This is a genomic window from Vibrio sp. Vb0937 (assembly GCF_033338855.1).
Map to the genome: position 1 here is coordinate 1 of NZ_JAWOTK010000006.1, position 57,671 is coordinate 57,671.

49 protein-coding genes and 1 riboswitch (1 of these 50 running past the window's edge) are annotated in these 57,671 nt (G+C 43.4%); of the genes, 19 read left to right on the forward strand and 30 right to left on the reverse strand.

Features of this window, described 5'->3' with window-relative positions; translation table 11 throughout:
• Positions 1-512, reverse strand: a 512-nt coding sequence (locus R7P67_RS10780; protein WP_171343225.1) for a hypothetical protein, incomplete at its 3' end; no start/stop codon positions are given.
• Between the two features lie 152 nt (positions 513-664).
• Positions 665-2,101 (reverse strand): arylsulfatase, encoded by a 1,437-nt coding sequence (locus R7P67_RS10785; RefSeq protein ID WP_318085961.1) that lies wholly within the window; start codon positions 2,099-2,101, stop codon positions 665-667.
• Positions 2,102-2,348: 247 nt separating this feature from the next.
• Between R7P67_RS10785 and R7P67_RS10790 the strand changes: the two genes are divergently transcribed.
• A complete protein-coding gene (locus R7P67_RS10790) occupies positions 2,349-3,866 on the forward strand; it encodes an arylsulfatase (RefSeq protein WP_005377761.1) in 1,518 nt (505 codons plus the stop codon).
• A 107-nt stretch (positions 3,867-3,973) separates the two neighbouring features.
• On the opposite strand, the gene R7P67_RS10795 is transcribed toward R7P67_RS10790, so the two are convergent.
• Genes R7P67_RS10795 through R7P67_RS10805 form a run of 3 tightly spaced genes read right to left on the reverse strand, consistent with a single transcriptional unit; the run spans position 3,974 to position 7,487 of the window.
• On the reverse strand, positions 3,974-4,972 hold the full coding sequence (locus R7P67_RS10795; RefSeq protein ID WP_005385672.1) for an HAD family hydrolase: 999 nt from the start codon (positions 4,970-4,972) through the stop codon (positions 3,974-3,976).
• Positions 4,973-5,010: 38 nt separating this feature from the next.
• On the reverse strand, positions 5,011-6,108 hold the full coding sequence (locus R7P67_RS10800) for a hypothetical protein (RefSeq protein WP_262652472.1): 1,098 nt from the start codon (positions 6,106-6,108) through the stop codon (positions 5,011-5,013).
• A 53-nt stretch (positions 6,109-6,161) separates the two neighbouring features.
• On the reverse strand, positions 6,162-7,487 hold the full coding sequence (locus R7P67_RS10805) for an anaerobic sulfatase maturase (protein ID WP_213885335.1): 1,326 nt from the start codon (positions 7,485-7,487) through the stop codon (positions 6,162-6,164).
• A gap of 238 nt (positions 7,488-7,725) precedes the next feature.
• Between R7P67_RS10805 and R7P67_RS10810 the strand changes: the two genes are divergently transcribed.
• The gene (locus R7P67_RS10810; protein WP_373920819.1) at positions 7,726-8,454 is read left to right on the forward strand and encodes a formylglycine-generating enzyme family protein; all 729 of its coding nucleotides are present in this window, start codon (positions 7,726-7,728) and stop codon (positions 8,452-8,454) included.
• Between the two features lie 46 nt (positions 8,455-8,500).
• Here R7P67_RS10810 and R7P67_RS10815 read toward each other — a convergent pair whose 3' ends face one another.
• Positions 8,501-10,831 carry a tetratricopeptide repeat protein gene (locus tag R7P67_RS10815; RefSeq protein ID WP_262652473.1) on the reverse strand — a complete coding sequence of 777 codons (2,331 nt, stop codon included), beginning with the start codon at positions 10,829-10,831 and terminating at the stop codon, positions 8,501-8,503.
• A gap of 388 nt (positions 10,832-11,219) precedes the next feature.
• Between R7P67_RS10815 and R7P67_RS10820 the strand changes: the two genes are divergently transcribed.
• The gene (locus R7P67_RS10820) at positions 11,220-12,785 is read left to right on the forward strand and encodes an arylsulfatase (RefSeq protein ID WP_130546076.1); all 1,566 of its coding nucleotides are present in this window, start codon (positions 11,220-11,222) and stop codon (positions 12,783-12,785) included.
• A 188-nt stretch (positions 12,786-12,973) separates the two neighbouring features.
• On the opposite strand, the gene R7P67_RS10825 is transcribed toward R7P67_RS10820, so the two are convergent.
• From R7P67_RS10825 to R7P67_RS10855, 7 genes are all read right to left on the reverse strand, one after another.
• Entirely contained in the window at positions 12,974-14,395 is a 1,422-nt protein-coding gene (locus tag R7P67_RS10825; protein WP_005377768.1) for an aspartate kinase, read from the reverse strand.
• 86 nt (positions 14,396-14,481) lie between these two features.
• Complete coding sequence (locus R7P67_RS10830; RefSeq protein ID WP_005377769.1) at positions 14,482-14,868, reverse strand: ectoine synthase; 387 nt, start codon at positions 14,866-14,868, stop codon at positions 14,482-14,484.
• A 14-nt stretch (positions 14,869-14,882) separates the two neighbouring features.
• Positions 14,883-16,148 (reverse strand): diaminobutyrate--2-oxoglutarate transaminase, encoded by a 1,266-nt coding sequence (gene ectB, locus R7P67_RS10835; RefSeq protein ID WP_017820939.1) that lies wholly within the window; start codon positions 16,146-16,148, stop codon positions 14,883-14,885.
• Between the two features lie 20 nt (positions 16,149-16,168).
• Positions 16,169-16,705 carry a diaminobutyrate acetyltransferase gene (gene ectA / locus R7P67_RS10840; protein ID WP_262652474.1) on the reverse strand — a complete coding sequence of 179 codons (537 nt, stop codon included), beginning with the start codon at positions 16,703-16,705 and terminating at the stop codon, positions 16,169-16,171.
• A gap of 314 nt (positions 16,706-17,019) precedes the next feature.
• The gene (locus tag R7P67_RS10845) at positions 17,020-18,678 is read right to left on the reverse strand and encodes a BCCT family transporter (RefSeq protein WP_005377772.1); all 1,659 of its coding nucleotides are present in this window, start codon (positions 18,676-18,678) and stop codon (positions 17,020-17,022) included.
• A 192-nt stretch (positions 18,679-18,870) separates the two neighbouring features.
• Positions 18,871-19,617, reverse strand: coding sequence for a 3'-5' exonuclease (locus R7P67_RS10850; protein ID WP_005385697.1), 747 nt, complete (start codon positions 19,615-19,617; stop codon positions 18,871-18,873).
• Positions 19,617-21,497 (reverse strand): DUF294 nucleotidyltransferase-like domain-containing protein, encoded by a 1,881-nt coding sequence (locus R7P67_RS10855; RefSeq protein ID WP_005377775.1) that lies wholly within the window; start codon positions 21,495-21,497, stop codon positions 19,617-19,619. The genes R7P67_RS10850 and R7P67_RS10855 overlap by 1 nt, the downstream gene beginning before the upstream one ends.
• Before the next feature lie 438 nt (positions 21,498-21,935).
• Here R7P67_RS10855 and proV point away from each other — a divergent pair, with 438 nt between their 5' ends.
• The 6 genes from proV (at position 21,936) to R7P67_RS10885 (ending at position 28,351) form a co-directional block, all read left to right on the forward strand.
• Complete coding sequence (gene proV / locus R7P67_RS10860) at positions 21,936-23,123, forward strand: glycine betaine/L-proline ABC transporter ATP-binding protein ProV (protein WP_005377777.1); 1,188 nt, start codon at positions 21,936-21,938, stop codon at positions 23,121-23,123.
• A 4-nt stretch (positions 23,124-23,127) separates the two neighbouring features.
• Positions 23,128-24,213 carry a glycine betaine/L-proline ABC transporter permease ProW gene (gene proW / locus R7P67_RS10865; protein WP_005385701.1) on the forward strand — a complete coding sequence of 362 codons (1,086 nt, stop codon included), beginning with the start codon at positions 23,128-23,130 and terminating at the stop codon, positions 24,211-24,213.
• A complete protein-coding gene (proX, locus tag R7P67_RS10870; protein ID WP_005385703.1) occupies positions 24,206-25,213 on the forward strand; it encodes a glycine betaine/L-proline ABC transporter substrate-binding protein ProX in 1,008 nt (335 codons plus the stop codon). The genes proW and proX overlap by 8 nt, the downstream gene beginning before the upstream one ends.
• A gap of 193 nt (positions 25,214-25,406) precedes the next feature.
• Entirely contained in the window at positions 25,407-27,356 is a 1,950-nt protein-coding gene (locus R7P67_RS10875; protein WP_258457848.1) for an LTA synthase family protein, read from the forward strand.
• 146 nt (positions 27,357-27,502) lie between these two features.
• The gene (locus tag R7P67_RS10880) at positions 27,503-27,868 is read left to right on the forward strand and encodes a VOC family protein (protein WP_203345845.1); all 366 of its coding nucleotides are present in this window, start codon (positions 27,503-27,505) and stop codon (positions 27,866-27,868) included.
• A 99-nt stretch (positions 27,869-27,967) separates the two neighbouring features.
• On the forward strand, positions 27,968-28,351 hold the full coding sequence (locus tag R7P67_RS10885; protein ID WP_005377782.1) for a hypothetical protein: 384 nt from the start codon (positions 27,968-27,970) through the stop codon (positions 28,349-28,351).
• A gap of 90 nt (positions 28,352-28,441) precedes the next feature.
• Here the strand turns inward: R7P67_RS10885 and R7P67_RS10890 are convergent, their stop codons facing one another.
• Both R7P67_RS10890 and R7P67_RS10895 read right to left on the reverse strand, forming a co-directional pair.
• Complete coding sequence (locus R7P67_RS10890) at positions 28,442-29,176, reverse strand: chromosome segregation ATPase (protein ID WP_017820934.1); 735 nt, start codon at positions 29,174-29,176, stop codon at positions 28,442-28,444.
• 31 nt (positions 29,177-29,207) lie between these two features.
• The gene (locus R7P67_RS10895; protein ID WP_005377784.1) at positions 29,208-29,366 is read right to left on the reverse strand and encodes a hypothetical protein; all 159 of its coding nucleotides are present in this window, start codon (positions 29,364-29,366) and stop codon (positions 29,208-29,210) included.
• Positions 29,367-29,893: 527 nt separating this feature from the next.
• Positions 29,894-29,993, forward strand: a riboswitch (glycine riboswitch).
• Positions 29,994-30,115: 122 nt separating this feature from the next.
• On the opposite strand from R7P67_RS10895, the gene R7P67_RS10900 reads away from it, so the two are divergent.
• Positions 30,116-31,492: an alanine/glycine:cation symporter family protein gene (locus tag R7P67_RS10900; protein ID WP_005377785.1), complete on the forward strand. Its 1,377-nt coding sequence runs from the start codon at positions 30,116-30,118 to the stop codon at positions 31,490-31,492.
• A 117-nt stretch (positions 31,493-31,609) separates the two neighbouring features.
• On the opposite strand, the gene R7P67_RS10905 is transcribed toward R7P67_RS10900, so the two are convergent.
• Both R7P67_RS10905 and R7P67_RS10910 read right to left on the reverse strand, forming a co-directional pair.
• The gene (locus R7P67_RS10905; RefSeq protein WP_005385713.1) at positions 31,610-32,176 is read right to left on the reverse strand and encodes a hypothetical protein; all 567 of its coding nucleotides are present in this window, start codon (positions 32,174-32,176) and stop codon (positions 31,610-31,612) included.
• Positions 32,176-32,811: a LysE family translocator gene (locus tag R7P67_RS10910; protein WP_137281937.1), complete on the reverse strand. Its 636-nt coding sequence runs from the start codon at positions 32,809-32,811 to the stop codon at positions 32,176-32,178. Before R7P67_RS10910 ends, R7P67_RS10905 begins: the two co-directional genes overlap by 1 nt.
• 223 nt (positions 32,812-33,034) lie before the next feature.
• Here R7P67_RS10910 and R7P67_RS10915 point away from each other — a divergent pair, with 223 nt between their 5' ends.
• Positions 33,035-34,507 carry a carboxypeptidase M32 gene (locus R7P67_RS10915; protein WP_005377788.1) on the forward strand — a complete coding sequence of 491 codons (1,473 nt, stop codon included), beginning with the start codon at positions 33,035-33,037 and terminating at the stop codon, positions 34,505-34,507.
• A gap of 70 nt (positions 34,508-34,577) precedes the next feature.
• Here R7P67_RS10915 and R7P67_RS10920 read toward each other — a convergent pair whose 3' ends face one another.
• From R7P67_RS10920 to R7P67_RS10930, 3 genes are all read right to left on the reverse strand, one after another.
• Positions 34,578-35,528 (reverse strand): LpxL/LpxP family Kdo(2)-lipid IV(A) lauroyl/palmitoleoyl acyltransferase, encoded by a 951-nt coding sequence (locus R7P67_RS10920; protein WP_064369089.1) that lies wholly within the window; start codon positions 35,526-35,528, stop codon positions 34,578-34,580.
• A gap of 420 nt (positions 35,529-35,948) precedes the next feature.
• A complete protein-coding gene (locus R7P67_RS10925) occupies positions 35,949-36,284 on the reverse strand; it encodes a DMT family transporter (protein WP_069593657.1) in 336 nt (111 codons plus the stop codon).
• A gap of 123 nt (positions 36,285-36,407) precedes the next feature.
• Positions 36,408-36,794, reverse strand: coding sequence for a hypothetical protein (locus R7P67_RS10930; protein WP_053303128.1), 387 nt, complete (start codon positions 36,792-36,794; stop codon positions 36,408-36,410).
• A 340-nt stretch (positions 36,795-37,134) separates the two neighbouring features.
• Here R7P67_RS10930 and metA point away from each other — a divergent pair, with 340 nt between their 5' ends.
• The 7 genes from metA (at position 37,135) to R7P67_RS10965 (ending at position 47,246) form a co-directional block, all read left to right on the forward strand.
• Positions 37,135-38,076 carry a homoserine O-acetyltransferase MetA gene (metA, locus tag R7P67_RS10935; protein ID WP_005377792.1) on the forward strand — a complete coding sequence of 314 codons (942 nt, stop codon included), beginning with the start codon at positions 37,135-37,137 and terminating at the stop codon, positions 38,074-38,076.
• 179 nt (positions 38,077-38,255) lie between these two features.
• Complete coding sequence (pilW, locus tag R7P67_RS10940; protein ID WP_017820928.1) at positions 38,256-38,981, forward strand: type IV pilus biogenesis/stability protein PilW; 726 nt, start codon at positions 38,256-38,258, stop codon at positions 38,979-38,981.
• Between the two features lie 267 nt (positions 38,982-39,248).
• Positions 39,249-40,178: a phosphate/phosphite/phosphonate ABC transporter substrate-binding protein gene (locus R7P67_RS10945; protein ID WP_193837413.1), complete on the forward strand. Its 930-nt coding sequence runs from the start codon at positions 39,249-39,251 to the stop codon at positions 40,176-40,178.
• Positions 40,178-42,334 carry an EAL domain-containing protein gene (locus R7P67_RS10950; protein WP_262652476.1) on the forward strand — a complete coding sequence of 719 codons (2,157 nt, stop codon included), beginning with the start codon at positions 40,178-40,180 and terminating at the stop codon, positions 42,332-42,334. Before R7P67_RS10945 ends, R7P67_RS10950 begins: the two co-directional genes overlap by 1 nt.
• Positions 42,335-42,490: 156 nt before the next feature.
• On the forward strand, positions 42,491-45,667 hold the full coding sequence (locus R7P67_RS10955; RefSeq protein WP_262592431.1) for a response regulator: 3,177 nt from the start codon (positions 42,491-42,493) through the stop codon (positions 45,665-45,667).
• Positions 45,668-45,676: 9 nt separating this feature from the next.
• Entirely contained in the window at positions 45,677-46,153 is a 477-nt protein-coding gene (locus tag R7P67_RS10960) for a hypothetical protein (RefSeq protein ID WP_017633987.1), read from the forward strand.
• A gap of 1 nt (position 46,154) precedes the next feature.
• On the forward strand, positions 46,155-47,246 hold the full coding sequence (locus R7P67_RS10965; RefSeq protein WP_213876487.1) for a sulfate ABC transporter permease: 1,092 nt from the start codon (positions 46,155-46,157) through the stop codon (positions 47,244-47,246).
• A 146-nt stretch (positions 47,247-47,392) separates the two neighbouring features.
• Here the strand turns inward: R7P67_RS10965 and R7P67_RS10970 are convergent, their stop codons facing one another.
• The 4 genes from R7P67_RS10970 to R7P67_RS10985 all read right to left on the reverse strand — a co-directional run bounded on the left by R7P67_RS10970 (position 47,393) and on the right by R7P67_RS10985 (position 49,320).
• Entirely contained in the window at positions 47,393-47,704 is a 312-nt protein-coding gene (locus tag R7P67_RS10970; protein ID WP_005377799.1) for a hypothetical protein, read from the reverse strand.
• Between the two features lie 202 nt (positions 47,705-47,906).
• Positions 47,907-48,341: a DUF962 domain-containing protein gene (locus R7P67_RS10975; RefSeq protein WP_005377800.1), complete on the reverse strand. Its 435-nt coding sequence runs from the start codon at positions 48,339-48,341 to the stop codon at positions 47,907-47,909.
• Positions 48,342-48,460: 119 nt separating this feature from the next.
• A complete protein-coding gene (locus R7P67_RS10980) occupies positions 48,461-48,814 on the reverse strand; it encodes an MmcQ/YjbR family DNA-binding protein (protein ID WP_017633985.1) in 354 nt (117 codons plus the stop codon).
• Positions 48,815-48,837: 23 nt separating this feature from the next.
• The gene (locus tag R7P67_RS10985; RefSeq protein WP_017633984.1) at positions 48,838-49,320 is read right to left on the reverse strand and encodes a MarR family winged helix-turn-helix transcriptional regulator; all 483 of its coding nucleotides are present in this window, start codon (positions 49,318-49,320) and stop codon (positions 48,838-48,840) included.
• A gap of 110 nt (positions 49,321-49,430) precedes the next feature.
• Here R7P67_RS10985 and R7P67_RS10990 point away from each other — a divergent pair, with 110 nt between their 5' ends.
• Entirely contained in the window at positions 49,431-50,318 is an 888-nt protein-coding gene (locus tag R7P67_RS10990; RefSeq protein WP_042522534.1) for a DMT family transporter, read from the forward strand.
• A gap of 132 nt (positions 50,319-50,450) precedes the next feature.
• On the opposite strand, the gene R7P67_RS10995 is transcribed toward R7P67_RS10990, so the two are convergent.
• From R7P67_RS10995 to R7P67_RS11020, 6 genes are all read right to left on the reverse strand, one after another.
• Positions 50,451-51,947, reverse strand: coding sequence for an EAL domain-containing protein (locus R7P67_RS10995; RefSeq protein WP_225495599.1), 1,497 nt, complete (start codon positions 51,945-51,947; stop codon positions 50,451-50,453).
• Positions 51,948-52,292: 345 nt separating this feature from the next.
• Positions 52,293-53,564, reverse strand: coding sequence for a 4-aminobutyrate--2-oxoglutarate transaminase (gene gabT / locus R7P67_RS11000; protein ID WP_206957281.1), 1,272 nt, complete (start codon positions 53,562-53,564; stop codon positions 52,293-52,295).
• Between the two features lie 14 nt (positions 53,565-53,578).
• Positions 53,579-55,006, reverse strand: coding sequence for an NAD-dependent succinate-semialdehyde dehydrogenase (locus R7P67_RS11005; RefSeq protein ID WP_262652477.1), 1,428 nt, complete (start codon positions 55,004-55,006; stop codon positions 53,579-53,581).
• Between the two features lie 54 nt (positions 55,007-55,060).
• Complete coding sequence (aguA, locus tag R7P67_RS11010; RefSeq protein ID WP_213870086.1) at positions 55,061-56,143, reverse strand: agmatine deiminase; 1,083 nt, start codon at positions 56,141-56,143, stop codon at positions 55,061-55,063.
• A 12-nt stretch (positions 56,144-56,155) separates the two neighbouring features.
• Positions 56,156-57,022, reverse strand: a complete 867-nt coding sequence (gene aguB / locus R7P67_RS11015) for an N-carbamoylputrescine amidase (protein WP_318085962.1) — start codon at positions 57,020-57,022, stop codon at positions 56,156-56,158.
• Between the two features lie 17 nt (positions 57,023-57,039).
• Positions 57,040-57,671: the final stretch of an NAD(P)/FAD-dependent oxidoreductase gene (locus R7P67_RS11020; protein WP_005377810.1), read on the reverse strand. It continues 646 nt past the right edge of the window; only the last 632 of its 1,278 coding nucleotides appear in the window; the start codon falls outside the window, past its right edge; it ends in the stop codon at positions 57,040-57,042.

Below are 57,671 nucleotides of genomic sequence, written 5' to 3' on the forward strand. Positions count from 1 at the left end.
AGCCACTCATCGCTTATCTTGAGTGCGTCACCTTGAATCGTGACACTAGGAACTTCAAACTGGTTTTCGTATCCATCACCGCCATCAAGAATATCCACCGTTAATATAGCATCGGGATTCAACCGCTCAGGAGCCTGAGTCTCAGAAGTTGGGTTCTCTCTTTCTTGCACTGCTGGCCTAGTAACATAGCCATTAGAAACGAGTTGCTCAGGTAAAACAGCGCGAATATAGGCAACAAAACTTAACCCACCAGAAGACTCACTAAAATCTCGAACGCTCTGATTAAAAGTGGATTCAATACCGTTTTGAGATGCAATTAAAAGATCATTCGAACTCGATTCATCCTCACTTGTTGTATCTTCATTAAATGCAATATCGAGAATGTCAGTATTAAGAACAACCACCTCTACTTCTGGAACTAATTGTTCGTTGGGCAACATTTGGATCCAAGAACCGTCACTTAAAACCGCCCAAAGAACATTACCGATTTGAATGTAGAGTATTGGCTGCATAATTCGCCCCATATGAAACAACGAACTTTAAGTATGGTCGACGAATATGACTGTTCAAATGAAACTAGAAAAAACATGGCCCTAAATGGCTCTAATGAGATATTGAACCAAAAACATACCTCATGTATGCGAGAAAGAGCCATTGGGGTAAACTACTTCTGGCGTAACCCATCCACTGGAAATTGATTGAAATTCCCCTTGCTACAATCGGGCTCATATCCAAATGGAGCAGGGAAAGGAATCGTATCGCAGCTTGTTGAAACGGAAGATTCAAACTTTACTCTCTTTCCTATCATGATAGGAAATAACCATGTGGCATTATTTCTTAAATCAAACTCCTCTTTAGGGTCATCAATCAAATTATATATTTCAGGGATCTGTAATGGGCGCCCTTTCTCCGGCATGATATCTTGATCAATAAAGTGCATCTTGTAATTTTCCCACTTATAAGCGTAGGTTTCAGATCCATTGTTAACGATGAAACCATCTCGATTAGACTTTTCACTATCTCCCTTTAAAAAGGCCCACTGATCAATACTATCTATTGTTCTATCGCTTGGTAATTTGTATCCACCGACATGAGAAAGTGAGGCAAATAGATCCACAACATGGATAATTTCATCACTCACTCTACCCGGTTTGATGTGGTTAGGCCAAGAGGCAATAAATGGTGTTCGGAGAGACCCTTCAAGAGCCGTAAAGTACGCACCACGCCATGGCCCGCTAGAGCCTTGGTATGGCATATGCCACTCTGGACCGTTGTCAGAAAACCAAATCACTAGTGTATTGTCTTTAATTCCTGCTTTTTCTATTGCACCAATAACTTGCCCAGCTCGAAAATCTATCTCAGCTAACACATCTGAGTAATTTCCTTTGCCTGTTTTACCAATAAAATCAGGATGAGGTAGCGTCGGTAAATGTGGTTGAGTAAAAGTAATTACAGAGAAAAATGGCTTATTCTCTTTCACATTTCGATTTATAAAATCTGTGGCATGTTCAACTAGCTCACTGTCAATCTTTCTACGTGAGTCCAAATTATATTCTTTGACCCCTTTAGGGTCCTGCCCTGCTCTAGCTGAAAGGATTTGAGGTTTAAGTAATATAGCTTTATAACCGGGTTGAGAGCTATATTCTGACTCATCCGTCGTATTTGCAATGCCATACCATTCATCAAAGCCTTGATCCGTTGGAAAGCGCCCTTTTTGGTCTCCCAAATGCCATTTCCCGTAAAGGCTCGTGTTATATCCTTGTTCCTTAAACTTCTCTGCAATGGTTATTTCCCAGTTCACCATACCGTAAGGCACTCCCCAAACAACCTTATCTGTCCCAGATCTAAGCGCTCGCCTCCCCGTCATGAATGAGGAGCGAGTTGGCGTGCATTGCGGTTCCACATTAAAATTAGTAAGGCGTACACCTTCTCTAGCAAGTTGATCTAAGTTTTTAGTTTCAACACCTCTGGTACTCCCATAGGAACTTAGTTCCCCCCACCCAAGGTTATCAACCAACATTACCACGACATTTGGTGTCTCTTCCGCAACCACTTCTAACGGGATACCTAGAAACAGGATAGTTGCTATTTTATTTTTCATAGTGTCGCCTTTCATTGAAATTCAATCCTGTAAGTGCGTCTTATCACACTTAAAACACACTAAAGTCTAGTCCATGTTAGTTAACATTTTTGAAAAACAGGGATTACTTGGAAGCAACAAAAAACCTCTACTATATTCAACTGACTACATTGTCTCATTTGGTGTCATCTCACTCGACTTCGCCATGATGAACACAATTAGTAACGTTATATAACGATAATGGATTCATTTATCGCGGAGGATTTTCATGCGAAACTCGATTAAAAAGGTAATGGCATTGGTCGGTACATTAGCTGCGTCCACAGCCTTTGCTGCCGATAAGCCCAACATCCTTGTGTTCTGGGGTGACGATGTAGGTGTATACAACATTAGTGCGTATCACAATGGTATGATGGGAGGGAAGACTCCTAACATTGATAAAATCGCCAATGAAGGTGCCATTTTCACAGACGCTTACGCACAACAGAGTTGTACTGCCGGACGAGCCTCATTTATTCTGGGCCAACATCCGTTTCGTACCGGTCTATTGACTATTGGTATGCCCGGCGCAAAAGAGGGTATTCAATCGAAAGATCCTACTATCGCGGAGTTACTTAAAAATCACGGCTATGTGTCTGGTCAGTTTGGAAAAAACCACCTTGGTGACCAAGATGAGCACCTACCAACTAACCATGGGTTTGATGAGTTCTTTGGTAACCTATACCATTTAAACGCGGAAGAAGAGCCTGAGTCTGAGTTTTATCCAAAAGATCCAGAGTTTCGTAAAAAATTCGGACCTCGAGGCGTGTTGAAGGCGACTGCGGATGGCAAAATCGAGGACACAGGTCCCCTTACTCGTAAGCGTATGGAAAACGTAGACCGAGAGTTCATGGATGCTAGCTTGGCATTTATGGAAAAAGCAGTAAAAGAAGACAAACCATTCTTTATTTGGCATAACTCAACCCGTATGCACGTCTGGACACATTTGAGTGAAGAATATCAAGGGAAGTCAGGTTACGGCTTATACGCCGATGGCATGATGGACCTAGATGATCAAGTAGGTGTGATGCTTGATAAACTTGAAGAGCTAGGCGTAGCAGATAACACCATTGTTGTTTTTAGTACCGATAATGGCGCTGAGAAATTTACCTGGCCAGATGGTGGTACTACACCGTTCAAGGGCGAAAAAGGTACGACTTGGGAAGGCGGATTCCGCGTTCCGATGATGGTACGCTGGCCTGGAAACATTAAACCAGGAACGGTTATCAACGATATCTTTTCACAAGAAGACTGGATGCCAACTCTACTCGCAGCTGTGGGCGAACCAGATGTGAAAGAAAAACTATTGAAGGGTCATAAAGCAGCGGGCAAAACCTTTAAAGCACATTTAGATGGCTACAACCAACTTGATCTGCTGACTGGTAAAGCTGATGAAGGCGCACGCAAAGAAATCTTTTACTTCGATGCTGGTGGTAATTTAAACGCCGTTCGTTATAAAGACTGGAAGATCCACTTCAGTATTATGGAGGGTGCCATTAATGAGGCATACCGCAAAACACCTAGTTGGCCCTTGATTGTAAACCTTCGTATGGATCCATTTGAGGTCGGTCCAGATGCAGCACTTTACGTCAGACATTTTTACGCTGATCAAATGTGGATGTTCGTTCCTGCTCAAGCTATCGTGCGTAAGTTCCTAGAGACATTTAAGGAGTTCCCTGCAACGAAAGGTAGCTCGTTAAGTATTGAAAAAGTGGTAGAAACAATGACACAGCAACCTAGAAACTAGACCCTAGGTATCGAAGCTACTGTGGAATTAACTAAGGCCTCAATTGTGAGGCCTTTTATTTCGTTGCAATTGTTTGGTTGCAGCAATTTATGGTCAAACAAAGATTATCATTTAGTGCTCTCTTTAAACACTTGATTCCAATCTTGTTTCATATCGACAAATAGCCAACCTTGCTCTTCACCTACTTTAAACGATTTATCTAACTTACCAACATGAGAATCTTTATCATACGCCCATTCACGCTTGTCATCCGTGTGATGGATAATCGCAGAAAATCTTGGACCTGAACCTGCTTTCGTCCACTCTAACATCTGTAAATCACCATCAGAATTACCAAACGCCATGACCGGACGTTTGCCAATGAAGTTTTGAATCGTCACAGGCTTTACTGCTTTGTCATTGACAAAGTCTATTTCCGGCATGCGTTGGATGGTAGGTTTTCCATCAACACTTTGATATTCCGCCTTTAACGTCGTCCCCACGATGTTTTGCGTTGGAATGCCGTATACTTCCGGCGCCCAAACGCGCATAAATTCAATTCCGCCTCCAGAAACGATGTAGGTCTGATAGTCGTTCGCTCTTAAATAGTCGAGCAGTTCGAGCATAGGTTGATAGACCATTTCAGTGTATGGTCTACCCGTTGTTGGATGGACAGCCGTTTTCAACCATTCCTTAACTTCTTGATGAAACTGTTCAGTAGACATTCCAGAATGGGTTGCCATAACAAGCTTCATTACACCTTCGAGTCCTTGTTTACCAATCCCCTCCATGTCACCTTTTAATGCGGAAGCAAAGGGTTCGGTTGTCTTCCAATCAGGATGCTCAGAGGCCATTTCTTTTACTCTATCGATCGCAAAAAACAACTGTAGATAAACAGGCTTTTCCGCCCAAAGTGTTCCATCATTATCAAACGTCGCGATTCGTTGGCTTTCAGGAACATAGGAATCCGAACCTTGGGTCGTTGTTTTCGTAACAAACGCCATAATAGCTTGCTTAGCGTCAGTGTTGTTCCATGACGGAAGTGGATCTTGCATATCAGCAGCAACAGCGTAACTAGACAGAGCAAAACCTGTTGCTAAGACAATCGTCTTTAACTTTATAGCCATCTTAATTCCTTATATTGAGGTGCTAGGTGCGAATCCAATCAAAAGTATAGTTCATTGGCTTCAACTGATGTAGAGGCACTTTTACGTCCCTTTTTCTGGTTGAGCTCTTCAATAACATAGTCGGGAGCGACCTTCGTTAGCTCTGTTAAACAGTCATCCGTTTTAGGGTTGCCGTATCTGACATAGATGTCACACACGGCATACAATTGTTCTGGAGCACCGGATATCAAATACGCTTGCTCAAAAGCGTTGACAGACTTCTTCAAGTCTAACTCTTCTTGCAGAACACCATTTAAATACCAAAAGTAACTGTTCGTCTTTGCCATCGTCGCAGCTTTGTCTATTTCAAACGCCGCTTCTTTCTTTTTGTCTAATCTAACCAAAGCGAGAGATTTAGAATAATGCAGCGAGGCATCTTCTGAATTTAGCTTGATACCCTCGTCAAGCACGTTGATAGCTTTTTGGTCTAGCTGTTGCGCTCGGAAGTTGTCTGCATAGCTTAACCAAACTTGAGGGTTGTTTGGCTCAAGCTTAGTTAACTCTGGGTATATCAGCGCCGCTTTATCCCAATCACGATGCCAACGGTAAACGTCTGCAAGTAATAACTTGGAAACATTATCGTTCTTACTGGACAAGTGTACTGTCAGCTCTGAAACAGGCCCTTCAAGTGACTGCTGTTGCTCTGAACTCAAATTGGCGTAATCTCGAACGAGGTTAATCGCTGCTGTAATTCGCACCATGGCGGCGTCATCACTCAATAATGGTGAAATCAAACGCCAACGGTGCTCAATCATATATGGTTGTGCTCCCACGATCGCAGCTTCGCGAATACCTGCATCTTCATCCTGCAACCCACGCGCAACTGCAACCAATGCATTTTGGCTTGGATAGTTGGCTAACTCACGTAAAGCATCAATACGTTTTTCTGAAGACAACTTTTTATTTTGCGCATCATAAGACAGCTTTTCGACTCGTTGCGCCGGTGTCATTTGAGCTTCTTGTGGAGTGACAACCGTTGTCGGCGATACTTGATCTGGGTCTAGCAATGTTGTTTCTTGTGCCACCACGGCTTGACTCGTAGCAATGCCGATCGAGATCACGAGTAATGATTTAGAGAGCAGCTTAATTTTTTGCATTCAATAACCTATATTCTTTCATTTCCGGGCCTGTAGCAGGCGTAGTGACTATCTTAAAACTTCATTTCAAACACAGTCTGTGTTTGAGTAGCTTGCTGGCGTAGAATCTGGTCACTGTATTTACCGTGAACCACTGGGTTACCTGTCGCTCGTAAGATGTACGCCATCGACTGATCAACATGGGTAAAAAACTTCTTCCAACCCGCGCAGAGATAATTAAGACCAGGCTCACCTTGCCTAGTACGGATAAAACGGTTTTTGGGACATTCTCCAAAACATGCAAATTGATAATCACATTGAAGGCACTGTTGGGGCAGCGTACGACTTTTAGCAAACCCAAATTTCTGCTGCTCAGAGCTATAAGCGAGCGTATCGAGCTTTTCGTGATGAATGTTTCCAACCTTATATTCTGGGTACACGTAATGATCACACGCAAACACATCACCATTAGGCTCCATTGCTAAGCCTTTCCCGCAGATTTCACCTAACGTACACAGTGGGTTTTTTCTGCCCATCCAGGTTTCGATACTGGCTTCAAAGTACTGAACAAACACGTTGCCGATATCGTGTAAAACCCATTCATTGAAAATCGCGATCAGAAAATTTCCCCATGCTTCATCCGCAACGCAAAAAGGCTCAACAACGGCATCTTTATGACCTGGGATCAACCGTTTATCTCCTTGCTTTAGTTGCTCGTTTGGCTCCCAAGTTTGAGGGGCGGTTGTTCTGAATGTTTTCTGCTCAACTATTGGAATAAACTGCATTTGAGGGGAGCGTACTTCATCTCGCAAGAATCGGTACACTTCAAGTGGGTTACGGCTGGTCAAGTTGTTAACACAAGTGAGCGTAGCAAACTTTACTTCGTGCTTATGTAATAGTTCAACCGCATTCATAACTTGCCGGAATGTGCCTCTACCAGCTCGGTTTGTTCGATAAGCGTTGTGCATCATTTCTGGACCATCAATGCTTAAACCGACGAGAAAGTTGTTCGCCTTTAAAAACTCACACCATTCATCGTTAAGCAGTGTGCCATTAGTCTGGAGATCATTGGAGATCGTAATGCCATCGGGACGGTATTTATTCTGTAGCTCAACAATTGTCTTGAAATAATCCAAACCTAGCATTGTCGGCTCACCACCCTGCCAAGAGAAAATGATTTCAGGTGTATTCTGTCCCGCTATATATTGGCGGATATAGGTCTCTAGCGTTTCCTCATCCATGACTGGTGAGCAGCCTGGCTTGTACTCAAGTAAATCTTGTTTGCTTAGGTAATAACAATAGGTGCAATCGATATTGCACACTGCACCGATAGGTTTCGCCATGACATGTAATCGCTTGGATGCTTTCCCATTGAACTGCGGACCTTGAGTTATGTGCATTCATCACCTTCTTAGTTGCTAGCCTGCGCCCAACGGCGTTAAGACTAATCATTAAGTTAATCGCCTAGTGTGATGATAATGTTCAATTATTCGTGGCGCTTGTTATAGTGTGTATAACTGTTTTTCATAGACTTGCCTGATAAAATTTTTTGATCATAAATGTTGATGGAGCTCCCCTATGAAGCATTCCAAAAGTAATACTCTTTACCTTGGTGCCACTATTTCGATTTCGCTAATTATGACTGGATGTGCAACAACACAACCTAGCCCTCTTGCTCAAAAAATCGATCAAGATATGGTTCTTATTGAAGGTGGACAATTTATGATGGGCTCGGATAATCCATCAGCAAATAAATCCGAGCGCCCGGCTCGCACCGTTCGCGTGGATGATTTCTATTTGGCAAAATTTGAGGTAACCCAAGAGTTATTCGAATCGGTTACAGGATCTTCTCTGAGCTATTTTAGAAACCCAAATACGCCCGTAAATAACATTAGCTGGCAACAAGCCAATTATTTTATAAAGAAATTGAATGAAAAAACGGGAGAGCACTATCGTTTACCCACCGAAGCAGAATGGGAGTTTGCAGCGAAAGGGGGGAATCTAAGTCAAGGATTCACTTACGCGGGGTCTGATGATATTAACGACGTTGCCTGGTATGCCAGTAACTCAAACAATAAGGCACACAAGGTAGGTCAGAAAAAACCGAATGAGCTTGGCTTATACGATATGACGGGTAATGTTGGTGAGTTTGTTATTGATGCGTTTGATGAAGGCTATTACAAATCAGCACCAAGTGATAATCCGGTAAACGCAAAAGATGAAAAAGAAAGCCTGGCACACAAGTCTGTACGAGGTGGTAGCTTTGCCTATGATGCTGACGAATCCGAAAACTATCGTCGCGATTTTGCTAGCCAGTCAGTCATCATGTCCGACATGGGGCTGAGATTAGCGAAAGACGCTGATTAAACTAAGTAAGAAAAAAGTGGAGCGATAAAAGCTCCACTTTTGGTAATTAGCTCCTATTGACCCCAACAATAGAGGCTTTAAGCTGATCAATAGCTTGCTTAGGTGCATAGTGACTAAGCTCTTGTATGCACCTATCGAAAGCAAAAGCGACAGCACCTTTTTTATGATTTCTCGCTAGAACCTCGCATTGAGCAAACAAGTGTTGTGGATTGCCACCGACTTCAAATGCTGTATGCAACGCTTTACTGGCTTCTAGAACATCGCTTTTTTCTAAAGCTAGACCGTACACGTACCAATAATGCGCATTAGTTTCACCAACTTCTGCGGCGCGTCTAAGTAGCTTTTTCGCATCATCGGCTTTGCCTTGACGTAACAAAGAAAGACCTGCGCTGTATGGTAATGTGCTGGATTTAGGTTGAGCTTTCATCCCTTGTTGTAGCACCGTGAGCGCAGCTTCTTCTTTACCTAGGTGACGATACAAATCTGCTAGGTTAACGTAGCTATTTTCGAAATAGGGTTCGATGCTGATCGCTTGTTTATACAGCTCGGCCGCTTTGTCGATTTCACCTAAGCTGCGGTACACATTCGCCAAATTGGTTCTTCCGAAACCACGATCGGCATTAAACCCTTGAATTTCCATGTACTCTTCTAAAGGCGATTTAATGATATCTTTTTGTAAAGGGGTCATTTGTGCGTAGTTCGCTACCAGCACCGAGGCAGCTTCCGCTCTCACTGAAAGCACCGGGTCACCAAGCAATGGCTCTAGAATCCGCCACCGATCATGAAATTCATAACCAGACGAGCCTGAAATTGCCCCTAATCGAACCATTTCATTCTCATTCTTAACGGCCCTAGCCAAAGATACTGTTGTATTTTGGTCAGTATTGTCCCCCATTCTCTCCAGGGCTGAAGCACGAATAATGTCTTTTAACGACGAATCCTGAGCAGAGTATGCCAACGCATTTGCTGCTCCTTGATGACCAATTGAATCCGCATAAAATGCGACAGCAAAATGTTGCTGATTACGATACTTCGAATTCGGGTACCATTCTGCTATCTGTTCATCGGCCCATTGATTGCTTTTATCTTCATGGCATGACATGCAAACATTGGGCGTTCCAATATGTTTGCTCAAATCCGGTCGTGGAATATGCCAACTGTGGTCTCTACGAGGATCGACTTGCATGTAAGTCGTTTCTGGCATGTGACAAGTCGTACATTGCGATGCTTCAGATCCAGCCTTATGAAAGGTATGCTTTTCAGGTGTATATTCCGATGCAATATGGCATTGCGAACATACTGCCTCTTCTGGGATCGTTAACTCTGCCGTGTGTGGATCATGACAATTAGTGCACGTGACCCCCTTCTCCGCCATTTCAGATTGAAGAAACGAACCATAAACATAATCTTCGTCGTAAATCTGTCCATCATGATAGTAGAGTTCAGGTGTTATAAGACTTAAGCGATATTTATCAAAAAAGGAACCTTTAACATGATCACCTGTTTCATTTAACTGGGTTCGGCGACTATGGCATTGAGCGCATGTTTGCACTTGATTGGTTGCTTCAATTGATTTCGGCTGTAACGTACTATGGCCTTCCTCAAACACCCAATCCGACACTGCTTTAGACAAATTTCGATCAAAGCCATAATGGCTGTCATGCTCAAAAGAAGTGCCAGCATTTTTGTATTTCTTGGCCAGTTCTATGTGCTGACTAGCGGGACCATGGCATGCTTCGCATCCCACATTAATCTCTGACCATGAGCTGTTGTAAGTGTTTTTGTCAGCGTCGTAATTCTTCTTTAGGTTCGTTGAATGGCAATCAGCACACATGAAGTTCCAATTTTGCCCGGTATTGGTCCAATAGAATTCATCCGTTGTTGTCGTTTCTGGATAAAGATGAAACCAACGCTGTCCCCCTTCAACTTTAGCTCTTGTATCCCAAGCAAAAGGAATAAGCTGCACGCGGCCATCTTCAAACTCGACCATGTACTGCTGTAATGGCTCCCAGCCAAATGTATAGCTGATCTTATAGTCATGCCATTGCCCGTCAGAGCCTTGAATGTTGACCCAATATTCGCCGCCTTTTTTAAAAAAACGATTAGGCATTCCTTTGTGTGTTACAACATGGTTATCAAAATTACCACGCACAGAGGTTGTACTTGCATGCTTCATGGCCATATCGTGATGTGACCCTTTCCAGGCCTCCACCTCGTTTTGGTGGCAATCTATACAAGCTTGTGTGCCAGCATATTCTGGATTTAAGCCTAAAGGAATATTTGGTTTCTCTGTTAATAACTCTTGAGAAAAAGCCATAAAACTGACAACAACGTTGACCAGCAATAAAATACGAAACCGGCCTGCCCACTGACTCATAGATATCCTTATATTTATAATGCACAACCTAAATCAATATAGACACTAAATCACTGGTTATACAAATAATTACAAGCAATACATAACGACTTTAGTATTGCTTTAGGACCGTAAAACAAGCGAGCATCCTATTGTTTTTCATTTCCATCCCCTCTTCTACTACGCAATAAAAATAAGGCTCTTCAGTGATCTAAATCTACTTTACGAATCTCTACAAACTAACAGGACAATCCTATTTCTTCTTAATTAACAAATGGTTACTACCTAGCAATAACTTATAGTTATATCGAGTATAAGAGGATTTTTCTATATACATCATTAACTTATGCAGCAACTAAGCATAAGGCTCACTTGTGCTTATCTTTACTCTCAACAATCTGGAGTTTTTATGGCAAATCAATTGAGCAAAATCGCTGTAGGCGCAGGACTGTTAGCGGCGTCTAGTGCTGCTATAGCAGCAGACAAACCGAATATACTGGCAATTTTTGGTGACGATATCGGTTACTGGAATATCAGCGCATACAACCAAGGTATGATGAGTTACAAAACGCCAAACATCGACCGTATCGCGAATGAAGGTGCGTTGTTCACAGATCACTACGGACAACAGTCTTGTACTGCTGGTCGCGCTGCCTTTATTACGGGTGAAGAGCCATTTCGTACGGGTTTGTTAACAATTGGTATGCCAGGCTCTGACCACGGCATACCTGATTGGGCACCAACCATTGCAGATCTGTTAAAAGAACAAGGTTACATGACGGGTCAATTTGGTAAAAACCACTTAGGTGACCAAGATAAGCACTTACCGACAAAACACGGCTTTGACGAATTCTTCGGTAACTTATATCACCTAAACGCAGAAGAAGAACCTGAAACTTATTACTACCCTAAAGACCCAGAGTTTCGTAAAAACTATGGCCCTCGTGGTGTCATTAAGTCTTATGCCGACGGTAAGATTGAAGACACTGGCCCGATGACACGAAAACGTATGGAGCACGCAGATGAAGAGTTCCTAGAGAGCTCTTTGGCATTTATGGAAAAAGCAGTTAAGGCGGATAAACCCTTCTTTATTTGGCATAACGCCACTCGTATGCACGTTTGGACTCGCTTGCAGGAAAAATACCAAGGTAAATCAGGTGTAAGCATTTATGCCGATGGTATGCTGGAACATGATGATCATGTAGGTGTTTTACTCGACAAGCTGGATGAGCTAGGTGTTGCAGACAACACTATCGTTATCTACTCAACGGACAACGGCGCAGAAACCATGACTTGGCCAGATGGTGGCGCAACACCATTCCATGGTGAAAAAGGTACAACTTGGGAAGGCGGTATGCGTGTTCCTCAACTGGTTCGTTGGCCAGGCGTCATTAAGCCAGGAACCAAGATCAATGAAATGATGGCACACCAAGACTGGTTGCCTACATTATTGGCAGCTGCTGGCGTACCTGATGTAAAAGAAAAACTGGCAGAAGGCTACAAAGCAAATGGCAAAGAATGGCGTGTGCATTTAGATGGTTATAACTTCATGCCATACTTTGAAGGTAAGGAAGAAAAAGGCCCTCGTGAGTCGCTGCTTTACTTTACGTCTAATGGTGAATTAAACGCTGTCCGCTGGAATGACTGGAAACTTCACTTTGCAACGCTTGAAGGGAACCTAAGTAACGCAGTTCGTTTTGCTCCGAACTGGCCTAAAATCATCCACCTACGCGCTGACCCATTCGAAAAAGGCCCAAGCGAATCACAAATGTACTTGCGTTGGATGGCTGACAACATGTGGCTATTTGTACCTGTACAAGACGTTGTGGGAGAGTTCTTTAAAACACTTCCAGAATACCCAATGCAGCGTGGCACAGCGATGAACCCTGCTTCACTAAACTACGACTCTCTAAAAATGCAAGAGAAGCTGCAACAACTAGACAAAGTTGAACAAGAAATCAGCAAGTTTAAGTAAACTAAGTTAACGTTAGTTAATCAGTAACATAAGCCAGCAGACCATTCTGCTGGCTTATGTGTATCGCCACATAGGAACTTACTTAAATCGCCTGTTTAGCCTATACAAAGTGGGCATTGTGAGTACAAACTGAAAAACAAAAAAAGGAGAGCTAACCTGCTCTCCTTTGTATTTTAACCGTGGATAAACTAAGCCACATTAACCGATTTAGCTAAACTGCTACTTTGGAAAAACTCATCATGCAATGCGCAAATCGCGTGCTGGTATTCCTTATCACCGACAACAAATTGAACATTTACATTTCTCAATGATGAGTGCAGTGCAACTGGCGTAACGCCATTATTCATCAATGCAAGCACACCTTTCGCCAACGTCTTGTTGGTATCAATTTGAGAACCGATGGCTGAGATAAGCGCGACCATACGACCTTTAATCGAGGCATTCGGATAACGTTTCTCGGCTTTATACAATACTTTGTTTAAGCTATCAGTACTGCCACCTAGATAGTAAGTAATAGAGTTAGCGTTCATCTCTTTACCAACCAAACTTACACGAGCATCGGAGATGATTTCCATCAATTCGTAACTAACGTTATCGGCTTTTCCTACCATTGCTTGGTCAAACAAATGCAGTGCAAATACTTTTTCTTTACCTGCGATGATCTCGACTTTGTCTTCTTCTGGGCGGTAGCTTGAAGAGATCAAAGTACCTTCGTGTTCAGGTTCGAATGTATTTTTAATCTGTAGCTCAATACCACTTTCACGTAAACCCGCAGCGGCATTTGGGTGAATCGCTTCCATGCCAAGGTTAGCAAGTTGGTCTGCTACGTCATAGTTTGTACTACCAATTGGTAATACTTTTTCAGGGCCAACAACGCGTGGGTCTGCTGAGCTCAAGTGGTACTCTTTGTGAATTACTGCTAAATCCGCTTTTGTTATTGCTGCAATTCGGCTAAATGTCATCTCACTATAACCTCGGTCATAAGTGTGCATTAGGCCCTCTTTACAGTAAGCATAACCTGTCACGATTGGCAGTTCTTTTGATACATCGATATCAGCAAACGCGTCACTGATCGACTCATCAAGGCTTCTTGGCGCTTGATTATCCCAACCAGACAGGTCAACGAACTTAGCGTTAATACCCATATTTTTTAGTTTTAGTGCTGTGTTGTAAGCACTATGTGCCTCACCGATAGACGAGAGAAACTCTCGAATTTGAGGCAAGTACTGGCGCAACGAAAATTGACCGTACTGACAGGTTTCTAAAATATTCGCGATACAGTTTTTCGCTTCAGCAATGCGGGAGCGAATGAATTTATCCGCACGGATACGATTCATTGGGTCCGCAAAAATATTTTCATTGGTCAGCAACATACGGCTTTCAACGTACGCTAACGCTTCTTCCCATTTGTCGTCGCGTTTCGCGATAAGCTGATAAACGCCTGGTTTACTGGTTTTTTTACACTCGAGCAGCGCATCGGTCATACCACCGTATGCAGATACGACAAAAATACGATTGTATGGTGTTTTGGGACGAAGAATAATATTGTCGAGAACAGCATCAAATGCTGTCATTGATGTACCGCCGATTTTTTCTACGGTAAATGTCATGATAAGCCTTTTTTGATTGGTAACTTTAAAAAGAAAAAAGAAGAGATAGTAAAGTGTGGGGTGGCAAAGCACCCCACCATCATCTTTTAGTCAACGAGAGGATAAACACCGTTTTCATCGTGCACTTCAGCGCCAGTAATCGGTGGGTTAAACACACACGCCATTACCATTTCTTTATTCTTATAAGCTCTCAAGTAGTGCTCATCGTGTTTATCAAGGATATATAATGTACCTGGTTTGATTGGGTACGTTTCTCCACCTACAACTTCAATCTCACCTTCACCACTCATACAAAACACCGATTCAAGGTGGTTTTGATAGTGAATATGAGTTTCTGTATCTTCATAAATCGTTGTGATGTGGAAAGAGAAACCCATGTTGTCGTCTTTCAACAACATGCGGACACTTTCCCAGTTATCTGAAACAACACGTCGTTCGCTGTTGCGGCATTCATCTAGAGTTCTGACGATCATAATTAAAATCCTTATTAAGATGCTTGTTTGAAATGTTTCGCAGCGATAGTCTCTACTGCATTTTCAAAGATGCTTAGTCCTTGATCTAGCTCTGATTCGCTGATGGTTAGTGGACAGAAGAACTTCACAACTTCATCGTCTGGACCCGCTGTCTCTATCACCATTCCATTCTCGAAACAGTTTTTCGCGATTTCAGATGCCATGTCACCATTGATACATTCAATACCAACCATCATGCCGCGGCCTTTTTTCTGCACAAACATTTGTGGAAAGCGACGAACACAACGGTCAATCACTGCACTCACCTTGTCTGAACACTGCTTGATGTGTGTTTCAAAATCATCGTTTGCCCAGTAAATTTCTAGTGCTTTTGCAGCAGTAATAAAGGCGTGATTATTGCCACGGAACGTACCGTTATGCTCGCCTGGCTTCCACTGGTCAAGCTCAGGCTTAAGTAATACGACAGCCATCGGCAAACCGTAACCACCGATCGACTTCGATAGCGTCACGATATCCGGTTGGATACCAGACGGCTCGAAACTAAAGAAAGTACCGGTACGTCCACAACCTGCTTGAATGTCATCGACAATCACAAGAATGTCATTGGCTTTACAGATTTTGCTCAAACGTTGTAACCACTCGTTTGAAGCAGCATTTAAACCACCTTCACCCTGCACAGTTTCAAGAAGTACAGCGGCTGGTTTATCCATACCTGCAGAGTTATCATTTAGCATGGTTTCGAACAGCGCAAGACCATCTACGCCAGCGTAACCTTCAAATGGAATACGAGTGACGTTACTTAGACTAGAACCGTTACCTTGTCTGTGATGCTGGTTACCCGTTGCAGCCAGTGCGCCAGCAGTACAACCATGGAAACCGTTAGTAAACGCAACGACGCTGTCGCGGCCTTTTACTTTTTTAGCCAGCTTCAATGCCGCCTCAACAGCGTTAGTACCTGTTGGGCCCGTAAACTGAACCTTGTAATCCAAGTTTCTTGGTTTAAGGATGTAAGTATCCAACGCTTCCAGAAACGATGCTTTCGCTTCTGAGTGCATATCCAAACCGTGAGTAATACCGTCCATTTCAATGTACTCAAGCAACGCTTGTTTTAGTACTGGATTGTTATGGCCGTAATTTAGAGATCCCGCTCCAGCAAGGAAGTCTAAGTATCGTTCACCTTGTTCTGTTTCTAGCCAGCAGCCTTTCGCTTTACGAAAAACGACCGGGAAATTGTTTGAATATGAGCGTACGTTGGATTCCTGCTTTTTGAAAATATCCATGATGAGACCGTTTTTATTTCCTATTGTTTGAGAGGAATGCGATACAAATATTCTGTATCGTGTTTGCCTTTAAAGTGGGCTTCTTCATCCAAAAATGTGCTTACTTGGCCAGAATTGCCGTTCATCGCATCTAACTTTTTGAACAGTGCCCAAGAGGCTTTATTATCTTCCGTGATGGTAGTTTCTACCGATTTAACACCGCCTAATTCCTCTCGGGTGAGAAGTTCTTTCAACATGCGGAATGCTAAACCATGACCTCTAAAGCGAGGTGAGACTGCAACTTGCCAGACAAATAAAACGTCTTGCTCGTCTGGTTTCTGATAACCGGAAATGAAACCTGCGATTTCGCCTTTTTGCTCAACCAAAATACTGGTTTTGCTGAAATGCGTAGACTGTAGGAAATTGCAATAAGATGAGTTCATGTCCAATGGAGGACAGTCTGCAATCAAGCTGTAAATGTCGTCACCATCAGAGATTTTAGGCTCACGAAAAATCCATTTTTTACTTGAGTCTTCTCCAATCTCTGGATAAAGGACCCAAGGTGCTGATGTGATCATGTGAAAATACATATCCTTTGAGGTCTAATTAAATTTCCTTTTTATTATGGGCATCCCTCGCGACTAAAAATCAAATAATCCGCCTTTTTATCGGTATTTTTGTGATTCAAATCACAAAAATAAACCTATTAACCAAAAGTTAAAATAGTTCGAGGTCTAATTTATTAAATAGTCACCTAAATGCACAGTACAAAAAACAACCAGAATAAGACCGTTTTCCATGCTGTTCATTTCTCAGAGAAAAATAGAAATCCAAAAAAAAGCGGCATGCTTTCGCATACCGCTTTTATCAATAATTTAACTGCTGATACTAGTTATTTTGATTTCTTAGAAACCGCCTTTGGACGAGGTTCATCCATCAAACCTTTTATCAAAGATACCGTTGCAACAAGTAAAACAATAGTAAACGGTAAACCAGTCGTCACCGCCATTGCTTGAGCAGCAGCTAGACCACCACCCAACATCAATGCAATCGCAACCAAACCTTCAAACGTACACCAGAACACGCGTTGTGGCGTTGGTGCATCGACCTTACCGCCCGCAGCAATAGTATCAATAACCAGTGATCCTGAGTCAGAAGAGGTAATGAAGAACACCACGACTAAGATAATGCCGACAAAAGATGTTATCTCAGCCAATGGCATAACATCTAACATGGCAAAAAGTTTTAAAGGTAGTTCTGCGTTAAACACCGCCTCGTAGCCATCATTAACGTATTGGCTAATTGCGTTACCGCCAAAAGCCGTCATCCATAACACACAAACTGAAGATGGGATAAGAATAACGCAAATAATAAACTCACGAACTGAACGACCGCGAGACACACGTGCGATGAACATACCCACAAATGGTGACCAAGAAATCCACCACGCCCAGTAAAACGCCGTCCAGCCTTGAGAGTAATTCACATCCTCTCGTCCAAATGGCATAGATAAGGCAGGGATATTAGCCACATAGGAAACGATGTTCTCGAAGAAACCAGTTAAAATCGCAATCGTCGGGCCAACAACAATAACAAATAGCAATAGCAGCGCTGCAAGACCCATGTTGATTTCAGATAAGATTTTCACGCCCTTATCGAGTCCAGCCACAACAGAGATTAAAGCGAGCGCAGTAATACCAATAATCAATATAACCTGCGTGGTATTGGTCATTGGGACATCAAACAGGAAGTTCAAACCCGTTGCGGCTTGAGATGCACCGTAGCCTAGCGATGTTGCTAAACCAAAAACCGTCGCTACCACTGCAAGAATATCGATAATATGACCAGTCCAACCCCATACACGCTCACCAAACAAAGGGTAAAAAATTGAGCGCATGGTGAGTGGCAAACCTTTGTTAAATGAAAAGATAGCCAGTCCAAGAGCCAAGAGCGCGTATATTGACCACGGATGAAGTGCCCAGTGGTAAATCGTCGCAGCCATCCCTAATGCCGAAGCTGCAGTTGCATCGCCCTCTGCACCACCTAGCGGTGCCCAGTCAGTACGTACACCATTCTCAACGCTCACGCCACCAATCGCAGAACTAAAATGGGACATCGGTTCTGATACCCCGAAGAATACGAGACCAATGCCCATACCTGCAGCAAATAGCATTGCCAACCATCCGGCATAGGAGTAATCCGGTGTTGCTTCAGTACCACCGATTCGCACACGGCCCAATGGTGTGAAGATCAATCCGACACAGACAATGACAAAAATATTACCTGAAGCGAGAAAAAACCAGTCTAAATTGTGTAACAAACCCGCTCGTAGGTCTGCAAAAAACGGCTCTACCTGTTCTCGGAATAATAGTGTTATCACAACAAACATGACGATTGCTAAGCCAGAAATTGCAAAAACACGGTTGTGAATATCAAGGCCAAATGGGCCTACCTTTAGCGCAACGTTATCCTGACCAATTTGATAGTCAGTATCTATTGCGTTTACTTTTCCATCGGGGCGTTGAATGCCACCGTTATTATCGGTGCTCACGGATAATCTCCTTAAAAATACGTGACCAAGTTTAAATTACTTTCGTCGGAGTTCGAGTAATGAAACGTCTTCATCACTACCAAGCACATGTTCATAAAACATTGTTCTTATAAGCGGTTACTCAATCCGCCATCATAATCTTAAAGCCCCCTATCTCTCATTGCATTTTATTGTTTTCACCATAAATAACGCCTATTGCCAAACCGAAGATATTGGCATGTTTCGATTAAAGTGATACTGCAGTTGTGCTTGAAACAGCTCCGCAGTTGCTAACGCATCCGTCAGGGCATGGTGAGGTTGATAAGCAGGGAGGCCATATCTTTCACGAGCGTACCCTAATCGTACAGAACCGGGTTTCTTGCCTTTCAACTTATTGATAAAACCTCTGCATTCACGGCGTTGTATCGCATACTCAATATCTAACGTATCAACAACAGGAAACTGTATCCCCTCTCCGATGCTATTTAGCAAGGCGTTATTAAAGAACTGCCTTTCAATGTTCTTGTAGTGAACAAGTACCACTTTGCCTGACAACGCATCCAATATTTCACCCAAGATCTGAGACAGCTGCGGCGCGTTTTTAACCTCAGAGTCAGTGATACCGTGAATAATGACAGACTCGTGGTTTAACTCTCTGTTTGGGTTAACGACCCAATGAGCAGAACCATTACATTGAACACGATCAATAGTGAACGGCACAAGTCCGATCGTGAGAATGACATCCTCTTCCGAGTTCAATCCTGTTGTCTCAAAGTCTACCGAGACAAATGGCACTTGTTCAATTGGTGTTTCCCCATTAACCATCGGTGTCGAATAGTAGCGTTTGAGCCTCTCGTCTTTCGCTTCTTTAGCTAGTTGTTTGAACAACATTGACCACTCTGGCGTCTGGGATGTATCCAACAACGGCTGTTCTTTTTCTACTTTTTTTGAGAACCACATTATTTGCTACTTCTCTGGTATCGAAACTTAATGAAGTTCTGAGCGTTACTTAGAATTTGAAATGCTGCTTTTAAGTTTCGACGTTCAAATTCAGACATGTTCTCCGGCTCAATATTGTTGTCTGGCTCTTCTCCATTTTCTATATCAAGGGCTTGGTGACGAATTCGAACCATGTAGATTAGCTCCATCGCATCCCTTAAATCCAAACCTCGACCTTTCGGTAAAATGCCAGCATCATTAATGTCATCTAAACGGTCGAAAGAGTTTTGCGATCGCGAACCGATTGCCAGAGAATGCACCCGTATTAAATCGGCCAACGGAGCCGTCCCCCTTCGCTTCAAGTTAATCGAGTTGCGATGACGACCATCTTTCTCCATCACAAAGTCTTTGAAAAAGCCCAGTGGAGGCGTCCTACGTATTGCGTTATACGCCATACAAGCAAGAAAGCGGTTATTTCTTTTCGCTCGTCTCACAATAAAGCTGCTTAATTGCTCCGCCCATTTCACTCGCCCATGCACACCGAGGAGATCAAAAAAGATATTACTATTTAACAATCTCTCAGGGGTTGGATTGTCTATCCAGTTTCCAAAGCATTCTTCCCATTCTGCACGAGTTTTTCGCCATTCTGGGTTGGTAGCCATAATGTCTCCAGTACAATAAGCATAGCCGCATGCCGCTAAACCATCACAAACAAATTTAGCAAACTTTTCAAAGTACTCTCCGTGAATCTCAACGTCATAACTGTTATCGAGAATAAGCGCGTTATCTTGATCCGTTACAATTAGCTGCTCATCCCTCGCCATTGAACCCATTGCGACTAAACAATAAGGAATGGGCGCTGGGCCGAACTCTTGCTCAGCTAATTCAGCGAGGCGTTGTTTGAAACTACTGCCTATAACCGACATGGCTCGACCAATCATGTGCGCGTTGGCATCTTCATTGACCATTCTTACGAAACAGTCTTTTACTTGTTCAGAAACCTGCTTGAGATCCTCGACACTGGTTTGCTGAAAAATAGAGCTCACTAGCAATAGGCTGTTCTGAGATTCGTAACGAACGATGTCCGTCATGCCAATAATTCCTATCGGCTTTTTATCTTTTAAAATTGGTAAATGATGCACGTTGTAACGCAACATAGTTAACATGGCCTCAAACACATAGGCGTTATAATCCAATGAAACCACGTCATAACTCATGACCTCACTCACTGGAATATTGGTATCAATACCTTGAGCTAGTACGCGAATGCAAAGATCGCGATCAGTCAATATTCCAAGCAGCTGTTCGTCATCTTCTTCTGTGAGCTCCTCTGTCGGGCGAATAATGAGCAGAGAGGTGACATTCTCCTCTGCCATGAGTATTGCAGCTTCCTGAATTGAAGCCGTTGCCTCCAGAGTTACTGGATCTCTTGCTAAGATTTTACGTGCCTTAGCGGTGGTAAAGTCATTGCTTTCAGATCGGCTAGATATTGCGCTTCGCAAACGCGCGCTATCTTCCAGTTCCATGTAGTCCGCAAAGTTTTCAAACTCATCACAAAGTTCATTGAAGATGTTTTCCGGAATACAGTAAACGAGAGTGTCTTCTATCGCTTTGGCTGGCATCCGTACGCGGTTGTTCATCAACAACCCCATCTGACCAAACAGTCCACCAGCATCAATCCTGTTGTAAAGTTCACCTTTACGCCGATAAATCTCTACCGCCCCACTTCTCACCATATACAAGTCGCGGATCGTATCTCCGAAGTTAAGGATTTTTGTTCCTTGCCGAAAGTATGCAACCTCGGCATTGAGAGCGATTTTTCTAAGCTGCTCTTCAGGTAGGTCATCAAAAGGTGGGTACTGGCTAATGAAATTGAGCACTTCTAACTGTTCGGCTTCCATTTTTTATTCCATACGTTGCCTAAACTACAGCGATAAATATCACCCTGAGTGAAATCAAGCAATAAATAAATCTAAGGATAACAGTACCTAACCGATTTCACAGGACCAAGCCTTAACCAAAAATTAGAGCTCTAACCTTTTTACATGTAGAGTTCTAAGCTATCACAGCTTATATCTATGCAAGCGAGTTGAGTTGAAATGTACAAAAAAATTCAAAATAAATTCAACCCTACGTCAGGGCAACGTTATGGTGGATAAAAACACATCACAAGCAATTGTTTTAAATATAAAAAGCAAGAATTGAACACACCTTGCTCAACGAATTCTCTATGCACGGCAGCACTAGTTAACCAACCCCCTTTCGTTGAAAGTTGAACTAAAATTAATTAGAGTACAAATCGTTAAACAGTTATAAACACACGAAAAAGGACAGATAACATGGATCCCATACTGGAAGTTAAGGGACTGTATAAAGTGTTTGGAGAAGACCCAGAGAGAGCCTTCTCGCTTATCGACAAAGGCGTCGATAAAGACGGTATTTTTGAACAGACAGGTTTAACAGTCGGCGTAAACGATGTATCTCTCACCATAAATGAAGGGGAAATTTTCGTAATCATGGGCCTTTCTGGCTCCGGGAAATCCACCCTTGTTCGACTTCTTAACCGGCTCATTGAGCCGACTAAAGGTAGTGTTTATCTCAAAGGAAGAGATATCGCCCACATCTCCGAAAATGAACTTCGAGAAGTTCGTCGTAACAATATCTCAATGGTGTTTCAAAGTTTCGCACTCATGCCACACATGACGGTGATTGAAAATGCCGCCTTTGGTTTAGAACTTGCCGGCATCGACGTTAATGAGCGTCAGAAAAGTGCCCTTTCCGCCTTAGAAAGAGTGGGTTTAGACCCTTATGCAGAATCTTTCCCTGACGAATTATCCGGAGGTATGAAACAGCGCGTTGGTTTAGCGAGAGCGTTAGCTTGTGATCCAGACATCCTATTAATGGATGAGGCGTTTTCCGCTTTAGACCCATTGATCCGTTCTGAGATGCAAGATGAGCTTATTCGTCTACAGAACGATGACAAACGCACAATTGTCTTCATTTCTCATGATTTGGATGAAGCAATGCGCATTGGCGACCGTATCGCCATCATGCAAAACGGTGAGGTTGTTCAGGTTGGTACACCTGATGAAATATTACACAGTCCAGCAAATGATTATGTCGAAGCGTTTTTCCGCGGCGTAAACATCGCAAGTGTCTTGACAGCAAAAGATATCGCGCGCAAGAAGCCAGCGGCTGTTTTTAAGAAATCGGAAAATGACGGTCCAGGCTCTGCGATGCAGATTCTGATGGATCACGACCGTGATTACGGCATTGTCGTCGATAAATCTAGCCGATATTCCGGCATCGTATCTCTTGATTCACTACGTTTGGCTCATAAAGAAAACCGTTCGTTAGCCAGTGCTCAATTACCGGATGAAGTTACTCTTCAGCCTGATCAGTCAATTAATGACATTTTGGGTCTGGTTGCTGGTGTTCCTTATGCCGTGCCTGTCGTAGATGAGAAAGGAACTTACTTTGGTGTCGTGACTAAATCACGTCTTCTACAAACACTAGATAAGGATTAACACGATGTCTTCAGAGCAAACTAACAATGATCCCTGGTCAAATACTGCTCCTGCGCAAGATGATCCTTGGTCGCAAGGTACAGAGACCACGCCAAGTAATGATTGGCTCAACTCAGAAACTGTAGAGCAAGCGCCATTCGATATTATGAACCCATTCCAAGATGCGGTTTTACCCCTCGATAGCTGGGTAGAGTCCGGTTTGAACTGGCTGGTGGAACATGGTCGACCTGTTTTCCAAGCAATACGAGTTCCAATCGACTTTATTCTAACGTCGTTTGAAACTGCTTTGGTGTCTACACCTGCGCCTATAATGGTACTCATTTTATTTTTGCTAGCGTGGCAGTTTTCCAATGTAAAACTTGGTTTTTCTACTCTTGTATCCCTTGTTTTCATCGGCCTAATTGGTGCGTGGTCACAAGCGATGACAACGCTAGCTCTGGTGTTAACCGCCGTTTTCTTCTGTTTGCTTATAGGGCTACCAATGGGGATATGGTTGGCAAGGAGCCAAACCGCTGCCAAATTTGTTAGGCCAATATTAGATGCAATGCAAACGACTCCCGCGTTCGTTTACCTTGTGCCAATTGTTATGTTGTTTGGTATTGGTAACGTTCCTGGCGTAGTAGTAACGATCATTTTCGCCCTGCCTCCCGTTGTGCGCCTGACTATTTTGGGTATTCAGCAAGTACCTGAAGAGCTTATCGAAGCTGGCCACTCTTTCGGGGCAAACAAAAAACAGATGCTTTATCGCATCCAGTTACCGTTGGCGTTACCAACTATCATGGCAGGTGTAAACCAAACCTTAATGCTGTCACTTTCTATGGTAGTGATTGCTTCAATGATTGCTGTTGGCGGCTTAGGCCAAATGGTGCTTCGTGGTATTGGCCGACTTGATATGGGTCTTGCTGCCGTTGGTGGCTTAGGCATCGTTATTCTTGCGATTTTGTTAGACCGTATCACCCAGGTGTTAGGGGTTAATGCGGGCAACACTAAACTTCGCTGGTATCACACAGGTCCTGTTTCATACCTATTAAAACTGAAAACAAAGACGAACCAAGACGATCTAAAACTTAGGAGAAACATCAATGAATAATTCATGGAAGAAAGCGCTCTCTGTTGGAGCTCTAAGTACTATCGCATTTTCAACTTATGGTGTGGCAAGTGAACTACCGGGTGAAGGTGTCACTGTTCAGCCTGTTCAATCAACCGTTGCAGAAGAAACATTTCAAACGTTGATCGTAAACCGCGCACTTGAAGAGCTTGGTTACGATGTTAAACCGACCAAAGAAGTGGACTACAACGTAGGCTACACCTCTATTGCTAAAGGTGATGCTACTTTCTTAGCGGTTGGTTGGTTCCCTCTTCACGCCGATAAGTACACGATGTCTGGCGGTGATGATAAGTTCTTCCGTAAAGGCCAATACGTAAGTGGTGCTGCGCAAGGTTATTTGATCGATAAGAAAACCGCGGAAAAATATAACATCACTAACATTGGTCAGTTAAAAGATCCAAAATTGGCGAAGCTATTCGATGCAAACGGCGATGGCAAAGCGGACTTAACTGGTTGTAACCCAGGTTGGGGTTGTGAAATGGTTGTTGAGCATCAGTTGGATGCTTTCAAACTTCGTGACACAGTAACACACAACCAAGGTAACTACGCGGCGATTATCGCTGATACAATCTCACGTTACAAAAAAGGCGATCCGATTCTTTACTACACTTGGACACCGTACTGGGTAAGTGGCGTTTTAGTTCCGGGGAAAGATGTTGTGTGGTTAGAAGTGCCATTCTCTTCACTTCCTGGTGAGCGTAAGGACATTGATACAACACTAGAGAACGGTAAGAACTACGGCTTCGAGATGAACTCTATGCGCATCGTTGCCAATAAAGAGTTTACAGAAAACAACCCTGCTGCTGCAAAGCTGTTTGAAATCATCAAACTAAATATCAATGATGTTAGTGCTCAGAATATGATGATGAGCCAAGGTAAGAACAGCTCAGCGGACATCGAGTCTCATGTAAATGGCTGGATCAAAGCGAACCAGAAAAAGTTCGACGCATGGGTCGAAGAAGCGAAGAAAGCCGCAATGTAATCATGCCTTTATCAACCTCTAGAGCCAGTTGGTGTTATCAACTGGCTCTTTTTTACACAAACGCCCCTCCCCCTTACATAGACATACCAACACTTACACTACTCGACCATAAACCCACATTATAATTCACGTTTATTTCACGCTTGCTTTGCTAAAAACAACACAACATAACAATTAAACTATTCGAATAAATATGAAAAACTTATCAAAGAGCTCTGTGTGGGGGCCTTTGCAGCCAATTGCTGCCTTTTCTTTGTTTTCGCTTCTATTTCTGTCTATCTCAAGAGTTTTGCTAGCTTTTTGGCAGATTGACCGTATTGACTCTCTAAACGACTTAATTTATATCCTAGGTCAAGGTTTGCGCGTAGATATTGCAACGCTTTGCTGGTTATTTATTCTTCCAGCACTGTTTTCAACCTTCATGCCATTAACCGGTAAGATGGGAGAGTGTTGGAAGCGAATATTACGCATATGGATGGTTTTAGGGCTTTGGGTGCTTGTATACATGGAGCTCGCAACAGCGCCATTCATTCAGGAATACGACCTACGTCCAAACCGCCTGTTTGTGGAATACTTAATCTACCCAAAAGAAGTCTTGAGTATGCTCTGGACTGGCTACAAATTAGAACTGTTTATTGGTGCGTTAGGTACAGTTTTAACCATCACTTTAGGTTGGAAGTGGAGTAAGAAACTGACCGATAAGGCGCAGCAGGTCAACTGGAAATGGCGACCACTATTGGCACTTTTCGTTGTTCTTTTTGGGGTTGCAGGTGCTCGCTCATCTTTAGGTCACCGCCCGCTAAATCCTGCTATGGTCGCCTTTTCTAACGATCCACTGCTTAACGACTTAGCACTGAACTCATCTTACTCATTGTTGTTTGCGGTTAATAGCATGAAGTCAGAAAAGAGCGCGGAGCAGTTCTACGGAAAAATGGACACTCAAAAGATGTTGGAATTAGTTCGCACTTCATCAACAAAGTCCGACTTCACCCCTTCATTACTCCCAACCATGAACAGTAACCCCGCGACTTACCAGGGTAAACATAAAAACTTAGTGATTTTGCTACAAGAAAGCTTAGGCGCCCAATTTGTCGGTGCTTTGGGTGGTTTGCCTCTAACACCAAACCTTGATGAACTCATGAAGGAAGGTTGGCAGTTCACACAAATGTACGCCACTGGTACTCGTTCTGTTCGTGGAATTGAAGCCGTAACCACGGGCTTTCCTCCATCTCCCTCTCGCGCGGTAGTGAAGCTGAGTAAAAGCCAAACGGGTTTCTTTACCATCGCGGACTTACTGAAAGCTCAAGGCTATCACACGCAATTTATTTACGGCGGTGAAGCCAACTTTGACAACATGAAAACTTTCTTCTTTGGTAACGGTTTTGATCAAATAGTAGAAGAAGATGATTATAACAACCCAAGCTTTGTTGGCTCTTGGGGTGTTAGTGATGAAGATCTATATAACAAAGCAAACGAAGAGTTTGAACGCCTTTCAAAAAGCGACAAACCTTTCTTTAGCTTAGTTTTTACGTCAAGTAATCATAGCCCTTATGAGTATCCGAAAGGCAAAATTGAGCCATACGATTCAGAATATATGACGCGTAACAACGCCGTAAAATATTCCGATTACGCTTTGGGCACTTTCTTTGAAAAGGCGAAAAAGTCATCTTATTGGGATGATACCATTTTCATTGTAATTGCAGATCATGATGCACGTGTTTCTGGCGCTAACCTTGTTCCGGTTAAGCACTTTCACATTCCAGCATTGATCCTTGGTAAAGGCATTCAACCACGTAAAGATGACCGCATAGCAAACAACATCGACATGCCGCCTACACTGTTATCTCTAATTGGGGTAGATGCTAAAACACCGATGATTGGTCGTGATTTAACGAAGCCACTAGCTCGCGAAGATGAGCGCGCAATGATGCAATACGACAAAAACTTTGGTTATTTAACGCGCGACAATCTCGTTGTGCTTTCACCTGGTGAAAAGGTATCGACCCTGGCGTACGACTTTAAAGGCCAAACCATGAAGCCGTTAGAGGTGGACGAGTCTATTATCGAGCGTGCAAAAGCAAACGCATTATTTGCATCTAAAGCGTATCAAAACAACTGGTATTCTTCCAAACACACTCATTAACACCAATGATTCCGCTGATAAAAAGGAGCTAAACGGCTCCTTTTTCTTATTCTGTCACTTACCTTCGATAATGTTCTACTGACAACTCCTGTCGTTCCTTTACGTTAGATTGCCCCTACTATTTCTAATTGATTAAGGAACAAACCATGCTGGCTATCAATTCATTCGTTCTCTACGTTGAGGACATCCACATAAGCCAAGTTTTTTATTCGAAACTGTTCGAACGCAAAGTCACGCAGTTGTCTCCAACCTTCGCCGCTATTCCACTGACCGAAGGCTTAACGTTGACACTCAAGCAAAGAGATAATCTTTCACCCTACAGCGGCATTCGAGGTGGTGGTACCGAGTTGTCTTTATCAGTGCCCAATAGTCATATGTTAGAGCGCATTTACAAGCGCTGGAAAGACCTAGGTGTTGAGTTTGTTCAACCACCAGCGACATCAGTGTATGGGTTAAATTTTATGGCTATCGATCCAGATAAGCATCGCATTCGCGTTTTCATAAATGAATAAAAATGCGTTAAAAATGCTTTTTACCCATTCCCAATGTGACTTCAATAAATTAGACTCAAGGAAACATCAAAAGCGGCGTAGTAATAAGAAGGAATGCCCATGAGCTCAAGTATGATCCTTAGCGAATCCCTAATCGAGAGCGGAAGAGATATCCCCCTCAAAGAACTGCTTTATGCAAAGCGCGTGCTGGATAACTACATGGCAGTAGCCAAAGAAAGTAGCCCGCTTGAGCTATTAACTGAGATGAAATCGGCAGCAAAGCAAGTAGAATACTTTACAACGACGAGTAACCCGTGTGAGGCTCGTAATGTCATCAGTCAGATGATTGATAAAATCGACACCGCGGAATCTTTTGCTTCGTTCAAAGCATTAGCAGGTAAGCCATCTCAAGCACTCAATGAACTAATTGAAGATCGAGCTCAGCTGATTAAACACGAACGAGAACTCCTGCTCGCCTCAGGCTATGACGCCTCACGAATCTAATATACGCGATAGGCTAAAAGTCATAGCTAACAACGAAAAAGGAGCTCTTAAAGAGCTCCTTTTGCTTTTCAAAAATCGGATACAAAAGATTTAAAGGCCGATATCTTCCGTTATTGCTTTGATTTGTTTGAGGTCCATTTTATAGACTTCAATCATTTGATCGACCTGACTTAGTCGTGAATTAGCTTCATCATGTTTATCACACGCGTCCGACTTCACGTCCCAAGATTTGCCTTCTAAAAATACGTCACACTCTTTCTTGAGTTTCTCAATCTTAGGTAATAATTTTGACCGTTCTTTCTCGAGAGACTCTAATTCTTGCGAAATTTTTAGCTCTTTCTGGAATACTTCGCGGGACCGCTCAAACATAGTCGCTTGCATATCCGCTTGACGACTCAACTTCTCATTTTCTGACTTCGTCGTGTTGATCTTATCTGCCTGCTGCTTCAATTGAGACTCTAGTGACAAGTTGACCTTCTCGACCTCAGTCAATTGCTTTTGCAACTTCTTAAGTGCTTTCTGGTGCGCTTCGTCTTTCGCGGCAAGTAACTCACTAACTTGGTTTTGTATTTCTTGGTCAAGCGCCTCTTCACGCACTTTTACTTGAGATGCCAACTGGGTTTTATCTTGCGTTAGTGCTTGATACTTTTCTTCTAATACGTGGTAAGTCGATTCCCACTTGTTCGCAGTGACAACCGATCCAACAAGGCCACCAAATGCCAAGCCTAACACCGCAGCGATTGCGATATAGATATGCGTACGTTTGTCACGCTCTTCAATGACAACTACGTCGTCTTGCTCTTCCATTTTGTTCTGAGAACTCACCGTATACTACTCCAAGGACTCTTTTACTTTGCTAGCGGATCAATTCCGCAAACATAATTGATGCTGTATAAATCAGAAATGCGCCAATTAATGTTATAACGGTCGCTTTTTGGACTTTTTCATTGGTTCGATAACGAAACAGCACAAATGCTACTGCAATCAACACCGCAATGGCTAATAATCTGGTCATACCGCCTCCTTGTCCACTCATGAAAAACTGCCTAGGTCCGTAGACTGTTTCACAAAGATTCATTGTAACCCATTTATACGTACCATAAGGTCAACTTAGCGTAGATTTTAAAATAAGTGCTCCGATTTTAATCAATTTTGTGTCCTTAATTGAATAACTTATGTCGTAACGATCGAAACACATTTATCGTTCTGAAGTGTTTTTGGGTTCCATTCCCTAACCCAATAAATTTTATTTATGCCGTGACTCGCACAAAAAGATTGGCAAACATACCTTCATGAAAATTGATGAGGTTATTTCATTAAAAATAAATTGATATAGGGTGTTGAAATGGACCAAAAACATGATAGAGTTCACACGTTAATGATGACCAGCATCATTAACTAACCTTTACTCATTTAATTGAGTAATTGTTCCGATGAAGACTGCAGGAGAGTGGTTATTAATCAAATTTTAACATTTGATTAGCATAACTCGCCGAAGAATTAACTATTTCAGGTGCTACCTAGGTAGCGGGGACTGTAGTTGGAGGAACCTCTGGAGAGAACCGTTAAATCGGTCGCCGAAGGAGCAAGTCTTGCACTCACGCAAGGTGAAACTCTCAGGCAAAAGGACAGAGGAGTGGAAAGTTACAACCTAACTATTTTGCTTGGCCTTCCCGCCTACAACCAATAGCTTAGTTCTTTTAGAGATCGTTGATCTCGTCCTTTCCCTCTTCTCCTTATTAGTTGTTTTATTAAGGGGAAATCATGAACAACCTACAATCTTTACTACAAACCATCGATAATTTTGTCTGGGGTCCACCGCTGCTTATTTTGCTAGTGGGTACAGGTGTTTACTTCACTTTTAGCCTTGGCTTGATCCAGTTTAAACACCTCCCAACAGCGCTAGCGATGGTATTCAGTAAAGATAAGTCATCTAATACTCAAGGTGACGTTTCTAGCTTTGCAGCTCTTTGTACTGCGCTCTCAGCAACAATTGGTACTGGTAACATTGTTGGTGTTGCCACAGCAATCAAACTCGGTGGACCAGGCGCTCTATTCTGGATGTGGCTCGCTGCCCTTTTCGGAATGGCGACTAAATACGCCGAATGTTTGTTGGCGGTTAAGTACCGAAGAGTCGATGATAAAGGCCAAATGATTGGTGGCCCAATGTATTACTTGCAATACGGTGTTGGCTCAAAAGCTCTCGCGATCATGTTTGCAGTGTTTGCTTTGGGTGTTGCTTGTTTTGGTATCGGTACGTTTCCACAAGTAAACGCGATTCTGGATGCAAGTGAGATATCTCTTGGTGTTAACCGTGAGCTATCTGCCTTTGTACTAACTCTTTTGGTTGCTTTCGTAACTTTGGGTGGCATCAAATCCATTGCTAACGTTGCAGGAAAAGTGGTTCCTACCATGGCTGTATTTTATGTGTTGGCGTGTTTAAGCGTGATCATCATGAATGCAGACCAATTGTTCAATGCCGTTGAATTAGTGCTGGTTTCAGCCTTTACATCAACAGCAGCGACTGGTGGTTTTCTAGGTGCAAGCATCATGTTGGCAATCCAATCAGGTATCGCTCGCGGTGTGTTCTCAAATGAATCTGGTTTGGGTAGCGCGCCTATGGCAGCAGCAGCAGCGAAGACAGACTCTTGTGTTAAACAAGGCCTAATTTCAATGACAGGTACCTTTTTCGATACCATCATTATTTGTACCATGACAGGCCTTGCTCTAATCCTGACCGGTGCATGGCAAAGTGACCTTGCAGGTGCCGCGATGACGACTCATGCTTTTGCGGTGGGTTTAAATGCAGATACATTTGGCCCTATGCTCGTCTCAATCGGTTTGATGTTCTTCGCTTTTACCACCATTCTTGGTTGGAACTACTACGGTGAGCGTTGCGTTGTGTTCCTGTTCGGAACTAAAGCTGTGCTTCCATACAAACTGATTTTCGTCGGCTTGGTGGCATCTGGTGCATTCCTTCACCTCGATATGATTTGGCTACTGGCTGATATCGTAAACGGTCTGATGGCAATTCCTAACCTAATTGGTTTGATCGCACTGCGTCACGTCGTACTGGCAGAAACCAAACTGTTCTTTAGCTCAACATCGCAATCAGGTGAAGTTGAAGCAGTGAAAGCTTAGTGAAACGGCAGGTTTGCGGTCACAAACTGTCAGTCACAGAGAGCAAAACACATTAGAAATGGTAAAACATAAAGCCCGCTATTATTTAGCGGGCTTTATTTATCTTCGGTTAAATGGTTAATCTCTCAACCATTGATGCTCAACGTTTTCTCCACGTTCTTCAAAAAACTTCGCATTTTTTTGCTTGAATTGATCCGCTTTCAACTCTGATAGCGGCCAGTCTAAAAATGCTTCTGTTACAAACGAGTCGCCGACACCAACCTCAATCGATTCCAGATGTTTCCCGATGTAGCGATAAAAGTAGCCTTGCCCAAACGCATCGCACACCATAGGTACATGCCTGACACGTTGATGATTGACAGAGACCGAAGCCCAAGTCGTCGTTTTAGGTTCACAGGTTTGCTCTTTTACAACGTCGACCTCAAATTTATTGTCCATAGTTGTCGAAACAAAAACGACAATAGCGTCATGCAAATACACACGCCTGAGCAATAACTGTTTAGTGTCTTGAGTTCGCGTTTGTTGTATTCCATTAGCAAAAGGCTCGAAGTAGCCCCAGTGCCAAGACCAGATCATGCCGCGTTGCGCAAACTGTACTTGTGGCCACGTATGCCAAGCGACAGCGGCACCTATCCCCACAATAAATACAGCGAGTAGTATCAACAATCGATAAATATTACGCATTAAACGGGTTTTTCAATTAATAACTTCACACCAAGTGCGACTAATACTGCGCCCGTCGCGCCTTCCATCCACTTCATAAAGCTTGCATTCTTTAGTAGATTTTTAGCCGAGTTAAGCGCGCCAGCTAAACCACACTGCCAAACCATCGCAATAGCAAAGTGTACAGATGCCATCATCATTGATTGAAGCAAGGGTGAACCTTCTGGATTCACAAACTGTGGCAAGAAAGCCAAATAGAAGACCGCCGTTTTCGGGTTCAAGACGTTAGAAAGAAAGCCCTCTCTAAAAGAGCGCTTACCATTAAACACTTCGTGAATCTGCTCGGTCACGGCCAATCCATCTTTCGACGACATTAGCGCTTTTAAACTGCTCAAACCAAGCCAGATAAGATAAGCTGCGCCAATCATTTTTACGATTTGGAACAACTCTGCTGATTGCGCAAGAATCGCCGAGATACCAACCGCAGAAAAAAAAGCATGTACGAATAAGCCAAAGCAAATCCCTAGACTGGTTGTACATCCATCTTTTAGGCCCGATCGGCTAGTGTTACGGATAACAAGTGCAGTATCTAAACCTGGCGTTAACGTTAAAATCGTAATGGCAATAATAAATGCCTCGAAATTCAAAATATCCATATTATCGTGATAATTAATTGTTAATCCTTCATCAATACCGCCAATCCACAAGATTCGCAAGCTTCTTTTTTAAGAGAGCTATACAACTGGGTGAGTTTATGGACAATGGGTTGGAGTTAATTGTTAATTATTAGTAAATTAACGCAGGTTGCTTAGTGCAACACCATATGAAGGACCCGTTATCGGGTGTTTAGGGAAAGAACAAAAGAATAAGAGTAGTCACATGAACGCATTTACAAAACTCGTTGAACATTCCAAAAAAGTGGCAAATTTTGAGCATCTATCAGCCATCATAGATTGGGATCAAGCGGCGGTCATGCCACCTGGTGGCGCTGAAGCACGCTCGAATGCCACGGCAGAGCTCGATGTACATATCCATTCTTTAATGACTCAACCGCACTTGGGAGAGCTTTTCGCTCAGGCAGAAGAAGAGACGCTGTCTACAAAAGAAAAATCTATCCTAAGAGAAATGAAGCGTGGGTGGCAGCAAGCTAACTTACTACCAGAATCATTAGTTCAAGCTCAATCTCTTGCTGGCTCCAAATGTGAACATGCATGGCGTACGCAACGTGGAGAAAATGACTGGGCTGGTTTTGAAAAGAACTGGGCTGAAGTCGTAAAGCTATCGCAGGAAGAAGCGCAAATTAGAGCCGAAGCAAATGGCACGACTCCTTATGATGCCATGCTCGATGTTTATGAACCTGGCACAACGTCTGCGTCGTTAGACATTCTTTTTGCTGACGTGAAAACCTGGCTTCCTACTTTGATCGATGAAGCGCTTGAAAAACAACAATCAGACAACATCTTATTGCCAACTGCACACTACCCTGCGGAAAAGCAAAAAGCGCTCGGTTTGGAAGTCATGAAGCTACTTCAATTCGATTTTGAACACGGTCGACTTGATGAGAGTACCCACCCATTTTGTGGCGGTGTACCGACAGATGTGCGTATTACGACACGTTACAATGAAAACGAGTTTGTCCAATCATTGATGGGGATTGTCCACGAAACTGGCCATGCTCGATACGAACAAGGGCTACCAAAAGATTTATCAGGAACACCCGCGGGAGAAGCTCGCTCTATGGGTATTCATGAATCACAATCACTCTTCTTTGAAATGCAAATAGGACGAAGCAGCGCGTTTATCGATCACCTCGCTCGACTGGCTTCTAACCATTTTTCTGGTAGTGAATTCGAAAAAGACAATTTAGCCAAAATTTACACTCGCGTAGAAAAAGGCTTTATTCGCGTAGATGCTGACGAACTAACATATCCTGCTCACGTTATTCTTCGATATGAAATTGAGCGAGATCTCATGAATGGCGTCATCAAACATACAGATGTACCAGAACTCTGGAACGAAAAGATGAAAGCGTACTTGGGGCTATCAACCGAAGGAAACTTCAAAAATGGCTGTATGCAAGATATCCATTGGACAGACGGAAGTTTTGGCTATTTCCCGTCCTACACGCTCGGTGCGATGTACGCTGCACAATTTATGGCAGCAATGAAACAAACCGTCGATGTAGATGCGGTTATTCGTTCTGGCGACTTAGCTCCGATATTCAATTGGCTCTCGGAAAACATCTGGAGTAAAGGTAGCTTATTCACCACTGATGAGTTGGTAAAACAAGCCACGGGTGAAACACTGAATGCTAAACACTTTCAAGCTCACCTAAAAGATCGCTACTTATAAAGCGAAAAGAATAGAAAGTAAAAGCCCAAGGTTCGTATGTTCCTTGGGCTTTTTGTAGGCTCTCTATGTGTTATGCCAAGCTAGGGATGAGCCTAGGCTTGTACAAACAGTCCTCACCCTCTGGTCTAGTTTTAAACCGACGATGAAGCCACATATACTGGCTCGGACTTGCCATGATTGATGTTTCAACTATTTGATTCACGAATGCGGCGGCACGTTGATGATCCTCTTTCGGGAAACCTTCGACGGGCGCACTAATGGTTAGGGTATAGTGTCCGTCTTTTCCTCTTACCATCGTAAAAGGCACAATGGCGCAATCTGTAGAATCAACCAACAAACTTGTACCTGTCGTAGTACAAGCATTTTTAACGGCAAATAACGGTGCAAATGTCGAGCGTCGGTTACCATAATCGTGGTCCGGTGCATACCAAACCCGCTCACCCGTTTTAAGTGCTTCAAGCATGGCTTTGACGTTTTTACGATCAATCAGTGTACGATTAGAGCGAGAGCGTCCCTTATACTGAAAATAATCAAAGCACGGATTATTGTTTGGGCGATAAACACCGGTTCCAGACTTTTTAATGCCAAAAGCTCGAGCACCTAACTCTAGATTCATTGAGTGTACGGCCAACATTAATGCACCTTTGCCTGACTTCTCTAAAGCCTCTAGATGCTCCATGCCTTTTATCGTAACGTGTTTGTTTACCCGTTTATCTGACCAAAACCATGCCATTGCGGTCTCAAAAAGTGCGATGCCAGTATTGTCGATGTTGTCTTTTAGAATTGCTTCGCGTTGGCATTCTTCCATATGAGGGAAGCAAAGCTCAAGATTGCGTCTGATCGTAACTTGACGTTTTCTCATGAGTCGCATAGCTAAACGACCAATGTTGCGTCCCAAAGCTAGTTGAACTTTAAAAGGAAGGAGGCTAAGTAAGTACATCACGCTAATGATAATTAACGTTCCCCAGTAACGAGGCAAAAGAAATTCGGCCTTGAATGCAGGCTTTTTGTATTTGTTCATGTAAGTATTGTCAGATGTGCCCATCTATAAGTGATAAAAACAATGATAATGGACTGCACTTTTATCATTGATAACGCTAATAACATAAATTAAAGCGCGCGGATTCTATGGTTCTTCGACACACTACACAATAAGAACTTTGCAGAAATATGTAGGGAATGAAAAAGCAGTAAAGATGAGTCGCCACGTTAACATCTATCGGAGTGATTTATCTACTGCCCTTTCCTAAAGTTTGAAGAAACATAACTTTGTATTTTCAATTCGCTAAATAATGCCTATTGTTCAATCACATAATGCGACCGTTATGAATACAACAATAAGACGTCATATCAATACTCGCCATTAGCGATTGAATTTGCACTAAAAAGCCGCAGCAATTTCTCGCTGCGGCTTCTTATTCACTTAACAAGTAGAGTGGCGTTATTCGTGCCCTACTGTTTTGGATAATAAATTTACGATCAACACACCAGCGATGATAAACCCAATACCAACTAAGGCTGGTAAGTCTAGACGCTGTCCGTAAACAAAGTAACCAACCGTCGCAACCAAAACGATCCCAGCACCACTCCATATGGCATAAACAACCCCGACAGGCATTGTTTGCACTGTGACGGAAAGCAAGAAGAAAGCGATGCCGTAACCAATCAAAACGACTGTGCTCGGCATTACTTTCGTAAATTGCTCTGTTTTAGGAATATAAGAAGTGGCAATCACTTCACATACAATCGCGATCGACAGCGCCAACATTGGTGGCATAGAGACAAGCATTTTGAACATAAGGCATTAACGCTCAACAGAAATGTAACCGACAACATGTCCGGATAATTAGGCCGCGCATTATACCCAACTCATCTCACGATGGAATACCACTAACGATGTTTACACACCATCACTTTCGCTTACTTTTTGATGACCAGGTGAAAGGCTGACGTTTTGGTGCTGACGAGAAATTTCAAAGTAGATATGCATATCAATCGGCTCAGGTGTATTGAGTAGCATCTTACCTACTTCACGTTGGAAATGACCATAATTACCTAGCTCATCCGTTAGTTCTAGGAGCTCGTAAGAGGCTTCATCGGCAAACATTCCATACGCATACTGATAATGACTGATATCCTTGCTCTTATCATAACCCAGCTTTTGAAGAGCTTGATCAATCTCTTCCGGCGTATAAATGTCTTTATCACCAAACGAATGCAGTAGCACGCAAGGAACTTCTTGAGCGATGCCCTGAATCTTTGTCTTTCTCTTGAAAATACCGAACATAATGTCCTCCACTGACGATGTTTCCAAATATGCACATTAATGCAAAATGGTGAGCTGATTGTTTTTAGTATGGCTCATTAATTTGAGACTTCCTTACTACGAAGTCACCTTCACATATTAACGTGATCGCATAATTACCAGCAAATAGTACACACTGCGTTTCAAACCTATCTCATCAGAAACTCTGCTTTAGTCACAATTGTGTGACAACCCCGAGTACGGTTTACCATAATGTAAAGAGTAGATTGAAAAGTCGGATTTCGTATCGACATCTAAACTTAATTAAGTTAGCTTTAGAAGTATAGACGTCTAGATTGACTATACTTAGGGAGAGAAAGTCGTGCCAATTAGAATTCCAGATCAATTACCAGCTACCGATGTATTAAGGACAGAAAACATCTTCGTGATGAGTGAAACGCGTGCAGCGAGTCAGGAAATACGTCCTTTAAGAGTGCTGATCCTTAATCTGATGCCAAAAAAAATAGAGACTGAAACTCAGTTTCTGCGTCTACTCTCAAACAGCCCACTTCAGGTTAACGTCGAATTACTGCGCATTGATAACCGCCCGAGTAAAAATACGCCAACTGAACATTTAGACACGTTTTATCGCCAATTTGAAATGGTGCGAGATAAAAACTTCGATGGCATGATCATTACTGGGGCTCCATTAGGTTTGGTGCAATTTGAAGATGTCATTTATTGGGATCATCTCAAAACTATCATGGAGTGGGCAAAAGATCATGTGACATCCACTCTTTATGTTTGCTGGGCTGCGCAAGCAGGGTTAAAGCTACTCTACGATCTACCTAAAAAAACGCGTAAAGAAAAACTTTCAGGCGTGTATCATCATCAAATCCATCATCAGTTTCACCCTATCTTACGCGGATTTGATGACACGTTTTTGGCTCCTCACTCGCGTTACGCAGATTTTTCGCCTCACTTTCTAGAAGAGCATACTGACTTAGACATTTTAGCGACATCGGATGTCGCAGGTGTGTACTTGGCCACCACAAAAGACAAACGAAATGTCTTTGTCACAGGACACCCTGAGTATGATTCTCACACTTTACATAATGAATATATCCGAGATTTAAGCGAAGGTATGGAGCCCGCTATTCCTGTCAACTATTACCCAAACAACAACCCAGATAACCCACCAATTGCAAGCTGGAGAAGCCATGGACACCTCCTCTTTTTAAACTGGCTGAACTACTGTGTTTATCAGCAAACACCGTACGATCTCGATCACTTCAGTGAAGATGCTTTCACTAAAGACGATTAGCTTCAAAATAAGCAAACAAAGCACTCATCATTACCGAAATGTAATATGTGAACCAAGCCGCCATATGGCGGCTTTTTCATAACAGTTTGCAAACCTGATCGCATAGTGTTTTTTCCTCAATAGGTTTTTGCTAAGTAATTCATATCATGCAGAAAGATTCAAGGATGTAGGGATAAAGAATGAAAACAGCAAAGCTCGGTGCACTAATATTATTGTCTCAGTTTGCACTCGTGGGTTGCGTGACGGTGAAAGAAGATGGAAGCCCTGTCGTTAAAGCCGATCCTGTGGCAATGGCAGAATCACGTATCGCACTTGGCTTAGGTTATTTAGACGGCGGTAACATGATTCGCGCGCATGATAACTTACAACAAGCCTTAAACCACGCACCTCAATACTATCGCGCGCAATTATCTATGGCTCACTACTACGAAACGGTTGGTGAAGATATTAAAGCCGAACAGATGTATAAACGCTCTCTACGCCAACACACTAAAAACGGAAATGTGCTCAATAACTACGGTACTTTTCTTTGCAAGCGAGGTGACTTCGAAAAAGCCGATCAGATGTTTAATCGAGCCATTGAGCAGCCTTATTACTACCTTATTCCAGCAAGCTATGAGAATGCAGCTTTTTGTGCGCTAAAATCACAAGATAAAGACAAAGCGAGATACTACTTTACTAGAGCTATCGATCATGATCCCCATAGACCAAAATCGATTTTGCAACTCGCTAAAATAGAAATTGATAGCGGTGATTATACTGAAGCTAGAATTCGATTAATGAGATTCAATCAAATGTATGGCGTGAAGAAGCCCTCTTTGCAACTCATGATTCAACTTGAACGTGCAGCAGGCAATGAAGCTCTCGAGAAAAAGTATCAAAAACAATTGGAAAAATTTTCTTAGTACAAAATAGCGATACATAAGGCGCATTAGCTCACAGCCAATACAGCGCTTGACCAAGAATCCAGTGAATTCAGACTCACGGTGATACATTCATCCTGTACATAAACGTCAAATTCGGTACTATTTGAACGGAATAAGTGACCAAGTCACATTATAAAAAGTGCGCACACAACGAAATTTGTACATCATACTGTTTTTAAGATTGATTTCGGCACATTGATAAATACTAAATATTACTGACATGCACCAGAAGGAAGTTGAAGCCGGATGAAACCTGCCTGCACTCTGTTATTACTCACTTTGCTGAGTTCACCTTTTGTTGTCAGTGCACAAGAAAATATTGAGAAAACATTCACATTTGGCATTGTGTCCAATAAAGCCCAAAGCAAAATCAAAAAAGCGACGCCCCTTACTCAGTATGTAACTGAAAGTATGGCTGAATATGGTTACGCAAAAGGGGCGGTAAAGGTATTTAAAAATTATCGTCAGCTCGCGGTTGCGCTTGAAAATGGCACCGTTCAAATTGCAACGGCGACCCCCTTTAATGCGATGACCTTAGAAAAGCAGTCTAATAGCCAAGTCCTTGCTATACGATGGAAAAAAGGCCTGCAAAAATATCATACGGTGTTCTTTACTAATAAAGAGAGTGGCATTGAGTCATTTTCTGACCTGCGAGGAAAAACGCTTGTTTTCGAAAAGCGCACGTCTACCAGCAGCTATTACCTACCTGCGATTACATTGCTGAACCACGGAGAAAAACTGCAATACCTTCCCTCTCCTGATGACAAACCGGCCAAAGACAGTATTGGTTATTTATTCCTTGATGAGCAACTCGCTCAGTCAAATGAAATCAACCTATCTGTATGGGTATATAAACAGAGAGTTGCAGCAGGAGCATTCAGTAACTTCAACTGGAACAATCCCAAAGATTTGCCAGAGAACATGAAAGACAAACTAGCGATTTTTTCTCGTTCTGTTGAAATACCCAGGGATTTGATTCTCGCTTCTCCAAGCATGAGCCTAGAGCAACAGCGTAAAATCACGTCCATACTGCTTGATATGGATACAACTCACGAAGGCTCTCTCGCACTTAAAAAGTTTCAGAACACCAAAAAATTTAGCGCGCTTACTCCAGAAATGCGAGCCTCCTTAAGTACAGTGCGCAAGTCAGTTCACTTGTTACCGAAGGTGGATTGATGTTTCAAAAGCTCTCACTCGAAACCAAATACATTTGCTCGACAATGTTCGTTGTCTTGTTTGTTGTGGTGATAAATCTTGCGTTATACATGCACGGTTACGATGCGTATTCAAATAGCTTAACTCAACAAATCACGAACAACTCTCAAGAAAAAACAGAATCTTACGTTAAGCAAAAAGGGTTGGTTTATGCAGAGCTATTATCAAAACAGCTTTTTGATCCACTCTATACAGACAATATCAGTCAAGCGTATGAGCAAATTAAGGCAACATTGAGCCAGCCAGATGTCTCGAAAATACATGTTGTTGACAATGAAGGGCTAATCTTTCACGACGGCACTACTCAGCTAAGGATGTTTGCCCAACCTCATTACCGCTCTCCTTTTATTTTGAAAGCAATAGAAGAATCTAGAACTCTCGTTTCCTTTTCCAAGCATCAGTTGGAGATCGCAGCGCCGATTCAGCAATCAAACATTACTCTTGGGGCGGTGTATCTTGAGCTTAACTTGATACATCTACTGGAAGAGAAAGAACAGAACATTGAACAAGTCCAAGCGATTACCTCAAACGATAAACAGAAGATGTTTAACTTGCTGCTAACGATCAGTGGGATATCCGTTCTATTCGGTAGTATCATCGCTTATGCTTTGGGGCGGTCGTTAACTAAGCCACTCAAGCAACTAAAAGATCAATTTTCAGAGTCAAATACCCAAGCGCTGCCAGTCACCGACATACAAAGCAAAGATGAAGTGGGAGAACTTATTTCGGCGTACAACAAAATGTCAAACAAAGTGAACCGATACACCAGCCGAGTTGAGTTCATGGCGTACCACGATATTCTGACTTCCCTGCCAAACCGAGAAAAGTTACTCATTGATATTCAAACGCAAATAACTGACCACAAATCCCCCTCACTCGCGGTTGTGTTTATTGACTTGGATGACTTTAAGCACATTAACGATAACTACGGACATAACATTGGGGATAAATTGCTAGGCCATCTTGCCTCAGAGCTTCAAGGCCGTTTGCCGAGTTATTTTAAGCCGCTTTACCGCCTTTCGACCATCGTAAGTCGAGTAGGTGCGGATGAATTTGTACTGGCCTTTCCGTGCTCGGGCAGTCATGAAGCTAGAGAAAAAGCGCACGCTATTCATCGCCAACTACTCTCTCCCTTTAGTTTGGAAGAGAACGATATTCAAATTACGGCAAGCCTCGGAATTGCTGTGTATCCAGAATTTGGTTCAAACGCTGAGTCTCTTTTACAGCTTTCCTCTCTTGCGGCGCAGGAATCTAAAAGACGCGGTAAAGACATTATGACGATATACGATTCCACGTTTGATGAAACGATTAAACAACGTTTATACATAGAACGAGAACTGCGTCGTTCAGTACGTGATTTGTCTCAATTCGAGCTGTGGTATCAACCACAATTTGATCTAAAAACTTATCGCCTAATTGGGGTCGAAGCATTGGTTAGGTGGAATCATCCCGAGAAAGGTTATATCAGTCCAGAATCGTTTATCCCGATCGCAGAACAAAGTGATTTAATATTGGAGCTTGGAGAACATATCATTGAGACGGCAGTTGCTCAGCGGGCAATGTGGGCAGAACATTTCGGTACTGATTTTCACATTGCATTAAACTTGTCCCCAAGACAAATCTATCGCCAAGATTTAAGTCAATTATTTTCTAAGTATTTACAACGACATGATGTCGCCCCTCAAACCATTCATGTTGAAGTGACAGAGTCACTTTTTATTGATGATACAGAGAAAGCTCAATATGTGCTTAAAAAACTACAAAGTATCGGAGTGGAAGTTTGGCTAGATGACTTTGGCACAGGATATTCTGCCCTTGCCTACCTGCAACATATGGCTTTTGACGGGCTCAAGATTGATCGTTCATTTATCGCTCAAATCCGAAAAAGCGATCAAGACGATTCATTAGTTCGCGCGATTGTATCCATGGCTCACAACCTAAGAATGAAAGTAGTAGCCGAAGGCGTAGAAACTCAAACTCAACTCACACGAATGGAGTCTCTCTACTGTGACGTCGTACAAGGTTTTTTCTTAGGTAGACCTGTACCTGCCGAGGAATTGATTGCATTTGAATACCAACGAGGGAGTGGCGCTCAAAGCGTCAATCACTTTGCTTAGAACGCCGTTTTGTTAACTATTGCCGCTTAGCGCGTTAGTACTCGTAATGCAATATCGGTCACACTTCCCCCACCTCATTAATATGAATTTTCTCTTAAAATCTAACATCTGAGATAAATAAACTACACTTTTCATATCAACTTCTTGGATATGGAAATGCGCGTGGTAGGAATCTTTTCTTGGAACAACCTGTCGGTAAAACAAAAGCTATTTGGGTTGGTTTTGCTGCCAATTTTATTGTTGCTTGTCCTCGCGGGTAAACATGTACAAAGCCTTTCTATCCAGGCTCAGGAACTACAAAAAGCACAGTTATTCTCTGTCTACATCGACCGCGTATCTTCGCTTTATCACCTACCGAATAACCCTGATGTAATAGATAAGCAACTAAAAACTCAGCAGATATCTCAATTGTTACGCGACACCGCTGCACCAGTATTCGGTGAAAACGCTGAGATACTAAACCAGTTGACAAGCTTTGAGGAAGCAACCCTCTCGATGCTCTCTTCGCAAAATCAAGAAGAAAGGTTAGATGCGGCAGAGTGGCGCGCTGATACGTTCAAAGAAATCCTCATGAGCTTAGACAAAGTCTATTTTAGAAATGTGAGTTATGAAACAAACACTCACCTTTCTTCTTTGATGCAACTTGAATGGTTGATGTTTTGGTCCACTGAAGAGCATAGATTAAGCGAATATTTGATTCGATCTTCAGAGGAAAATAACGAGTATGACCTCACAACACAGGCTTCTATCCAATCTTTAATCCAGAACCAACAACTATTTCTAGAGCGTTTTGTGACGCTAAATGCCAATCAACAACAAGTAGATCTGCTCATTGAGACGTTTACGGGTGAAGTCTTTATCAAAAGCCAAGAGTTTCGTGCCTATTTATTGCAACCAGCTCAACTCAAATCATTAACCCCGGATGAGATTGATGCGGGGTTATCTGCACTCAACAAACGCTTATCGTTATTACAAAGTGTTGACGACAAAATGGAACAACAGCTGAGTGATGATATATCAAAGACAATCAACACGACGACACAGCACCGCTTTACCTTTATCGCAATGATGAGCCTTTTAACGCTGTTGGTCGTAAGTTTAACGCTAAGATTGGTGCGAAAAGTTACTGGAAACTTGAATCTAGTCCTCAAATTTCTCAGTAACGAAAGCAATGAACAAAGTAACACTGAAAATTCACCTCTTGCTCAACTAATAAAGGGTAAAGACGAGCTGAGTAAGTTTGCTCGAGAGGTAAAAAAGCTTAGTGATGAGCGGATGTTGTCCAGACTAAAGCTCACACAAGCTAAAGAAGATGCAGAACAAGCAAAAGATGATGCAATTAAGGCGAGTAAAGCCAAAAGTAGCTTTTTGGCCAACATGTCCCACGAGATCCGCACGCCGCTAAATGGCGTTATTGGTATCTCTGAAGTCTTATCCGATACTTCCCTGACTGCCACACAACGCGATTACGTCGACACGATTGAAACCTCCTCCCAACTGCTTTTGAGTTTAATTAATGACGTTCTAGACTTCTCAAAAATTGAATCTGGGATGTTGCTCATTAGCCCACATTCAACTTGTGTTCGAGAGTCTATCTATGACATTGCTTCTATCATTTCACCGAAAGCAAAGGAAAAAGGCATCGATGTGCAAGTCAACATTAGCCGTAACACGCCTTACCACGTAATGTTGGATGACCATCGTATACGCCAAGTTGTCATGAACTTCATGTCTAACGCGGTAAAATTTACCGAACAAGGCAGTGTAGAGCTATCGGTCATCACCCGCGAAATTAAAAATGGTGAAGCGGTCATCGAGTTTTCCGTTAAAGATTCTGGGATTGGTATTGATGCCCAGCAGCAAAAGAAAATATTTGCTCCATTTGCCCAAGAGGATAACTCTACTACCCGACAATTTGGGGGAACTGGACTTGGGCTTGCCATTAGCACGCAATTAGTTGAGCTAATGGGTGGAGAAATTCAACTTGAATCCGAGAAAGGTAAAGGCAGTCGCTTCTTCTTTGAACTAACTGCTCCTGTTGTGACGCAAGAGTTTAACGCTTATCACGCTCTGAATCACAACGATATATGGATTGTATGCAGCAGTACTCAACTAGAACAAAAACTGCGTAACGAGTTAAGTTTTTTCAACATCAATATAACGCAGTCAGTAGATACCTTAAGTGCGTTGCCAACGTGGATTGATAACGAGCGCGTTATCGTTATTCATGTAGAAGCATCACCAAATGCAGCGGCGATGCATATCGATGAGATAGAAAGCCTTTGTAAACGAAACATTCGTGTCTGCCTCATCAAGCACCTTCATAGCCCACAATTCGACTTTAGAAACAGTATCAGCGCCTTGGTCACTCAGCCACTACTAGGGCAGCGCTTAATTAAAGCACTTGAAAGTTGTGCGGCAAATTTCTCGCACGCACAACAAGAGAGCATTTCAGCGCAACATGTTAAATCTCTGCCGAAAATTTTGGTCGTTGATGACAATACGGTCAATCAAAAAATCGCGGGGCTACACGTCACAAAAGCTGGCTTCGACTTTGATGTCGCTGTAAACGGACAAGAAGCGGTTGAGAAATTTCAACAGAATCAATACAGCCTAATTTTAATGGACTGCATGATGCCCGTAATGGATGGATTTGAAGCCACCCAAATAATTCGTCAAATAGAAGTAAAAGAAAAACGCGCTTTCAGAATTCCGATTATTGCTCTAACGGCAAGTGTGGTCGATGACGATATACAAAAATGCTTTGACGTTGGAATGGATGACTATGTGCCCAAACCGTTTAAAGCAGGGTTGCTTAAAGAGAAGTTAGATAAGGCAATTGGGTTACGTGTTTCCAACACGACGCCTACTGAACCACACCAAGAGAACACCACCCCCGATAAAACTCATGAACTACCTGCAAGTTCTGAGCAACCAGAAGCAACGGTAACGCCTATTCGCTCCGAACGCATCTTGCTTGTCGAAGATAATAGAGTGAACCAGAAAGTGGCTTCTCTATTGCTATCTAAAGCAGGCTATCAATTCGAAGTCGCAGAAAACGGACAAATTGCAGTCGAAATGTTCCAAAAAGATGGAAAGTTTGATGTTATTTTGATGGATTGCATGATGCCCATAATGGATGGGTTTGAAGCTTCTAGGCAGATTAGAGCTTATGAAGCGAGTAAAGGATTAGCTAAGACGCCCATTATCGCATTAACAGCAAGCGTCGTAGATGATGACATTCAACGCTGCTTTGATTCAGGAATGGATGCCTACGTACCAAAGCCTGTGCGCAAAGAAAAACTGTTGTATCAAATTGAACAAGCAATGTAGGTGGATTCTATGAGTAGAAATCATTCTCGCGTTGCTTTTCCTTTGCGTTACATAAAACGCTATCTGTTTATTCTGATTGCCCTTCTTTCATTAAATTGCCAAGCTCTCGCTGCAGAGAGCTACGCCGTTTTCTCATTTAATGACGAATTCTCTCCGCTCACTGTCAATAAAGCGCGAAAGTTGTACAGAGGGAAGACGCAACTTTTACAAGGCCAGCGAATTGAACTCTCTGACTGGCCTGCGACATCAACAGAAAGAGCTGAGTTCTATCGTTATCTTCTCAACAAAAATTTAGCGCAAATGAACGCGCATTGGGCAAGCTTGTCTTTTTCAGGTAAAGCTAGACCGCCAAAAGTGATTGCACGCTCCAGCATTGATGACCTCATAGCATGGATGCAAGAGAAGCCGAATAGAATTGGTTATGCCCCAACATCGAGCGTCCCTAGTAATGCTCATGTTTTATGTGTGGTTAGCTCGGAGAATTGATATGAAAAAATATTTAACCATGTTATCGCTGAGTATCGCGACCTTTCCGAGCTCAGCCACGATTGAACTAACAGAACAACTTTCTTTAAGTGGTTTTGGCTCTACTTCGTGGGTAAAATCCGATAACCCAACTACGTTACTAGTTAACCGCTTTATTGGCGATGAATCTTGTTTCGATTGCGATACCACTTTCGGCATGCAGCTCGATTATTTTCACAAGGCATTTCGGGCATCCGCACAAGTCGTAAAGCGCCCGCAAGACCATTGGAGCTCGCCTCAGCTCGAGTGGGCGTATTTGGCTTATACCTATCAAAACATAGAAATACGAGGAGGACGCTTAAGACTGCCACTGTTTTTGATGTCTGAGTACAACTATGTCGGCCACGCTTTTACCCAAGCCCGCCCACCGAATGAGGTATATGACAGCATTCTAGGTATCACGGCTTATAACGGCCTATCTGCACGCTGGATTCATGACCTCAATGAGCAAGTCGTACTTACCGCCATGCCGTTTGTCGGGTTTAAAGACAATAGTGACGTAACCATCAATGAACGTACTGAATTGGAAATTGAGTCAAACAATACTGCAGGGATGAACTTAACGCTAAGCGGAGAGAGCTATCGTTGGAATTTTTCCTACCTCCACGGCGATTATGATCAAACAACGACGCTCTCTAACATTGAGCAGTCCACTCCCGGTGGCGGAACCACAATCATTGACCGTCTAGTTGAAACAGAAAAAAACAACACGATCGATCTGTTTTCTCTAGGGTTAAGATACGAGCTCGATAACATTGTGATTATGGCAGAAGGACAGACCAGCAATCTTTCCTCATCTTGGTACGCGACAACAAGTTATAATGTAAACAAGCTGACTCCTTATATTGTTTACGGTCAGCAGTTTAATAGTCGGGATAAAAAAAGTGGAGACAGTTTCTTACTCGGGTTGAGATACGACCTAGATTACAACGTTTCCCTGAACGCAGAATGGCAAAGGTTCAACGCCTACAATAATAGCTCTGGCGCGTTTTCATCAGCCCCAAAGGATGACAGTGCGAGCCTTTATACGCTAATGCTCAACTTCGTTTTTTAATGTTTCTTACAGTACCAATTTCCACAACACTGGGGGCTGTTGTATTAAGAAGGCTTTTTGCAACACGTAACTAGACGCTAAACGACTGGAAGGGATAGAATCGATCAGATAGGTAAGTGGCAATCCAAACAGAGACAAAGGTTACTCTATTTCGGTTTGTTTTGATTGCCTTTTAACCGCTTTTCTTTGCGTCGCAGTGCCCGGAAAAACTTTGACTCTTCATGGTACCAACCAAGGACACTAATTGGGAAGCCCACGAGCATCATAATAAAAACATCCGCAGGGAGTTGTTCCCAAATGTCGCTTAAAGAATGCAGCTCTCCAAAAATGAACAAACCGATGACTTTACCAAGCAGTAATGCACAACAAATCATAAAGAAGGACTTTAATATATAGTGCCATTTGCCTTTTTTACGCTCTTCTCTCCAATAGGCATATTTATATTGTCGGTCGTACATTCATCCCCCTAAAGTAAACTTGCCGTAAGTTTAAGTATCTCGATAGCGTAAAGTGCGTTGGCACCTCTTTAATCATAGTGCGTATCTAAAGTGAATGCTTGTCGTGGCAATAAGAAGGAGAGGTATTCTGTAGTAAGAGCTACAAAATCTCTGAACGTTATATGTCTTGTGTAATTCGGATGATGCCTGATTTTGCTTATCGCTAGTGTTTTCTGAACACCCAAATCGGGCCGATGAGTAGAAACTGTAAATCCTCAAAAAACGACGGTTTTTTACCTTCAATCTTGTGACCGATAAATTGCAATATCCACAATACGCCAAACAAGAGCATAGAAATATGCAGAACGGGCAACATCAATACCTCTAGCGACCAAATAAGGCCAATGCACGCTAATGTGTAGCCGATCATCATCATGAATACACTCAGAGACAAACGAAAATAGAAAACCCAAGTGGGGATCACCGCTACCCAAACCCAATTAAGTTCGAAGCCTAATAATGAAATCTGGGGAATCGACCAAATAAGTCCAACCACAGAAAGGTAAATACCTGGAACTGCGATTGTGTGAATCTTTTGGTTGATAGGGTTTTGGTGACTCTCCCCGTATTCTTTTAGCCATTCAGATAATGCTCGCATATCATTCCCCTTTTCCACCTTCTTATTCTTATATAGCCCGAGGATGAAAAAGGTGCGAATTTTTCCGTAAAGGCTACGAGCAACGAGCGACAAAACAACAGAGGCCAGTGCGTTGCCGATTACTCACCAAGCAACGCTCGTTGTGCTTTCGGCAGCTTGGCAACGACAAGAGCATAAGAGCGTTCACACAAGTCTTGAATCAACCCATCCTCGACATCACCGTTAAAATAAACCGTTATCCAATGACGCTTATTTAAGTGATAACCTGGGATAATGTCCGTAAACTGCGACGTTAAGACTTCTCCATCTTCTGGTTTTACTTTTACGCTGACATACTCCCGACCGTTTCTCTCTGCAATGATGGCAAACATCTTGCCTTTGATTTTGTAAACAAGCGCTTCAGGCCCAAATGGGAAATCGCTTTCTGCACACATGAAGGTACTTAAGTATTGTTCTAGTTCTTTGCTTTTCATATCCCCTACCTCCTTCTGCGTTCTCACTCAAATTGTGGCAATAGCAATTTTAACGCCTGGTTAACCTGCTCTTTTTCATTGCCTTCTAAACCATGCAATAACGATTGCTGAACGTCTACATGCTCCAAAATTAGCTTGTCAATTAAGGTTAAGCCTTGCTCTGTTAGTTCAACGGTGACGCTACGTCGGTCTTCTTTACTATGGGTTCTGGTAATAAACCCTTTCTTCTCAAGTTTATCTAAGCGATTAGTCATCGCACCCGAAGTGAGCATCATCGACTCTATTAACGCTGAGGGAGTAAGACAATATGGTGAACCAGCTCGACGCAGTGTCGCTAACACATCAAATTCACCCATTTTCAGGTCGTACTTCTTATGTAGCTCGGCGACCCTAGATTCCATGTGTTTTGCAATTCGCATTAGTCGACCCATTATTGCCATCGGTTCAGTGTCGAGGTCTGGCTTCTCCCTAGCCCACTGCTCTACCACTCTATCAATTGCATCCATTATTTCTCTCCAAACATCATATATTTTTTATTTTAACATAAAGATACTTTACAAAAAGCCACCTTGCCGATATCGTTACATTTAATTATCTCTACATAAAGATATTTAACATGAACATTTTACTTGCGATGATTCCTGCCTTTTTTTGGGGGACGACTTACGCTGTTACTCAGTTTACTCTACCGGACTGGCCTCCCGTTTTACTTGGCGCTCTAAGGGCACTGCCTGCGGGTCTTTTGTTGCTGGCAATAAAGCCCTCGTTTCCAAAAAGAAGTGAGTGGAAGGTGCTGCTTGTTTTAGGAACCATCAACATCGCTTGCTTCTTTGGTCTCATTTTTGTCATGGCGTTGACGCTTCCTTCTGCCATCTCTGGTGTTGGTATGGTTTCGGTCCCCGTTTTTGCAATGCTGTTTGGTTGGGCGGTCTACAAACGTCAGCCTAGTGGCATTCAAGCAATAAGCGGCGCAACTTTGATTGCTTTAGCTTGGTTCTTATTTGATCCTAGCTCTATTTCTCTCGAACCCGTGGGCTTACTTGCGATGATCTCCGCCATTATGTGCATCGTGATAGGAAGTAGCGTAACAAAGTCACTAGGTACAAAAATGCACTGGTGGACAGTGCTAACATGGCAGCTCATTTTGGGTGGCGTGATTATGTCTATCGCAACAAGTGTGCTGGCGATAAACAATCCAGAGCCATATGTTACGGTCGTTCAGGACGTATCCATGACGAATATTCTAGGGTTACTGTGGGTAATTATTCTGAACACCGCATTAGGGTATGGCATGTATGTATGGTTATTGCAGCGGATGTCGGTCGTAGATTTTACCTTTGGTGGTATTGCAAACCCAGTCGCAGGCATTGTTTCGGGCCTACTGCTATTGGGGGAAACGTTCACTCCTCTGCAATACAGCTTAATGCTAGGAATGATCGTAATGTCATTACTACCTCAGCTCATTACGTCGATCAAAGCGAAAAGAGCCGCACTCTCCTCCTAAGTAACGTTAATTCCTAACACTCTAGAAGTAATGAGAGTGTTAGGAATCCTCAAGTGTGACCCCATCAGCAGAAATCAGCGCTAACCTAGGCAACTGACACCTTTAAAACGGTACGTTTTGACGTTATGGCTGTTAAGCGCTTGCAAGGTTAGTCAGGGGCTCTGGTTTAGCGTAAACATAACCTTGAATAAGGTAAATCGCATGCTGAGCCAGGTATTCGACTTGAGCCTGGCTCTCTACACCTTCTGCAATCATCTCACATTCCGCTTTGTTCGCTGCAGACACAATTGAGTCCAGCACTTTCAACTTTTGGTCGTCAGATCCTATTGGATCAATGAACATCTTATCCACTTTTACACACCGGATGCCCAAATCTTGTAGGTAAGAAAAGCCACCATATCCGGTACCAAAATCGTCAATTTTGAACTTGTAGCCTTTATTCGTTAAATACAAAATCTCTTTTTTCGCGGCCTCAGTGTCTTTTACTGGTATTCTCTCGGTCAATTCAAAATGAATTCTATTCGAGATTGGCCAATTTAACTCCGACAGCAACTTCGTTAATACACCTGACTCTAAATGGGAGGAAACAATATTGATACTGACCCACGTATGCTCGGGTAAGTCACTTAAGTCTTGTATGATTTTACGAATAAGCTGATTCGTCATCGGAATAATCAGGCCACTTTCTTCTGCAGCACCAATAAACATATTTGGTGGCACCATTCCATCACGTCGCGACCATCGAATCAGAGCTTCATATCCTACTGTCTTACCATCGCGACTATCGACAATCGCCTGGTAGTAAGGAATAAATTCTGCATTACTAATCCCATTTTCAATTAGACCTGTAATGGATTTTCTCAAGCTTTTACCAGATATGTATGCAAAGGCAGTCACAAGACCTGCAAGCACACTTACAAGACCGCCCCACAAAAGTACTCTTTCCTGAGCATAATTTTTAAGTTTTTCACCGCTGTATATCTTGATGAGCATGTTGGCTTGAGACTCTCCTGAAAAGAAAAACTCTTTTGAGAGTGCGTTTTCTTCTCCTGCAATATTCGCTTTGCCACGGCTTATCGTTAAATCACCAAATATTGGTTCATCATACTTAAACTCTACAAATAGGCAGTCTTTGCAAGGCGTTTTTATTACCTCGTTAACCCAACTGTTATCAAGTACCCAGAAGACTTCAACGTGTTCATTATCATAAATGACCATCCACTCTATTTGGTCATTCTGTTGCGGCAAAATAAGTGATGCGAAAAAGTTTTCATCCATCTGAAATCGTTCACTACTAGATGGGCGAGACACTTCACTACCAACCGTGGAACACGTTTTTCCGCCTTCTGTGGTCATCGCAATAAAACGAATGTAACGGTTATAAAAACGTGGGTCGCGTAAAGTTCTTACATCACTATCACTACAAGTAAAATCTAACTGAGCAATCTGCTTCACTATTGCTCCGTCCAAATAGGCAGACCTTTGATTTAAATAATCTACGTAAGCATCTATTTTCGACGCTTTTACCGAGTTGACGTAAAAGTTGGTTATCGAATGAAAGGCCACTACAAATATGGCGATGGGAACTAAGCCGAGTAAAATGGCATACTTTGTATTCTTTGTTATCAAAGTTCGTCCTGCTAATCTGTCAAGCAACCTAAGTGGGATATGAATACTATCTCATTTTTATAGTCCAAAAAGTGAGGAATGACGCTCAATAAAATTATAGACTCAAGTGGCTTTCAGATGTCGGGATTTAGAATGTGAGCACCAAACCACATTCGAGGAGAACAAAGTAGCGACTAAGTGAAAAGTAAGAACGAGCCCAACTGTTAAGTCATCCGTAATAAAAGTGACAACTTGGATCTTGAGCAATACTTTTTAGATAGGCAGCAGATACGCTAAAAAACAAAAAGGAAACGATTGATGCCAACCGCTTCCTTTATTTGTTATTGCTATTTAAAAGTGCGTGAATTACGCCACTTCAAGAATCACTTTTTCCAACTTATCTAGGCCTTCATTTAGCACGTCAGATTCGATGGTCAGTGGAGGTAACAGACGAATCACGTTCGCTTTTACCCCACAAGAAAGCAGGATAAGACCATTTTCTTGCGCTTTAGAAATCACCGATTTGGTCATCTCTTGTAGCGGCTTACCTGATTCTGGGTCAGTAAATTCAATCGCCATCATCGCACCCGTAGTACGGATTTCACCAATAGCAGGCACAGATTGTTGCAGTTTGGTCATACGTGCATTGACCACTTCACCGATGCCCATCGCTTTAGCACACAAATCTTCTTCTTCGATGATTTTCAGCACTTCAAGACCAGCAACACAACCGAGTGGCGAGCCTGCATAAGTACCACCTAAACCACCAGGCAGTGCGGAGTCCATTACATCCGCTTTACCAACAACAGCTGAGATTGGGAAACCACCAGCAATGCCTTTCGCCATTGTCATTAGATCGGGTTCAATGCCTAGGTACTCCGTCGCAAACATTTTACCGGTACGGGCAAAACCCGTTTGGATCTCATCCGCAATCAGCATGATACCGTGCTTGTCACACAGTTGACGCAAGCCTTGTGCAAACGCTTCAGGTGCTTTGTAGAAGCCGCCCTCACCTTGTACTGGCTCGAAGATGATCGCCGCAACACGTGATGGTTCAATATCACAAGCAAATAGATCGTCGATCGCTTGTAAACTTTGCTCAACGCTGATGCCGTGAAACGCATTTGGGTACGGCGCGTGGTAGATTTCGTTCGGGAAAGGACCAAAGCCCGCTTTGTACGGCGCAACTTTACCAGTTAACCCCATAGTCATGTTTGTGCGACCATGAAAGCCGCCTTTAAACGCTATCACGCCGCTACGGCCTGTATGAGCGCGTGCCACTTTTACGGCATTTTCGACCGCCTCGGCGCCAGTAGTAAGAAAGATCGCTTTCTTCTTAGTCTCACCTGGTGCAAGTTCTGTCAGCTTTTCAGCCAGCTCAACGAATGACGCGTACGGCGTAACCATCGCGCAGGTGTGCGAAAAGTTATCCAACTGAGCTTTTACCGCTTCGCTAATGCGCTTGTGAGAATGCCCGGTGTTAGTCACCGCGATACCCGCTGCAAAGTCGATGTATTTGTTGCCTTCGATATCCCATACGTAAGCGTTTTCTGCTTTCTCGACGTAAAGTGGGTACAGTGCGCCCATGCCTTGAGCGATAACTTGGCTTCTTCTTTCGTGTAGTTGTTGGTTTGTCATTGTTTTGTCCTTAATTAGTTGCCGCCAAAGCAGAGATATTTCACGTCCATGTATTCATCGATACCTTGTTTTGCTCCTTCGCGTCCGATGCCGGACTGCTTAACACCGCCGAAAGGAGCGACTTCAGTAGAAATCATGCCTTCGTTAATGCCAACCATGCCGTATTCGAGCGCTTCTGCGATTTTCCAAACACGGTGGATGTTTTGGCTGTAGAAGTACGACGCAAGACCGTAAATGGTGTCGTTCGCCATTTCGATCAGCTGTGCGTCGCTGTCAAAACGAATCACTGGCGCAACAGGGCCAAAGATTTCCTCGGAAACAATCTTCATGTCGTGAGTAACGTCTTTGAGAACCACTGGCTGCATAAATAGACCATTGAGCTTTTTAAGTTCTGAAACCGGCTTCGCGCCTTGCTCGATAGCACCATCAATAAGCGTCTGAATGCCTTGCTTCGCTGACTCGCTGATCACTGGACCAATGTTGACCCCCTCTTCCAATCCGTTACCAACTTTGAGCTGCTGAACCGCAGCGTCAAACTTAGCAACGAATTCGTCATACACTTTGCTGTGTACATAGAAACGGTTCGCACAAACACACGTTTGGCCTGCGTTACGGAACTTCGACGCCATCGCACCCGCCACGGCAGCATCAATGTCGGCATCATCGAATACGATAAACGGCGCGTTGCCACCGAGCTCCATTGAGGTACGTTTAATGTCCGCCGCGCTTTGCTGCATCAGCACACTACCAACTTGGGTAGAGCCAGTGAAAGACAACTTGCGAATCAACGGATGCGAAGTGAAGATAGCACCGACCTGACGGGAGTTTTCCCCCAATACCACTTGCAGCACATCGCGTGGGATACCCGCTTGATAGGCAAGCTCTGCGACCGCAAACGCAGACAGCGGCGTAGATTCAGATGGCTTCACCACAAAGCTACAGCCTGCCGCTAAAGCTGGCCCTGCTTTGCGCGTGATCATCGCAATTGGGAAGTTCCAAGGTGTAATCGCACAGGCAACACCAATTGGCTGTTTGATGGTCACCAAACGCTTGTCCGCACTTGGGGCAGGAATCGTCTCACCGTAGGTACGTTTCGCTTCTTCAGCAAACCATTCGATAAAGCTCGCGCCGTAAAGCACTTCACCTTGAGCTTCAGCCAGCGGCTTACCTTGCTCTAACGTCATTAAGCGGCCAAGGTCGGCTTTGTTTTCTAACAGGAGTTGGAACCAACGATTGAGCATGCCAGCACGCATTTTTGCTGGCAGTGCCGCCCATTCTTTCTGCGCCACACTGGCGCGTTCAATGCCATTTAAAATGTCGTTTTCGGTTGAGACTGGTGCGTACCCGAGGAGTTCTCCGGTCGCCGGATTAGTCACTGCAATGCCCTGTTGTGGGTTCGCTACCATAAACGAAACAAGGGTTTGGTTTTGTATCTGTTGCATGGTCATTCCTTTTGACAACTCATCATCGCCGCTAAGCTAGCGGCGAGTTTATGTTTAAGCAGGGATCTGCTGCGTAATGCAGTGAATGTTCCCTCCGCCAAGTAAAACCTCTCTCGACGGTATCGCGATGATTTGGTATTCCGGCATCGCGTTTTGCAAAATATCGATCGCCATAGCGTCGGTCTCTTCGTCCAGCATCGGCAAGAACACATGCTCGTTGACGATAAGAAAGTTCGCATAAGAGGCACTTAGGCGTTCGCCAGCTTGTCGACTCATTCCTGAACTGGCGTCGATACCATTGGCTTCGCGCTCGCTGTAATGCAACGGACCAGGTAATGGCAAACGGACAATTTCAATATCGCGTCCTTTCGCATCGTGCTGAGATTTCAGTACTTGTTCCGCTTGACGAGATAACGCGTATTGCGGATCGCTTGGGTCATCGGTCCAACTTAGTACCACTTTACCCGGTGCGATAACGTGCATCAGGTTGTCGATATGGCCGTCTGTTTCGTCATTGAATAAACCATTTGGCAACCAAATGACTTTTTCGATACCGAGATACGCCTTTAACTGCTCTTCAATTTGCGCTTTGCTCAACTGTGGATTTCGCCCCGGACTAAGTAAGCACTCTTCTGTGGTGTAAAGGGTGCTTTCACCATCGGTGTGAATCGCCCCACCTTCAAGTACAAACGGTGCGCGGTAATGATCAATACCGATGATGTCGCACACCGAACCAGCGACAAGATCGTCCTGCTGCCAGTTGTCGTAAAGGCCGTTGTATTCGCCGCCCCACGCGTTGAATTGCCAACTAATCCCACGGCGCTCGCCCGCTTGGTTAACAAGCACGGTCGGCCCGATGTCTCGCATCCACGCATCGTTAAATGGGATTTCCACCAAACGTACATCTGAGTGAAGCATTTGACGCGCTCGGTCAAAGTTGTGCGAGCACACCGCCACACACACTTTGGTCACTTCCGCGATTAAGTTCGCGATTCTGGCGAAGGTTTCTTGCGCGGGTAATGCGTCATCACGCCAATTGTCTTTCCTTTCTGGCCACGCTAGCCAAACTTCACTAACCGGCTGAAACTCAGCCGGAAAATAGAAGCCATCCTGCGCTGGTGTTGTCGATAACTTCATTTTAACGCCTCTTTAAACGGCTAGTTTGCCAACGCTGGTGTAAAGGTCTGGACGACGGTCGCGGAACAAGCCCCACGCGTGACGCGCTTTCGCTGTCGTAGCTAGGTCGATTTCTGCGTAAATGATGGTTTCACCTTGACGCGGTGCTTCGGCAATTTTTGCACCAGTGTGGTCAGTGATAAAAGAAGAGCCGTAGAACGTCGTCTCGATACCATCATCGACTTCAGTGCCCACTCGGTTTGACGCAATCACTGGAACGAGGTTTGCTGCCGAGTGACCTTGCATTGTACGTTGCCAGTGGTCACGTGAATCCAGTGTCGGATCTTGAGGCTCAGAACCGATTGCAGTTGGGTAAAGAATCGCTTCCGCGCCGTGCAGAGCCAAGCTGCGTGCAAGCTCTGGAAACCATTGGTCCCAGCAAATGCCAGCACCGAACTTACCGAACTTGGTTTGCCACACTTTGAAACCGGTATCGCCAGGGCTAAAGTAGTACTTCTCGCTGTAGCCCGGGCCGTCAGGAATGTGTGACTTGCGGTAGTTATCTAGTACCGTACCATCGGCATCAATCATCACTAGCGAGTTAAAAAACGTATTGCCCGCTTTTTCAAAGTAGCTGACAGGAATCACCACGCCGAGCTCTTTAGCCAACGCACTCATCTCTTTAATAAGACGACAATTCTCCGTTTCTTCTGCAAGCTCGAAATACTTCGCTTCTTGTTTTTTGCAGAAGTAAGGTGCAGCGAACAGCTCTTGCGGAAGAATCACGTTCGCACCGTTTTGTGCTGCTTCACGAATCGCCTTTTTTGCTTTGGCTAAGTTATCTTCCAGATCCCAGCTTTTCGTCAGTTGAAGGGCTGCAAATTTCACTACTTTGCTCATTTGATATTCCTTATCTCTTAAATCGCCAGTTTGTCACGTAGGTTGTAGTAAGCCGCGCCCATTGCCGTAAACGGAATTTGGAAGTGGCGGCCCCCCGGGAAGGAGTAATGTTTCAGTGCAGCAAACGCGTCAAAGCGTTCTGCGTGTCCGGTCAGAGCTTCGGCCAGCAACTTACCTGCTAGGTGAGTACACGTTACACCGTGACCGCTGTAGCCTTGTAGGTAGTAAATGTTGTCTGCAAACGAGCCAAATTGCGGCATGCGTGAGTAAGTCAGCAAGAAGTTACCTGTCCAGGTGTAATCAATCTTGATGCCTTTCAATTGTGGGAAGACTTTTTCCATCTTCGGACGGATCAGTGCTTCGATGTTTTCTGGGTCACGTGCTCCGTAAACCACACCACCTCCGAACAACAAACGCTTGTCGGCGGTTAAGCGGAAGTAGTCAAGCAAGTAATTACAGTCCTCAACGCAGTAGTCACTGGTCAGCACTTGTTTTAGCTGCTCATCACTCAAAGGCTGAGTCGCCACCACTTGTGTGCCACACGGAATCGCTTTGTTGCTGATGTTTGGTGCCAAACCACCAAGGTAGGCGTTACCTGCCAGTACCACGTACTTGCTCTTCACGCTGCCTTTCGCCGTTTTCACTACTG

Bases quoted from the DNA above. Each gene is read 5' to 3' on its own strand.
- R7P67_RS10815 (WP_262652473.1), bottom strand. From the start codon at position 10,831: ATGAGTCAGTGGGCAGGCCGGTTTCGTATTTTATTGCTGGTCAACGTT.
- R7P67_RS10970 (WP_005377799.1), bottom strand. From the start codon at position 47,704: ATGTACGACCGACAATATAAATATGCCTATTGGAGAGAAGAGCGTAAA.
- gabT (WP_206957281.1), bottom strand. From the start codon at position 53,564: ATGACAAACCAACAACTACACGAAAGAAGAAGCCAAGTTATCGCTCAA.
- R7P67_RS10855 (WP_005377775.1), bottom strand. From the start codon at position 21,497: ATGGAAGCCGAACAGTTAGAAGTGCTCAATTTCATTAGCCAGTACCCA.
- R7P67_RS10945 (WP_193837413.1), top strand. From the start codon at position 39,249: ATGAAACCTGCCTGCACTCTGTTATTACTCACTTTGCTGAGTTCACCT.
- R7P67_RS10920 (WP_064369089.1), bottom strand. From the start codon at position 35,528: ATGAACAAATACAAAAAGCCTGCATTCAAGGCCGAATTTCTTTTGCCT.
- R7P67_RS10825 (WP_005377768.1), bottom strand. From the start codon at position 14,395: ATGACATTTACCGTAGAAAAAATCGGCGGTACATCAATGACAGCATTT.
- R7P67_RS10950 (WP_262652476.1), top strand. From the start codon at position 40,178: ATGTTTCAAAAGCTCTCACTCGAAACCAAATACATTTGCTCGACAATG.
- R7P67_RS10925 (WP_069593657.1), bottom strand. From the start codon at position 36,284: ATGCCACCAATGTTGGCGCTGTCGATCGCGATTGTATGTGAAGTGATT.
- R7P67_RS10965 (WP_213876487.1), top strand. From the start codon at position 46,155: ATGAAAAAATATTTAACCATGTTATCGCTGAGTATCGCGACCTTTCCG.
- R7P67_RS11005 (WP_262652477.1), bottom strand. From the start codon at position 55,006: ATGCAACAGATACAAAACCAAACCCTTGTTTCGTTTATGGTAGCGAAC.
- R7P67_RS10795 (WP_005385672.1), bottom strand. From the start codon at position 4,972: ATGGCTATAAAGTTAAAGACGATTGTCTTAGCAACAGGTTTTGCTCTG.
- R7P67_RS10930 (WP_053303128.1), bottom strand. From the start codon at position 36,794: ATGTTCGGTATTTTCAAGAGAAAGACAAAGATTCAGGGCATCGCTCAA.
- R7P67_RS10895 (WP_005377784.1), bottom strand. From the start codon at position 29,366: ATGACCAGATTATTAGCCATTGCGGTGTTGATTGCAGTAGCATTTGTG.
- R7P67_RS10990 (WP_042522534.1), top strand. From the start codon at position 49,431: ATGAACATTTTACTTGCGATGATTCCTGCCTTTTTTTGGGGGACGACT.
- R7P67_RS10985 (WP_017633984.1), bottom strand. From the start codon at position 49,320: ATGGATGCAATTGATAGAGTGGTAGAGCAGTGGGCTAGGGAGAAGCCA.
- proW (WP_005385701.1), top strand. From the start codon at position 23,128: ATGTCTTCAGAGCAAACTAACAATGATCCCTGGTCAAATACTGCTCCT.
- proX (WP_005385703.1), top strand. From the start codon at position 24,206: ATGAATAATTCATGGAAGAAAGCGCTCTCTGTTGGAGCTCTAAGTACT.
- R7P67_RS10980 (WP_017633985.1), bottom strand. From the start codon at position 48,814: ATGAAAAGCAAAGAACTAGAACAATACTTAAGTACCTTCATGTGTGCA.
- R7P67_RS10785 (WP_318085961.1), bottom strand. From the start codon at position 2,101: ATGAAAAATAAAATAGCAACTATCCTGTTTCTAGGTATCCCGTTAGAA.
- proV (WP_005377777.1), top strand. From the start codon at position 21,936: ATGGATCCCATACTGGAAGTTAAGGGACTGTATAAAGTGTTTGGAGAA.
- R7P67_RS10910 (WP_137281937.1), bottom strand. From the start codon at position 32,811: ATGGATATTTTGAATTTCGAGGCATTTATTATTGCCATTACGATTTTA.
- R7P67_RS10800 (WP_262652472.1), bottom strand. From the start codon at position 6,108: ATGCAAAAAATTAAGCTGCTCTCTAAATCATTACTCGTGATCTCGATC.
- pilW (WP_017820928.1), top strand. From the start codon at position 38,256: ATGAAAACAGCAAAGCTCGGTGCACTAATATTATTGTCTCAGTTTGCA.
- R7P67_RS10810 (WP_373920819.1), top strand. From the start codon at position 7,726: ATGACTGGATGTGCAACAACACAACCTAGCCCTCTTGCTCAAAAAATC.
- R7P67_RS10915 (WP_005377788.1), top strand. From the start codon at position 33,035: ATGAACGCATTTACAAAACTCGTTGAACATTCCAAAAAAGTGGCAAAT.
- R7P67_RS10805 (WP_213885335.1), bottom strand. From the start codon at position 7,487: ATGCACATAACTCAAGGTCCGCAGTTCAATGGGAAAGCATCCAAGCGA.
- aguB (WP_318085962.1), bottom strand. From the start codon at position 57,022: ATGAGCAAAGTAGTGAAATTTGCAGCCCTTCAACTGACGAAAAGCTGG.
- R7P67_RS10975 (WP_005377800.1), bottom strand. From the start codon at position 48,341: ATGCGAGCATTATCTGAATGGCTAAAAGAATACGGGGAGAGTCACCAA.
- R7P67_RS10900 (WP_005377785.1), top strand. From the start codon at position 30,116: ATGAACAACCTACAATCTTTACTACAAACCATCGATAATTTTGTCTGG.
- R7P67_RS10905 (WP_005385713.1), bottom strand. From the start codon at position 32,176: ATGCGTAATATTTATCGATTGTTGATACTACTCGCTGTATTTATTGTG.
- R7P67_RS10790 (WP_005377761.1), top strand. From the start codon at position 2,349: ATGCGAAACTCGATTAAAAAGGTAATGGCATTGGTCGGTACATTAGCT.
- R7P67_RS10880 (WP_203345845.1), top strand. From the start codon at position 27,503: ATGCTGGCTATCAATTCATTCGTTCTCTACGTTGAGGACATCCACATA.
- R7P67_RS10850 (WP_005385697.1), bottom strand. From the start codon at position 19,617: ATGTGGTTCTCAAAAAAAGTAGAAAAAGAACAGCCGTTGTTGGATACA.
- aguA (WP_213870086.1), bottom strand. From the start codon at position 56,143: ATGAAGTTATCGACAACACCAGCGCAGGATGGCTTCTATTTTCCGGCT.
- ectA (WP_262652474.1), bottom strand. From the start codon at position 16,705: ATGATCACATCAGCACCTTGGGTCCTTTATCCAGAGATTGGAGAAGAC.
- R7P67_RS10875 (WP_258457848.1), top strand. From the start codon at position 25,407: ATGAAAAACTTATCAAAGAGCTCTGTGTGGGGGCCTTTGCAGCCAATT.
- ectB (WP_017820939.1), bottom strand. From the start codon at position 16,148: ATGGATATTTTCAAAAAGCAGGAATCCAACGTACGCTCATATTCAAAC.
- R7P67_RS10955 (WP_262592431.1), top strand. From the start codon at position 42,491: ATGCGCGTGGTAGGAATCTTTTCTTGGAACAACCTGTCGGTAAAACAA.
- R7P67_RS10830 (WP_005377769.1), bottom strand. From the start codon at position 14,868: ATGATCGTCAGAACTCTAGATGAATGCCGCAACAGCGAACGACGTGTT.
- R7P67_RS10885 (WP_005377782.1), top strand. From the start codon at position 27,968: ATGAGCTCAAGTATGATCCTTAGCGAATCCCTAATCGAGAGCGGAAGA.
- R7P67_RS10960 (WP_017633987.1), top strand. From the start codon at position 45,677: ATGAGTAGAAATCATTCTCGCGTTGCTTTTCCTTTGCGTTACATAAAA.
- R7P67_RS10820 (WP_130546076.1), top strand. From the start codon at position 11,220: ATGGCAAATCAATTGAGCAAAATCGCTGTAGGCGCAGGACTGTTAGCG.